The organism is Dorea sp. BIOML-A1 (assembly GCF_009875615.1).
Lineage (GTDB): Bacteria > Bacillota > Clostridia > Lachnospirales > Lachnospiraceae > Dorea_A > Dorea_A amylophila.
Genome location: NZ_WWSA01000014.1, coordinates 1 through 57,671, shown reverse-complemented (window position 1 = coordinate 57,671; position 57,671 = coordinate 1). Strand labels below are relative to the sequence as shown.

Genomic DNA, 57,671 nt, shown 5'->3' with positions numbered 1-57,671 from the left:
TCAGAAATTGTTGACTTTCCAGCCCCCATGAATCCGATCAGTACAATGTTATAATCAAAGAGTTTTCTTGCCTGGATTCTCTTACTGTTACGCAGGATACATCCAAACACATCAAAGATTTCTTCTTTATATTTATTTTCTTTCAGTTTTTCTTCCAGTCTTCTCTTCTGCTTTTCTTCCTGATGCGGCTGTAAGATTGGCATACCATATTCTTCTTTATACGCCATGATCTTTTCAATAATAGAACTACGTTCTACCAAAGCGTCAATAATCTTATCATCACACAGAGCCAGCTGCTCTCTGTACATTTCTAAATCGTTCATTCTTCTGTACTCTCCTATAAATTGCAAACTATTGTCCGATATATTCATGTATTATAGCAAGAAATATACTTTCACGCAAGATTATCCGGCGTATTCCTGCATATTTCCTGCATATTTTCTGCATATTTCCTGCATATTCCGGTCGTCAGGAAATTCCTGTGCTCTCACTGTTCTTCTATTTTTCCCGCATCTGCCGTTCCCATTCATGCAGCTTTCTCGCTGCCTCCGGATTCTGTTTTTCCAGCCGTCTCTCCAATCGTTCGCGGTTCTTTTTCAGATGGTCCAGGATCTCCGGATGATGCATTAATAACTGCTGCTCGATCTTGCGTCTTCTCTTTTCAATCAACTGCAGGATCACTTTTTTGTCTCCACGCAGATTCTCCGGAAGTTCATCCAGATGCATTTCCATTCGTCTTAAGATCTCATCTTCATCCAATGCCCCCAGTGAATGCCAGTTTTTGAGTTTTTCTTCAAACCCTACGTCTGCAAGCCTTTCCAGATCCGGAAGTCTATGGATCTGTTCCATAACCTGATGGACTTTCTTTTCCATCTCTTCCACCGCATCATCACCGAACGCCCATGCGAATTCTTCTAATGTATTCTCTTCTTCTGCCGGGATCATTGCTTCGTGAACCGCATGCACTGCCGCCGGGATTTCCAACTGCCACGGCATCTGGATAACCGGAGATTTCTCCGATTCCATACTCGTCCCCGGTGTTGCAACACCTGCATCCTGCAATGCTGCAAGAATCGTTCTTCTGACCTTTCCTTCCTCGATCAGATGACCGATCCCAAGACTGCGCATCTGTTCATTTACATTTTCGGAATGCTCCGTAATATAAAACCTGATCCCTTTCTTATCAAAATTTTCCGCCATCATTTCCAGCCGGTCTGCTGCCGTAACGTCAATACTGTTGATCGCAGCCGCATCCACGATTACAACCTCTGTATCCTCTTTGATACTGTTCTCAATGTCCGACTGGAATATCTTTACATTTGCAAAGAAAAGGTTCTCACTGAACCGGTAAATGATCGTATGGCGTATCGGATATGCATTGCGGTTTCTCTTAAGATCGTAATAAGCCTCTTTTCCCGGAATCATACCGCGGAAAGACCTCGGAGGATTCGTCGCACGAAGTACCACTGCTACAAAAGAAAGCAGCAATCCGATCACCACACCATAAATAGTACCTAAAAATAATACGCTCACACACGCAGCTACAAAAATATAGAATTCATTACGGCTTACTTTGAATAAGCGCACCGCCAGATGCAGTTCTACTACATTCATCAGTGCCGAGATTACGATCGCTGTCAGAATCGGAACCGGCAGGTATCCGATAAATCCAGTTGCACATAGCAATACGGCTGCCATCGTAATTGCCGCTACGACAGATACCGCCTGTGTCTTTCCTTCATACTGTTCATTCATGGATGTTCTGGATATACTGCCATTCACCGGACAACAACCTACACATGCCGCTGCGATATTTCCCATCGCACAAGCCAGGATCTCCTGGTTTTCATCAATCTTATAGCCATTCTTCATGGCAAAATTATTTTCCGACAGCAGCGTCTCCGACATGATAACCGCTGCGATCATCAGACTTCTTCCAAGCGCCTGCCTCAGGTCAATTCCCGCAAAATGGAAATGTACCAGCTTCGGAAGTCCTTTTTCCACCGCATCCAAAAGTACCACACCATGTTCGTCTACACGAAAGCACATCGTTGCTGCTACACCTGCTGCCATGATCACAATTGCTGCCGGGAATTTGGGAATTACTTTTCCTGCCATGCGAAGCAGCAGCAACGCTCCCACACCAAGTACCACTGACAGCCAGCTGATTTCTTTGCACGTCTCTGCGATATGCCTGAGCAGTTCCGGAAGTTCTCCAGATCCGGCCTTTCCGCCAAGGATCTTCGGTATCTGCATCAGAATAATTGTCAGTGCAATCCCGCTGATAAATCCTCCCATCACCGGTGTCGAAATGAAGTCCACGATTCTTCCTGCTTTTAAAAAATAAAACAGCAGCAGCCAGATTCCTGTCAGAAATGCGATCACAGGCACATACTGCATTGCCGCTTTACTTCCACTTTCAATCCCAAGTGATACCAGTGCTGCTCCGACAATTGCCGCCGGTGCCGCATCGACTCCGAAAATGAATTGCCGCGATGTTGAGAACAGTGCAAAGAACAGAATCGGGAATACCGAACCGTATAGTCCATATACTGCAGGCAGTCCAGCAATCTGTGCATAGCCCATCGAGATAGGGATTGACACTGCTGCCATGATGATCCCCGAGAAAATATCTTTGGGAAGATATTCTTTTTTATAATTTTTCATTGTTGAACACAATATATGTTTCATGCAACCTCTCCTTACGATTTTATAATCCAGGTATAAAAAAGAGACAAGCCAGCTATTTACACAGTGTCCCGTCTCTTCTTTCTACATTTTCAACATCTGTAAAACAATTAACAGATCTTGCAGATCCATCCTTCCGGAGCTTCGATGTGTCCCATCTGAATACCGGTTAATGTCTCATATAATTTCTTTGTAACTGGTCCCATCTCTTCCATTCCGCTTGGGAAACAGATCTCTTTGCCGTGGTCAACGATCTTTCCTACCGGAGAGATAACTGCTGCTGTACCGCAAAGTCCGCATTCTGCAAAGTCGCCAAGTTCATCTAAATAAACTTCTCTTTCTTCTACTTCCAGTCCAAGATAGTGTTCTGCAACATACATCAGAGAACGTCTTGTGATGGATGGAAGGATTGTAGATGATTTTGGTGTTACAACTTTGTTATCTTTTGTTACAAAGATAAAGTTAGCTCCACCGGTCTCTTCCACCTTTGTTCTGGTTGCTGCATCCAGATACATATTCTCATCATATCCTTCTTCATGAGCTGTTACGATTGCATGAAGGCTCATCGCATAGTTCAGTCCGGCTTTTACATGCCCTGTTCCATGCGGTGCTGCACGATCGAAATCAGACACCTTGATCGTGATCGGTTTTGCGCCGCCTTTGAAATATGGTCCAACCGGTGTTGCAAACACACGGAACTGATACTCATCTGCCGGTTTTACACCGATTACAGCACTGGAACCGAACATATATGGTCTGACATATAAGGTTGCTCCTGATCCATATGGCGGTACATAAGCTGCATTAGCCTTTACAACCTGTTTAATAGCATCTACAAATCTATCTTCCGGGAATACAGGCATCTCAAGTCTTGCTGCAGAGTCTGCCATTCTCGCTGCATTTAAGTCCGGGCGGAATGTTACGATATGACCGTCTTCTGTGGTATACGCTTTCATTCCTTCAAAACATGTCTGTGCATACTGAAGTACACCTGCACATTCACTGATAGTAATCTGATCATCGGAGGTAAGTGTACCTTCATCCCATGCTCCGTTTTTAAAATTGGAAACATATCTCTTATCTGTCTTCATATAGCCAAATCCTATGTTTGACCAGTCAATATTCTTCTTCTCCATTGTGACTCCTCCGTCCTTTAAACAAATGTTTGATTTATCATCTTGTTTTATTATAATACTACTGTTTTTAAAATTCAAGAGTGCACTCTGTTTTTTTATCTTTCCATCATACTTATGGATTCAATTCCCACACTTCCGCCTCGTACAACTTCAATACTGGCGAATTCTTCTTTCATAAGTTTGATTACTGCATCATTTTTCGTTGCCGTCTGTACAAATTCCAGCAGTACACTGTCTTTGCCGTAATCAATGATTTTTGCCTTGAATGTCTCTGCAATCTGAAAACATTCCACTTTATCATCTTTTGAACATTTTCGCACTTTGACATACAGTATTTCTTTCATACGGACAAATACATCTGTAAAATCGATAACCTTGATCACTTCCACCAGACGGTTCAGCTGTTTCTTAATCTGTTCAAATGTCTCATCATCGCTGACTGTTGCGATCGTCATTCTGGACACGGTCGGATCTTCTGTCGTACCAACAGTCAGACTGTCCAGGTTATAAGATTTGCCGGAGAACAGCCCTGAGATTTTTGACAGAACTCCTACCTGGTTCTCTACATATAAGGAAATCCATCGTTTTTTCATACCGTTACTATTCATTGTTTTTTCCCTCCTGTCCTCTTCTTCCTAACAATCCATGATCAGATCTTCCAGTGTCCCGCCCGGTTTTACCATCGGATATACCAGATCTTCCGGATCAATGTCGAATTCCAGGATATATGGTGTCTTTGTACTCTTCATAGCTTCTCTGAATGCCGGCTCGATCTCTTCTTTTTTCGTAATATGGATGCCTTTTGCACCATAAGCGTCTGCCAGTTTCATAAAATCCGGTGTGTAAACAGGACATTCAACCTCTCCGCATTTTCCTCTGCAGGCTGCTCCCGAGCGCAGACATGTCATGGAATAGCGCTTTCCATAGAATAATTTCTGCCACTGACGCACCATTCCAAGATTATTATTATTAAAGATACAACTGATGATCGGCAGTTCTTCCAACACTGCGGTTGCCAGTTCCTGACTGTTCATCTGAAAACCACCGTCTCCGGAGATTGAGATGACCGGTGTATCCGGATTCCCAATCTTCGCTCCAATCGCTCCCGGCATACCATATCCCATTGTTCCGAGTCCTCCGGACATCAGAAGCTTTTTCTTCTCTGTAATCTCAATAAACTGCGCGGTGAACATCTGGTGCTGTCCGACATCCGTTACAATGATCGCCTCATCAAAGATCCGGTTAATCGTCTCAATAACATCCTGCGGTGTCATGATCGGTTTCTTTTTCATCTTCAGCGGATGCTCCGCTTTCCAGTCTTCGATCGTATCCAGCCATTTTCCCGTCTCACAAGGAGTGACATATTCTAACATCTTCGTAACGGCTTCTTTGGCATCTGCTACGATCGGCACATCCACCTGCACATTTTTAGAAATTGCGGCTGTATCAATGTCAATATGTACAATCTGTGCATTCGGTGCAAATGAATGCAGCTTTCCTGTGATCCTGTCATTGAACCTGGTTCCGATCGAAAATAACAGATCACATTCATTTACCGCCATATTACATGCATAGGCACCATGCATTCCAAGATTTCCTATATATAACGGATGTGTAGTCGGAACCGCCCCACGTCCCATAACTGTTGTTACAACCGGGACATTCGTCATATCCACCAGTTTCGTAAATTCTTCATTAGCATGTGCTATATTGATACCTCCGCCTGCGAGGAACAATGGTTTCTTTGCCTTGGAAAGCATCTTAACCGCACGTTTTAACTGTCCGACATGTACATGGGTATTCGGCTTATATCCACGGATATTCACTTCATCCGGATACTCGGCACTTCCCAATTCTCCCATTACATCTTTTGGAAGGTCGATCAATACCGGTCCCGGCCTTCCTGTTCTTGCAATATAAAATGCTTCTTTCAGGATACGTCCGAGGTCTTCCCTGTTTCTGACCGTAACACCATATTTCGTAATACTTCTGGTGATTCCGATAATATCTACTTCCTGGAACGCATCATTTCCGATCAAATGTCTGGACACCTGCCCCGTAAAGCATACCAGTGGTACACTGTCGTAATAGGCAGTTGCAAGACCTGTCACAAGATTCGTTGCCCCCGGTCCGCTTGTAACCAGACACACTCCTGTTTTTCCGGTTGATCTTGCATAAGCATCTGCCTCATGTACCAGTGCTACTTCCTGTCTCGGAAGAATTACCTTCGTATAATCCTGCTTATAAAGTTCATCACTGATATCGATCGTACAGGCTCCCGGATATCCGAAAATTGTATCTACCTGTTCTTCTCTCAGCGCTTTTACCAATAATTTATTTCCACTGATCTTTTTCATATACTACCTCCTTGAATTTTTACTTTTCTATAAAATAAAAAGAAAAGCCCTAAGCTGCAAGCTCAGGGCGATTATTGCATCTTTACAGCATTTCACTGAATATTTATAAAACATTATAGGTGACGTTCTTTAGTATTGTCAACTCTTTTTATCCGATTCATTTACTGCTGATTTTTATAATGAACTTTTGCACAATCGTGTTATTGATCTTTTTTATCATTTTCCCGACAAATTTCGTTATTTTTCCATCTTTCACAAATTTCACATTTAATTTTAAATTTTTTTGTGATTTTTTGTATTTTTTTCCAAAAATGTATAGCAAAAAAATGCAAAAAATTATACAATAGATACATAAGCAATAAGGAGGATATATCATGAAACAAAATAATATGTTAGCGATGATATTAGCCGGCGGTAGAGGCTCACGCCTTCACGAACTGACAAATAAAGTTGCAAAACCAGCTGTTTCTTATGGTGGAAAATACAGAATCATCGATTTTCCACTCAGCAACTGCGCAAACAGCGGAATTAACGTAGTAGGAGTTTTAACGCAGTATGAATCAATTCTGCTGAACAGTTATGTGGCAGCCGGACGTCGTTGGGGATTAGATGCCAAAGAAAGCGGCGTATTCGTTCTTCCGCCACGTGAGAAGGCAGATGCGAACCTGGATGTATACAGAGGTACAGCAGATGCAATTTCTCAGAACATCGATTTTATTGATACATATTCACCGGATTATCTTTTGGTTCTCTCCGGTGACCATATCTATAAGATGAATTATGACAAGATGCTGCAGGCGCACAAAGACAACGGTGCCGATGCAACCATCGCAGTCATCGAAGTTCCTATGAAAGAAGCAAGTCGTTTCGGTATCATGAATACCGACGAAGAAGGCCGGATCATAGAATTTGAAGAAAAGCCGGAACATCCAAAGAGCAATCTTGCTTCTATGGGAATCTATATCTTTAACTGGAAGCTTTTACGTAAGAAATTAATTGCTGATATGAAAGATCCTGATTCCAACCATGACTTCGGAAAAGATATCATTCCGTCTCTTCTGAGTGATGAAAAAAAATTATATGCATACAAGTTCAAGGGGTACTGGAAAGATGTCGGAACAATTGATTCTCTCTGGGAAGCAAATATGGATCTGCTGAGCAAAAACAATGAACTGGATCTGAATGATCCGACCTGGAAGATTTACACCGAAGATGCAACTACTCTTCCTCAGTACATCGGTCCGGATGCCAATATCAGACATGCATTTGTCAATCAGGGTTGTGTGATCGAAGGTGATATCCAGAATTCCGTTCTCTTCACCGGTGCCAAAGTCAGAAAAGGCGCAAAGATCATCGACAGCGTTCTGATGCCTGGTGTTGAAGTGGAAGAGAATGCTGTCGTTACACGTGCACTGGTTGCCGATAATGTAAAGATTGGTGCAGGCGCAGTTGTCGGCGATGCCAAGAGCGAGCACATCGAGCTCATTTCAAAACGTGTAAAGGGGGTAGAATAACATGGCTAAAGCATTTGGAATCGTAAATTTTGCCGGAAATCACATTGCAGTAGAAGGTATGCAGGAATATCGTCCGGTAGGTGCTTTTTCTTTCCTTGGACGTTACCGTGTCATCGACTTCACGATCTCTAATATGAGTAACAGCGGCATCGACCATATTCAGGTTTATATCCGCAGAAAACCGCAGTCACTGACTGCACATCTCGGAACCGGACGTCATTATAATATCAACTCCAAGAGTGGTAATCTCCAGATTCTTTATTCCGGACTCGGAATGAATATGAGCCTGTATAACAATGACATTGCATCCTACATCGAGAACTTAGAATATATTGAACAGCAATTGGAGGAATATGTCGTAATCGCTCCAAGTTATATGATCTATACCCAGGATTACAACAAACTGTTAAACACTCATATCGAATCCGGTGCTGATATTACCTTACTGTATCACTCCGTAGACAATGCAAAAGAATATTTTCTGAATTGCTATGCTGTTAATCTGAACAAGCAGAAAGGGGTTCTTTCACTGGAACAAAATCACGGAAATGCAAAGAACAAAAACATCTTTATGGATACTTATATCATGAAGAAAGATTTGTTCATCGAACTGATCCACAAATCAAAAAAGACTTCTTCTGTATACACATTACTGGATATCGTAAATGCTTCCTGCGAAGACCTTGATATCCGCGGAGTTTCTCACAGAGGTTACTTTGCAGCAATCTCAGATTTTAACAGCTACTATGAGTCCAACCTGTCCCTGACAGATATCAAAACAGCACAGAATCTGTTCGTGCCGGACTGGCCGATCTATACCAAGACCAACGATTCCTGCCCAACCCAGTATTTCGAAACCGGAACAGCAAAAAACTCTGTTGTGTCAAATGGCTGTCTGATCGAAGGAGAGATTGATCATTCTGTTATCGGACGTGGATGTATCATCAAGAAAGGAGCTGTTGTCAAAAACTGCGTCGTACTTTCTGATGCTTACATCGGTGAAAATGTTCACGTAGAGAATCAGGTAATTGACAAACATGCTAAGATCACACATGCAAAAGAGCTGTCCGCTTCTGAAGACCGTCCTGGATATGTAAGAAGGAACGATACATTATAGAATATACCTTTAACCGAAATATAACAAAAGAGAGCGAAAAAATCATCAAGTTGATCTTTTCGCTCTCTTTTATCTACCTTTTACCGGATGACTTCCTGCGCAATCTTCTGCCAGGATATTCTGCTCACATCACATGTCCTGTTTTTCACAAGTCCTCTATTTTCCTGTTTTACTGTCCTAATTGCATCTTCCAGTGTCTGTGCCAGTCTTTTTTCAAAAACCGGAAGTTCTTCTTCCACTGCTTCATCCGCACCTTTCATCTTTGGCAGATCCACATAACGGATATCGGCATCCGGTATCATATCCTCAAGCCAGTCTGCCACTCCATCCAGCCTTGTCATCACTACGCGGTCACCACACGCCAGGCTTTCGATCACTGTAAGCGGCAGTCCTTCATACATAGACGGCAAGACAAAGATATCTCCGTCGTTATACAGATTTGCCAGTTCCACCTGCGGCACACAACCGGCAAATCTGACCGGATATCTGCAGTGTGCAGCCAGTTCTTTTATTTCTTCATATTCTTTCTGATTTCCAGCTCCACCCGCAAGCACAAGTTTTATCTGTCCGCTTTCTTCATCCAGCAGGTTCATTGCACGCAAAAGACTTTTTACGCCTTTCTTCTGCGTGATTTTCCCGGCAAAAACCAGCCGCACCACTTCATCCTTTTTTCCCGGCTTCTCACCGGTTATCCGAAACACATGACTATTGTACCCCGTGCCGATTACCGTCATGCTCTCACTTTTCACCAGATATATCTGTCTGATCTTTTCTTTCTGTGCTTCCTGAAGTGCAAAGATCCGGTCAAGACGCGGAATCTGACTGCGTATAAATTCCCGTTGAAATGACGTATTTTTCATCTGTCTCAAATCCGTATTGTGACAGAATCCATATACTTTCTTTTCCGGATAGCGCTCCCGCACCAGTGCTGTCAGATAATACAGATGATGGCATAAGATCAGTTCCGGATCTTCTCTTTCTATTACTTCATCCAATACTGCAAGAAATGCATTTCTGAACTGCACTGTCATCTCTTCTGTCATATCCTTGTATCTTGTACTGATATATGGCATCTCATCTGACATACCCACAACCGGATATGGTAATCCTTCCGATTCAAAATATACCGGATATGCCTTCACGCCATCCGGCATATCCATCTGTTCCCCTCTTGCAATGCCTGCCAGCACAATCTGCGTATGTCCCTCTTTTGCAAGTGCTTTCACAACCTCTGTCAGATAGACTCCGCTCCCGGTACTGCATGGTTTCTGTGCCGTGACACTAAGTATTCTCATCCCGCTTTCTTTATCTCCTCTCATATATCACAAATACATATTCCAGATCAAAATATGTCTGCTCATCACTGATTTTTGTCATTTCCCACTCCGGATCTGCATCCAGATCCGGGAAGTATGTATCTGCATCATATGCATGATCGATCTTTGTAACATAAGCCTTTGTACAATACGGAAGAAGTTGGCGGTAAATACTCTCTCCACCGATCACATAGACATCTTCCGAATTGTATTTTTTTAATTCTTCTACCATCTCTTCTACGGAATGTACGATCACGGTATCTTTTACTTTATAATTCTTATCTGTCGTAAGTACCACATTGACTCGGTTCTTCAGCGGCTGTCCTCCCGGAAAGCTTTCCAGTGTCTTTCTTCCCATCGCAACAACTTTTCCCTTCGTTGTCTCACGGAAAAATTTCATATCCTGCGGAATACTCACCAGTAATTTATTCTCTTTTCCAATTGCCCAGTTCGAATCTACTGCTACGATCAAATTCATATTATTTCCTCCTACTTATACCGCTACCGGAATATTTTTAATCTGGTCATGTGTCTGATAATCGATCAATTTCACATCATCTCTTGTAAACTGATAGAAATCCCTAATCTCCGGATTCAGCCAGAATTGCGGTGCCGGAAGCGGTTCACGGCTGATCAGTTCTTCGATCATCGGTACATGTCTGTCATAAATATGCGCATCTGCGATCACATGAACAAATTCTCCCACTTCCATATCACACACCTGCGCAAGCATATGGATCAGTACAGCATACTGACATACGTTCCAGTTATTTGCAGCCAGAACATCATTGGATCTCTGGTTCAGGATCGCATTCAGTGTCAGTTTATCATGTCCCGGTTTCTTCGTCACATTAAATGTCATACTGTAAGCACATGGATACAGGTTCATCTCATGCAAATCCTGATGTACATAGATATTCGTCATGATCCTTCTGCTGTATGGATTATTTTTCAGATCGTAAATCACACGGTCTACCTGATCGAACATTCCTTCTTTATACTGATGCTTTACGCCCATCTGATATCCGTAAGCTTTTCCGATCGATCCGTCTTCATCTGCCCAGCTGTCCCAGATATGGCTGTGCAGGTCATTGATATTATTTGATTTCTGCTGCCAGATCCAGAGAAGTTCATCCGTACAGCTTTTAATCGCGGTTCTTCGAAGTGTCAATGCCGGAAATTCTTTCGACAGATCATAACGGTTCACGACTCCGAATTTTTTGATCGTATACGCCGGTGTCCCGTCTTCCCATACCGGTCTTACCTTTTCTCCTCTGGTATCGGTACCGTTATCGATGATGTCACGGCACATGTTGATAAACACTTTATCTGCATAACTCATTTTTACATCTCCTGTCTCTCTGCTTTTCGTTCTGTCTACGGATCACTGATATTATAAAGGACCCTGTCCAGCATCTTTTCCAATGCTGCAATTTCTTTTTTACTCATTCCGATCATAAGCCGCCGGTCGATCTTCTTCCGGTAGTTATCCATTTTTTTCTGGATATCGTACGCTTTTTCTGTCGGGTATATGTTCTTGCATCTTTTATCCTGATTACTTGGAACCGCCAGAATGAACCCCTTTTCATCCAGCCTTTTTAAGATTCCTGTCACCGTCGGATTCTTAAGACTTAGTGCTTTCTCAATGTCCTTCTGATTCACAAATTCTTTGCTGCTGCCAAGAAGGTAATCCAGCACCGCACACTGTGACGATGTGATCCCAATCCCGCGGAGCAGATTATTGAATTCTTTCTCGTAAATATTATTAATCTGTTTAAACATAAATCCAACGGGTAATCGTTCTTTCATCCTTTGTCTTCTCCCATTCCCCTGTAAACATCATCCGTCCGGGAAGATTCACATCCCCGGACGGACTCATTCAATCAATTTATTTTACCATATTCCAACAGGCTATGCAATCTCATCCATCGCACGAAGCTCTTTTAGCGCAAACCCTATTGCAACAATTCCTGCTGCTGCATCAGCAATCGGTCCTGCATACATTACACCATCAATTCCCATATAAAGCGGGAAAATAAGTATCAGTGGAAGCAGGAAAATCACCTGCCTTGTAAGTGAAACTACAATACCCAGCTTTGCCTTACCGATCGATGTAAAAAATCCGGAGGACATCGGCTGTATTCCATTGATAAATGTCATGAACATAAAAATCCGGAAATATCTCGCTGCAAATTGATAATATTCCTTACTTCCTGTACCAAAGATACTCACAAGCTGCGTCGGGAAGAACTGGAAACACAGAAAAAATACAATGCCAACCGCCATGGCGATCTGGAATGCTTTCCAATAGGTCCTCTTCACCCTGTCATACGCCTCCGCACCGTAATTGAATCCCCAGATTGGCTGGCAGCCCTGTGAAATCCCGATTGCGATCGCCATAAACACCATATTTACTTTAGAGATCACCCCCACGCATGCCAGTGGAATATCCGTTCCATACACAGAAGCCGCTCCATAATGCCGCAATGTATTATTCATCGTGACCTGTACCACAGCCATAGCAATCTGATTGATACAGGAAGCCATTCCCAGTGATATGATCTTCTTCAAAATCTTTCCTGACGGACGGAACATCTCTTTTTTCAGTTCCATTTTACGGAATTGTCCGAAATATACAATGACCATAATACCTGATACGATCTGACCGATCACGGTTGCCCAGGCAGCACCTTTGATTCCCCAATGGAATCCGAAGATAAATAACGGATCTAAGATCGTATTAATGATTGCTCCCGTCAGCATACACGTCATCGAATATGTCGGACTTCTGTCTGCACGGATCAGATGATTCCCACCCGTCGTCAGGATTAGAAACGGTATTCCGAATGCGGTAATCCCCGTGTAATCCTGTGCGTATGGCAGGATCTTCGCTGTTACCCCAAAGATGTGCAGTAACGGATTCAAAAATACAAGTGTGACCGCCGCAATGATCACTCCGCAGATCACCAGCATAGCAAGTCCGGTTCCTGCGATCCTGCTTGCCTTCTCATGATCTCCCGCACCGGAACACAGGTTAAAATTCGATGCACTGCCGATTCCCAGAAGAAGCGCTGTTGCCGTACAGATGATCGACACCGGAAATGCGATATTGGTCGCCGCATTTCCCAGAAGTCCGACTCCCTGTCCGATGAAGATCTGGTCTACAATATTATATAACGAGCTCACCAGCATACTGATAATTGCCGGAATTGCAAATTTCGCGATTAGTTTTCCTTCTTTTTCTGTCTCCAGAGGATTTCTTTTTTTCTGTTCCTCCATCTCATCTTCACTCCTTATCCGATTATAAAAGACGGAGCTTGTTACAGTCTCCGTCCTTTAAAAATATTCTGCTATTTATGCTTTTCTATTTATGCTCTAATATTCACGGATCACAGTTCCGATCTCACGTGTCGTATCCATATCCGCCAAATGTTCCAGTGCATCTTCCAGATGCTTTTCCTTTACTGCTTCTGTCACGATAACCAGTTCTGCCGCATCATCTGCCTCCGTCTTCTGGATGACTCTGGCAATACTTACCTTATGCACTCCAAATACACTCGCAATTGCTGCAAGCACACCCGGTTTATTATCCACCAGCATACGGATGTAGAATTTATTCTTTACTTCTTTAAAATCCTTTACCGGTGTGTCACGATAACAGGTGCAGCTGATTCTTCCCGTACAATGATACTGAATATCACGGATCACATCGATCACATCACCCATGATCGCGCTGGCTGTCGGAAGTTCTCCCGCTCCACGTCCATAGAACATCGTATCATCTGCCGCATCGGAATGTACGAATACTGCATTAAAGGAATCTCTGACAGATGCAAGAGGATGCTCCTTCGGAATCATCATCGGATGTACTGCAACTTCTATACCACCTTCTGTATTATGTGCGACACCGAGCAATTTGATCACGTCACCAAATTCTTCTGCGTACTCTACGTCTTTTGCCGTAATCTTCGTAATTCCTTCTGTATATACATCATCAAATGTCACTCTGGAATGGAATGCGATCGATGCCATGATCGCTACTTTACGTCCGGCATCCAGTCCTTCGATATCGGCTGTCGGGTCTGCCTCAGCATAGCCAAGCTCGGTAGCAAGTGCCAGTGCATCGCCAAAATCCATGCCTTCTTCGATCATCTTGGTCAGGATAAAGTTCGTTGTACCATTGACAATACCGATGACTTCCTGGATCTCATTTGCCGCCAGACACTGCTTCAGTGGACGGATGATCGGGATTGCTCCTGCTACGGCTGCCTCAAATAAGAAGTCCACTCCACTTTCTTCTGCAGCTTCCAGAAGTTCATGTCCATGTGTTGCCACCAGATCTTTATTTGCAGTTACAACATTCTTCCCTGCATGCAGAGCTTCCAGAATCATAGTTCTTGCAGGCTCAATGCCGCCCATCACCTCGATCACGATCTCGATTTCATCATCGTTAATGATATCTTCCCACTTATCTGTTAAAAGAGACTGGTCTACGCCTTTTCTCTTCTTATTCATGTTATGTACCAGTATCTTCTGGATCTTAAGACCTGCCCCGGCTTTCATTGCCATCTCATCTTTCTGGCATTCTACAAGCTTATATACACCACTGCCAACCGTTCCAAGTCCCAGAAGACCTGCTTTTACTACTCTTTCCTGATTCATCTTCTCACATCCTCGTTTTCTTGTTCACTCTCTTTTTGTTTATGTACACTTTAGTATAGCACAGTGCCACATATGATTTCAATCGGATTCTTTCTCTGCTCGTAAATTAGTACAACAAAAAAACGTTGCAAACAGTCAATTCAGAGCGACAGACGGGACTCGAACCCGCGACCTCCACCTTGGCAAGGTGGCGTACTACCAACTGTACTACTATCGCATAACAACTACTTGCAACGTCTTTTCAGAGCGACAGACGGGACTCGAACCCGCGACCTCCACCTTGGCAAGGTGGCGTACTACCAACTGTACTACTATCGCACATCAAGTATATTTCATGTTTTCGTGTTCATCAGAACGATATTTAGTATATCGCAACTTTCTCATTATGTCAATATCTTTTTCAAGTTTTTTGAATTTTTCTTTCTATCTGAAAATTCAAATAATTTAACAAATGCCAGGAATAATCTTTATCTGACTGTTCCCGGCATTTTATTCTTTACTTACTCAGCGTCGTCTTTCTTCTCTTCCTTTGCCACTACTGCAATTCCGAGTTCCTCCAGCTGTTTTGCATCTACATGTCCCGGTGCTTCTGTCATCAGGTCAGATGCATCTTTTACCTTCGGGAATGCGATCACGTCACGGATGCTGTCCTGTTTTGCCATCAGCATAACCAGACGGTCCAGACCGTAAGCCAGTCCTGCGTGCGGCGGTACTCCGTATTTGAATGCTGTCAGAAGGAATCCGAACTGCTCCTGAGCCTGTTCTTCCGTAAATCCAAGTACTTTGAACATCTTGCTCTGAATATCCTGATCGAAGATTCTGACACTTCCGCCACCGATTTCATTACCATTTAATACGATATCGTATGCTTTCGCACGCACTCTTCCCGGATCACTGTCGATATACTGAAGATCTTCTTCCATCGGCATCGTAAACGGATGATGCATTGCCGTAAAGCGGTTCTGTTCTTCACTCCACTCAAGAAGCGGGAACTCTGTTACCCACAGGAATTTGTATTCGTTTTTATCAAGGAGTTCCATCTGGCGGGCAAGTTCCAAACGAAGTGCTCCAAGTGTATCCCATACAACTTTATTCTTATCTGCCGCGAATAATAACAGGTCACCGTTCTCTCCGCCCATTGCCTCGATCAGCGCTTTCATCTCGTCATCTGTCATAAATTTGGCAAATGAGGATTTTACAGTTCCGTCTTCATGGATTGCAATATAGGCAAGTCCCTTTGCGCCGTAATCTTTCGCAAAATCAACCAGCTTGTCGATCTTCTTGCGGGCCATTCCACCCTGTCCTTTGGCGTTGATACCGCGAACAGTTCCACCATTTGCAATTGCATTTTTGAATACAACGAACTCGCAGTCTTTTACAACATCTGTAACATTCGTCAGTTCCATACCGAAACGGATATCCGGCTTGTCAGAACCAAAGCGATCCATTGCCTCCTGCCATGTCATTCTCTGGATCGGAAGGGATACTTCTACCCCAAGTACTTCTTTGAATAATTTTGCAAGCAGTCTTTCATTTACCTCGATGACATCATCAACATCTACAAAAGATAACTCCATATCAATCTGTGTGAATTCCGGCTGACGGTCTGCACGTAAGTCTTCGTCACGGAAACATTTTGCAATCTGAAAATATCTGTCATATCCGGAGCACATCAGTAACTGTTTGAATAACTGCGGCGACTGCGGCAGTGCATAGAACTGTCCCTGTTGGATACGGCTCGGTACCAGGTAATCTCTTGCCCCTTCCGGTGTACTCTTGATCAGGACCGGTGTCTCAATCTCCAAAAATCCTTCTTCTGCAAGGAACTGACGTGTCAGAGTTGCAACTTTACTTCTCATCATCAGATTGCGCTGCAGATCCGGTCTCCTGAGATCCAGATATCTGTATTTCAGACGTACTTCTTCTTTTGTCTTGGAATTTTCTTCAATGTGGAACGGAGGTGTCTCTGACTCGGAAAGAATACGGAGTTCTTCCGGAAGTACCTCAATTTCACCTGTTGCAAGATGATCATTCACCGCACCGGAACGCTTTGCAACCGTTCCCACGATTGCTACTACATATTCTGCACGAAGCTTTGCTGCTTTTTCGATCAGCGCAGCTTCTGATTTTCCTTCTTCAAATACCACCTGAATGATACCGGAGCGATCTCTGACATCTACAAATACCAGACCTCCTTTGTTGCGGTTCTTCTGTACCCATCCCATGATGGTAACTTTTTCTCCTACATTGGCTGCAGATAATTCTGCACATCTATGGGTTCTTTTCAACCCTTTCATTGATTCTGCCATGTTCTTTTTTCTCCTTTTTCGGCGTCTTTACGCCGTGATTTATTGCTCTCTAAAACATATTATAAGTTCTCTACGGAATCTGCATAGCAATCCACGATTTCTGTATAACCATCTTCTGCCAGCTGTTCTTTCTGGAATTTCTTATTCTTTTTCATGTTGACGATCAGAACCTGTTTTCCTGCCTGACGGTCTGTCTTTGCAAGTGACATTACTTTTAAAAGACCTTCTTTTGTCATCTTCTTTTCTAACAGATATGCTTTCTTCTCTTTTACAGTCGGAACTTCATATCCATTTTCCAGGAGCAGCATAACAATTCTCTCGAATCCGATGGAGAATCCACATGCAGGTGTATCCTGTCCGGTAAATTTACCGATCATCTTATCATAACGTCCGCCTCCGGCTACTGATCCGCCGAAGTCATCCATTGTTACTTCAAAGATAGTTCCTGTATAGTAAGACTGTCCTCTTACAAGTGTCGGGTCGAATTTGATATTAAATTCGCATTCCTTTGCAGTCTCAACGCTGGAAATGATCATTTCCATACTATCTGCTGTCTCTCCACTTAAGCAGTCTCCTAATTTTTCTTTCAGAAAACGGATACCTGTCACATCCGGTGCAACATCCTGAAACAGCTGAAGATAAGTCTCTACATTTTCCTTTGCATATCCCATCTCTTCCAGTTCTTTTGCAACGCCTTCTGCCCCGATCTTGTCCATCTTATCCAGGATAATGAAGACTTCATCATAGTCTTCCTCACGGAAGCCACTATATGCAGCCATTGCCTTCAGTATGTTACGGTCATTGATACATACCGTAAAGTTCTGGAAGCTTAACTTTCCAAGCATAGCTGTGGTTGCAAGAATCAGCTCAATCTCTGCAAGATTTCCCGGTTCACCCAGAATATCAATATCGCACTGCATGAACTGTCTGAAACGTCCTTTCTGCGGACGGTCTGCTCTCCATACATTCCCGATCTGCAATGCTTTGAACGGTGCCGGAAGCTCATTCGAATGGTTCGCATAATATCTGGCAAGCGGTACGGTAAGGTCGTAACGCAGACCTCCATCCACCAGATCATTCTCTTCTTTTGCTGTATCGATCTTCAGTTTTTCACCTCTTTTTAAAATCTTGAAGATCAGTTTCTCGTTGTCTCCTCCCTGCTTGCTGCACAGGTTCTCGATATGTTCCACACACGGTGTCTCGATGGAACAGAATCCGTATGTCTTATACGTCTCTTTAATAAGTCCGATCAGGTAATCACGGATCTCCATCTCACGTGGGAGCATGTCTTTCATACCGGTAACCGGTTTTTTCTTTAATGCCATAACCATTCTCCTTTGCGTTCTATCATTTCGTCGATCCTGTCGATATAGGCATCTACTGCCTTGACATTCTCCTGACGGATCAGACGTGTCATTTTCTTCTTTTTACTGCCCGGCATAGGAATCGGATTCTTTAATACGATTTTTGTCGACGCACCTGCGCCTGCGGCAATAATAGATTGTTTTTCTTCCATAATAAGTATATTGTATATTCCGGCTTTGTCAACCTTTGCATAGCCAACATTTTCAAAATTCCCTGCAATATTCTTCTGTCTGTACAGATAATACGGGAAAAGTTCCATCTCTTCTGCTGTTTTTGCTGCCTTTTCGATCATGCCGGAAAGGATGTCATGTGTCTCCTTCACATCCCGGTGTAAATCTCTCATTTCCATTCTGGCCGCTCTCTTGATTGCCAGTGAATGCACCGTCAGACTGTCCGGCTTCATCTGAGCGATCTGAGCCAGTGTATCTTCCATATCAGAAATATCTTCCCCCGGAAGTCCTGCGATAATATCCATATTGATATTATCGAATCCGGTCTCTCTGGCCAATGCATAGGCCTCTTTTATCTCTTCTACGGTATGCTTTCTTCCGATCGCATCCAGTGTCTTCTGCTGCATGCTCTGCGGATTGATGGAAATCCTGGTAATGCCGTGGCTCTTTATGACCTTTAATTTTTCTTCTGTTATGCTGTCTGGTCTTCCTGCTTCTACAGTATACTCCAACAGATGTTCTCTCGAAAATTTCTCATCAATCCATCCCATCAGTCGTTCCAGCTGCTCTGCCGTCAGAGTAGTCGGTGTACCTCCGCCGATGTAGATTGTATTCAGCTTCTTATTTTTTGAACGCTCTGCGATAAATTCCAACTCTTTACAAAGTGTATCTACATATACATCTACTTTTTCTTTCCAGCGATCCAGCGGTCCGGAACTGAAAGAACAATAAGAACAGACCGACGGACAGAACGGGATTCCTACATACAAGCTGTACCCTTCTTCATAATCCAGTTCTTCCAGAATCTTCCGCTCCCTCTCGGCAATCTCCCATGCAAGCACTGCCTTTTCTTTTCTTACTCTTGCGCTTTCCCATGCCCATCTGATATAATCTTCTTTTTTCCAGCCGGCTTCCAGCTTCTGCATAGCAAGCTTGGTCGGACGTACGCCTGTAAGCACTCCCCACGCAAGTGGTTCTCCGGTGATCTTCTCCAGTTGGTCATACAGATTCAGGTCTGTCTGCCGCTTTTTCTCCGTTTGCAGATTCTCCGTTTCTGCAAAAATTTCCTGACCATCCGGTAATTGTACCGTTACATAATTAGAGGCTTCTTCATCCGTCTTGCAGGATACTTCCTGCGACGGATAAAAAGCCTTTAATATATGATACGCATTATAAGTATAAGACTCGCTTTTACATATAATCTGAATCATTTTAATTCTCCATTCTGTTTTTTATCACTGTCTTTTGCCAACATTCATTATATAAATGGATTATGGAGTTTTTCATAACCGATCGTCGTTTCTTCCATATGCCCCGGATATACATGTGTCTCTTCCGGCAATACCAACAGTTTCTCCTTTACAGAACGAACCAATGCCGATGCACTTCCACCCGGGAAGTCTGAACGGCCAACCGATGTCTGGAATAATGTATCACCGCTAAAGAGAACACCTTCCTGTTCCATATAATAACAGCATCCACCCGGTGTATGTCCCGGTGTATGGATCACACGGAACTGAAAACCTGCAATTTCCAGCTGTTGCCCATCACTGACCGGAACCGCCTCCTCAAACCGGTATCCTCCACGCACATATGCAGAAGACAGATTACTTTCACCGTCCGTCATCATCGGAAGGTCCGCTTCTTCTACATATACCGGAACTTTTACGTCTTCCATCACATCAGAAAGTCCCATAATATGATCAAAATGTGCATGTGTCAAAAGCACCGCTTTCAGTTTCAGTCCCTGCTCCTTTACCGCATTCTTTACCTTCGCCGGATAAGCTCCCGGGTCAACCATGACCGTCTCTTTTGTCTCTTCGTTGATTACCAGATAGCAATTCGTACCAATCATTCCAACTACGTATTTCTTTATCTTCATACTTTTAGCCTGTTGCCCTTTCTATATCAATGATTCCGGAAAGCTGCTGCAATTTCTTCACGATACGCTCCAGTTCTTCACGGCCGTGAACGATGAATCCCATCTCAATTGTTGCTGTTCCCTTCTTACTGGTACGGACATTCATAGATTTGACATCCACATTCTCTTCTGTGAAAATTCTGGAAATCTCCATCAGAAGCCCCTGCTGGTCATTGGCATACATCTTGATCTCGGCAAGATACTGACCTCCTGATTTTTCTGTCACTTCCGTCTCCCACTCTGCCGGAATCAGTCTTGCGCGTTCCGCTTCGGACAGATGTATCATATTGATACAGTCTGTACGGTGAATGGACAGACCTCTTCCACGGGTAACGAATCCGATAATCTCATCTCCCGGTACCGGATTACAGCATCTGGAAAAACGGACCGCCATATCATCAATTCCCTTGACTACAATACCGCTCTTGGACTTGGCAATATGCACCTTATTTTTTGCAGCCTCAGCCACTCTCTCCAGAACAACTTCATCCGTAATTGCCTGTCTGTGATCTTTTCCATACTCTTCTGCAAGCCGGTTTACTACCTGTCCTTCTTTTAATCCTCCGTGACCGATTGCCGCCAGCACAGATTCCCAGTCTTTGAATCCATATTTTTTCTGCACGATCTCCTGGTACTTCGGCTGAATAATATTTGTAAGATTGATACTCTTTGCCTTGCAGTATGTAGCGATCATATCCTTTCCACGGATGATATTACTTTCTTTGAATTCTTTTTTAAACCACTGGTTGATCTTGTTCTTTGCCTGTGTACTTTTTACAATATTCAGCCAGTCCCTGCTTGGCCCCTTGGAATTCTGTGAAGTCAGGATCTCAATTCGATCCCCGTTCTGAATTTTATAATCGATATTGACCAGTTTTCCGTTCACTCTGGCTCCAACCATCTTATTTCCAACTGCACTATGGATCGCATAAGCAAAGTCAATCGGCGTCGAACCATTCGGCAAGTTCTTGACATCTCCCTGCGGTGTAAAGCAATACACATCTTCTGCAAACAGATCAAGGTCACCTTTGATCAGATTCAGGAATTCCCGGTTATCCGACATGTCTCTCTGCCATTCCAGGATCTGGCGCAGCCAGCTTAACTTCTCTTCTTCCTGTGCTTCAACACTCTTCTTACCGTCATTCGACTCTTTATATTTCCAATGCGCCGCAATACCATATTCAGCTGTCTTATGCATCTCTTCTGTACGGATCTGGATCTCGAACGGCTGTCCGACCGAACTCATCAGCGTTGTATGCAGTGACTGGTACATATTCGGTTTTGGCATTGCAATATAATCTTTAAATCGTCCCGGGATCGGCGTATACATCTCATGAATCACACCGAGTGCCGCATAGCAGTCCTTTACAGATTCTACGATAATACGGACTGCGAACAGATCATAGATCTGATCTACTGTCTTATCCTGATTGACCATCTTTTTATAAATGCTGAAGAAATGTTTGACACGCCCGTTGACTTCTGCTTTGATGCCCGCATTCTTCATATGTGTCGACACTTCATCTACAATCTGCTCTACAAATTCTTCCCGCTCAGTCTTTCTGGCATTGATCTGATTCACCAGATCATAGAACACTTCCGGCTGTGAATACTTAAGTGCCAGATCATCCAGTTCTGTCTTGATCTTGGAAATTCCAAGACGCTGTGCGATCGGTGCGTAAATGTCCATCGTCTCTTTTGCTTTTTCTTTCTGTTTCGCCGGTGTCATAAACTGCAGTGTACGCATATTATGCAGACGGTCTGCAAGTTTGATGATGATGACTCGGATGTCCTTTGCCATTGCCAGGAACATCTTTCTTAAATTTTCTGCCTGTACCTCCAGTTTATCCGAAGAATAAGAAAGTCTTCCCAGCTTGGTAACTCCATCTACCAAAAGTGCTACTTCTGCTCCGAATTCCTTTCGGATATCTTCTTCCGTAAACTTTGTATCTTCAACCACATCGTGCAGCATTCCTGCAGCGATCGTCTCTTTATCCATCTCAAGATCTGCCAGAATGATCGCTACCCATAACGGATGGATGATATATGGCTCTCCGGATTTTCTGCGCTGATCTCCATGTGCTTCAACTGCCAGCTTATAAGCTTTCTCAATCAGGGAAACATCTGTGGACGGATGATACTTTCGGATACGGGCAATCAACATGTCATACAACCGGTCCGGATCTTCATAATCTTCCTGCGATTTCACCGCATGTCCGTCTACGACCGCAAGTCCTTTTGTATGGTCTTTCGTCAGGGCTTCCGGTGCAATCCGGTTGTCCAGTGATTCATATGTTGTCTTGTCTGACATATCAACGCCTCCTTCCCTTGATGCTTCTATTATTTACCCGGATATGTGATCACGGCATCCACATCATATCCTTCTAATCGCTCTCTTCCCTTTAATCCCGCAAGTTCCATAAGAAATACCGTCTTTACCACTTTTCCGCCAAGTCCTTCGATCAGTTTTACCATTGCTTCATTGGTTCCGCCTGTTGCGATCAGGTCGTCAATGATAACCACTCTTTGTCCCGGTTTGATCGCATCTTTATGCATCTCGATCGTAGCAGTACCATATTCCAGTTCATATTCAACAGAAACAGTCTCGCAAGGGAGCTTTCCTTTTTTTCTGATCGGGATAAATGGCTTATGCAGGTTATATGCAATCGGAACTCCAAAAATAAATCCTCTGGATTCCGGTCCTACAACCACATCAAACTCTACGTCTTTTAATTTTTCCTGCATCAGATCTATTGCCAGATGTAACCCCTCCGCATCCTGAAGAATGCTTGTTACATCTCTGAATATAATTCCCGGTTCCGGAAAATCCGGAATGCTTCTTACATACTCTTCTATCGCTTTCATGATACTCTCTCCATTTCTGTCTAAAATATAACTTTAAGTATAGCATTACTTTTTCTAATTTTCAATCTATGGTTTAACGGTAATGCGTCACCACAATCTGTGGTGTCTTTTTCCCCATATATTCATTAATATCCGGATAATATGTCATCGAAATCCGGATCTGTCTGCCACGGCCTTTTAAGAGTGCATCCACTTCTGTCTTTCCATACTGTTCTTCCAGTTTGCTCAGAAAATCATCTGCATGATGGAACAGCATTGCTTCGATCCTGCATCCATTCACATCCTGCACCTGTAATTTCAGTACATTTCTATTCTTCCCAAGAATTCTTGCACCAAGTAATGTGACATCGCGTGCTGCAAATACCGGTTTTGTATTTCCTTTTCCAAATGGTTCCAGAAGTTCCAGTTCTTTCACCAATCCTTCCGTCACACATCCGAACGGCATCTCCATATCGATAGTTACTTTTTCTTTCATCTCTTCTTCGGTCAGCGTACAGTTTTTATTCAACATCTCACGAAATTTCCCGACATTCTCTTTCGGAAGTGACAATCCGGCTGCCAGCCGGTGTCCGCCAAACTTCGTCAGCAATTCTTTGCATTTATTCAGTTCTTCATACATGTGGTATCCGTCGATCGACCTGCCGGATCCTTTCACTCCTTCTTCTGCATCCGTCAGTACAAACACCGGTTTATAATAGTTCTCTCTTATCCTTCCGGCGACGATACCTGCCAGACTTTCATGACAATCCGGAAGATAAACGACCAACACCTTGTCCTTGGAAATGGTTGTTGTCTCCACCTGCTCTTCTGCCTGTTTTACAGCCTCTTCCGTCATATCCTTCCTGCTGTCATTCAACGCTTTCAAGTCTCCTGCAAGGATATCTGCCTCCTTCTGCGTTCCTGCTCTCAGTAATTCCAGCGCACGTTTTGCTGTATCCAATCTTCCGCTGGCATTGATACATGGCCCGAGTACAAAACCGATATGATAAGAATTCAGGCTGTTCTTGTCAATCCCTGTACACTCGATCAAAGCTTTCAATCCCGGATTCTTTGTGCGTCTCAGCATCTGAAGACCTTCTTTGACAAAAATACGGTTCTCATCTTCCAGATCCATCACGTCTCCGATCGTAGCGATCGCAACATTTTCGATCAGATCATCCAGATCCGCCGAATCCTTTCCCATACTCTCCCACAATGCCTCCATCAGCTTGTATGCAACCGCAGCACCGCAGAGTCCTTTAAATGGATAGAGACAATCCGGCTGCTTAGGATCCATAACCGCATCTGCCGGCGGAATTCTGTATCGTTTTTCTCCATCCTGTTCATCAAACGGGACCTCATGGTGATCTGTTACGATCACTGTCATCCCCATTTCTTTTCCATACGCGATTTCATCTGCTGCCGCGATCCCATTATCACAGGTAATGAGCGTATCTACACCGGCTTCATAAGCTCTTTCGACCAGATGCCTGTTCAGTCCATATCCGTCACTGATACGGTCTGGTATATCACTGTCCACATCCGCACCGAGACGTTCCAGTCCTTCCAGCAGAATGTAAGTTGCATTCACTCCGTCTATATCATAATCTCCGATCACCCGGATTTTCTTATCTTCCAGGATCTTCTCTTGCAGAATATCGATTGCTTTATCCATATCTTTCATCAGCATTCCATCATACAGATCACTGATTGTTCCATTCAGATAGCGGTCAACCGCTTCTTCCCCGATCACATCCCTGTTCCGGATCAGACATGCCAGCCGCGGGCTGATCTGGTATTTTTTCCCTATTGCCTCAAAATCTGCGCCTTTCCGCAGCAGAACCCATCGTTCCATTGTTGTCGCTCCTTTGTCTCTTCAGTCTAAGTACAATTACTTTTTAATTTTAAAAAAGCAGTTATACCCTGTCAACAGGCATAACTGCTTTTCAAATCATTTTCTGATTTATTTTTTCTTTTTGTTTGTTGCTTTTTTAGAGACTTTTGTTTTCATAACATACCACAGGGCTCCTGTGATACATACGGAAGAATATCCTCCGCAGATGATACCTGCCATAAGCGGTGCTGCAAATTCACGAATAGAACTTACACCCATAATAAACAGAACAAATACCATGATAAATGTCGTCAACGATGTATAAATACTTCTTGTCAACGTCTGTGTTATACACTTATTTACCACTTCAGCCAGATCATCGTTTCTCTTCATCAGTGGAAGTTCCTCACGGATTCTGTCAAAGATTACAATCGTTGCATTGATGGAATAACCGACAATCGTCAGCATACATGCAATAAATGTTGTTCCCACTGAGATTCTGGATGCCGCATAGAATGCAAGTACCACCAGAACGTCATGTAACAGTGCCGCAACCGCACTTGTAGCAAAACGTACATCTTTGAAACGGAACCAGATGTAAAGCAGCATAAAGATTGTTGCCACGATCACGGCAATTACTGCATCACGACGCATCTCACCACTGATCGTAGAACTTATATTTTCAGCTGTGATATCGGATTCTTTCACTCCGAATGTAGTTTTCAGTGCTTTGTTGACCTGCTCACGTTTCGCAAGACTTAATGTCTTTGTTTTAATAATGACCTGTTTGGTTCCGGACACCTTCTGTGTCTGAATGTTGTGGTCTCCTGTAATCTTTTCTACTACAGGAACAATCTCTTCATCGATCTCATCGATAGAATAATCTTTGTCAAATTTCACATTCATAGAAGTTCCGCCCTGGAAATCCAGACTGTATGCCAGTGCTCCATTTCCCTTTGCCGAATTGACTCCCATGATCACAAATCCTGCAAGGATCAGTGCAATGGAAACGCTGAAGAATATCTTCTTCTTTCCGAGGAAATTCACCGGCTTTCTTTCTTTCATCTGATGATAATACAGACTCTCTTTGCGGATTCCGATTCCATAGAATGCATATACGATCATACGTGTGATCACCAGTGCGGTAAACATGGATACCACAATACCGATTGCCAGTGTCTGTGCGAATCCTTTTACTGTTCCGGAACCTTTGAACCACAGAACCGCTGCTGCAATCAGGGTTGTTACGTTACCGTCAACGATAGCTGACATTGCTTTCTGGAATCCTGCCTTGAGTGATGACTTCACAGTTTTTCCTTTCGCCATCTCTTCACGCACACGGGCAAAGATAATAACGTTCGCATCCACCGCCATACCAATACTTAAAATGATACCTGCAATACCCGGAAGGGTTAAGGTTACATCAAATGCATTCAGGATCACCAGTACAATCTCTGTATAGATCAGCAGTGCAAGACTGGATGCCAGTCCCGGAAGCCTGTATACCAGAATCATAAACAGGAATACCAGGATCAGACCGATCACTCCCGCCTTCAGACTTGTGCTAAGTGCCTGTTCTCCAAGTTGTGCTCCGACTACATTCGAACGTAATTCTTCCAGTTCCAGTTTCAGTCCACCGATACGGATCGTTGATGCCAGATTATCAGCTTCTTCGTATGTGAAGTCTCCAGTAATATAAGCCTGTCCGCCTGTGATCGCAGACTGGACAACCGGACTGGAGATGGTCTCACCGTCATAAATGATCGCAATCTGTTTTCCGATATTGTTCTGTGTTGCTGTAGCAAATTTCTTTGTTCCTAATTTTGTCAGGTTCAGTTCTACGGAGTATTCTTTATTCCCCATATCATCCTGACCACTCTTTGCAGATGCACTCTTTACATCGGTTCCTGTAAGGACCGTCTCACCATCTGCCGTCTGGAAAGAAAGGGAACCTGGTTTTCCAAGTTCATCCAGAATCTTATTGGCATCTGTAACACCAGGAATCTCGATATTGATTCGGTCGTCTCCCTCCTGGTATACACTTGCTTCTGTACTGTACTGCTCTACTCGCTTTTGCAGCTTATAGATTGTATCACTCATCTCTTCTTTGGTCGGATTCTTATCTTTTACCTGATAAGTGATGCTGACACCACCGGCAAGATCCAGACCAAGTTTGATGTTCTTCATCGCACCGGTCTTAGATTTTCCAATTCCTGTGATAACAGTAAAACCAAGACCGACGATGAGAATTACAGTCAGAAGCAGACTCAGTATGCTTTTTGACTTTTTCATCGTTCTCCTACACATCCTCTCGAATTATTTATTCTTCTGCAAGTGCAGCCTTCATCATGATCGCACACTCTACACGCTTCCTTTGCATCTCACAGCCGATCTCATAGGTATCATGGATCGTACCGTGGAAATTGTAAGAGTTTGCCATACATCCACCACTGCAATAGAATTTTGCAAAACAGTTTCTGCATTTATCTTTCGAATACACATTACAGCTTCTGAAATCGTCCGCGATCTCCGGCTTCACGATTCCATCGTCCACATTACCCATCAGAAACTCTTCCTGTCCGACGAACTGATGGCATGGATAGAGGTCGCCCCATGGTGTAACAGCCAGATACTCTGTTCCGGAACCACATCCGGATAAACGTTTTGCCACACACGGACCACCGTTTAAATCTATCATAAAATGGAAGAAATTGAAGCCTTTTCCCTCTTTCTCGCGTTCGATCATCATCTTCGCAAGTTTGTCATATTCCTCCATGATCTTAGGAAGATCTTCCTCCCTGATCGCATACGGATCACTTTCATCTCCAACGACCGGCTCGATCGACATCTGTTTGAATCCAAGATCTGCAAAATGCATAATATCATTGGAAAAGTCCAGATTGTTTCTTGTAAATGTTCCACGGATATAATATTTTTCCTGATTTCTGCTTTCTGCAAGCTTCTGGAATTTCGGAACGATCAAATCATAGCTTCCCGTTCCGTTACGGAACGGACGCATCTGGTCATTGATTTCCTTTCTTCCATCCAGACTTAATACAACATTGTCCATCTCTTTATTTACAAATTCCTGGATCTCATCATTTAAAAGGACACCGTTGGTCGTAACGGTAAAACGGAAATGCTTGTTGTGGATCTTCTCCTGTTCTCTTCCGTAAGCCACCAGATCTTTTACAACCTGCCAGTTCATCAGAGGTTCCCCTCCGAAGAAGTCAACTTCCAGGTTGCGGCGGTTTCCGGAATTTGCGATCAGGAAATCCAGTGCCTTCTTACCCACTTCAAAACTCATAAGTGCACGTCTTCCGTGGTACTCTCCCTCTTCTGCGAAGCAATATTTACAGGCAAGGTTACAGTCATGTGCAATGTGCAGGCACAATGCTTTTACGACCGTTTTCCTCTTCTTCACCTCTTCAATCATGCATTCGTATGTATCTTTTACAAATAACTGTCCGCCTTCTGTCAGCTCGATCACATCTGACAATGCATCTTCGATATCTGACGCTTCGTATTTATTTCCAAGTGACTGCAGAAGCTGATCTTTTACACCTGTTTCTTTTAATGTTCCGGCAGTTGGTTCTGTCTCTGATCCGTTCAATTTTGCGATTACATCATAACAGACATCATCTACCACATGTACAGAGCCGCTGTACACATCCATAACGATATTGTATCCATTATTACGGTACTGATGAATCATATCTGGTACCCCTTTCTTGTTTTTCATATTCTATATCGGAAAATTCCTGTTATTTCTCTGATTGTCTGAAATCTCATGCTGTCAGATAATTCCATGAACAGCAAGAAACAGCGACCCTAAAGACCGCTGTCCCGAGTATCCATATGATTTTAAATTATTTGTTCTGTTCGCAAGTCTGATTTCCTACTGTGCAGGATGTCTTACATGCTGACTGGCATGATGTCTGACATTCGCCACAGCCACTTTTTTTCAGGTTGCTGTTCATAGGTTTATTCAATGATTTTACATGTTTCATGTTCATGTCCCTCCTTACTATTGCTTAACTTATATTATTATAACATTTCAATATAGGTTTCGCAATCCTTTTCTTAGGATATCATTCCGCCGGCCATGCCGCCTCCCGCACACAACGCAAATGTCACCAATATCTCTGTACTGCTTCCATGAAATGTACGGTAGATTCCGACTGTGACAAGCAAAAGTAACGCAAAATACAATATTCCCAGAACAATTCCCCACAGGAACCGCCTGACTTTTGCAAGTTTTCCCACCACAAGTCCGCCGGTAAATGTCGAGATCAGATAGACTGCCGTCACTCCTGCCGTCACCGCGCCTTCATTTAATTCGAATTTATAAAGAGCCAGCGCCAGTATTATCAGAAGAATACCTGTCACTACATATGCCGCAAGAAGAGCTTTCACCATCCACATGATCCATACTTCATTTTGTTCTTTTTTTCTCATCTGCTCCCTCCTCATCTATCACAGATTATGAAGAGAGACTCTCATTTATGCTTCTGTTCTGTCCATAATTGTTCTATTGTTCCATCTGTTTTCCCAGAACCTTCGCTGTATATTCCGCAAGGCAGATTTCTCTTTCTTCAAACAGGTCTTTCTGATCCATGTTCAGCAGGAGTACCGCCCCGATCACATCCCCCGCACACAGGATCGGACTGATCACCTCCTGACTGTAAGGTTCTGTTTTGCTCACCACCGGCACATATCTTTTTTCTCCTGCTTTTGCATTCTGCGTCTTTCTTTCCTTCAGAAACTCTCCGAGTTCCCTTGTTATATCTTCATCCTGCAGCTCTTTCTTCCCGTTTCCTGCCGCTGCGACCACCTGATCCATATCACAGATTCCTGCCAGACATCCCAGCATCTGCGACAGACTTTCTGCATACTGTTTGGCGAATGCCGATAATTCTCCGATCGGAGAATATTTCTTCAGAATAATCTCTCCTTCCTTGTCCGTGAATATCTCCAGTGGGTCGCCTTCCCTGATCCTCAGTGTTCTTCTGATTTCTTTTGGAACGACTACACGTCCCAGATCATCGATCCTTCTTACGATTCCTGTTGCTTTCATAGCATTTATCTTCCTCCTGTTTTTTCTGTTTTTTTCTGTTTTTTCCATATTTTCTAACATATGGTTAGTATGCTGAGAAAAAGATGGAATTATTCATTCTGATATTAGACTGGATATTTTTTCAATAGTTTTGTATAATAGTTGGAAGAAAATATTAGGAGGAATGAATCATGAGTAAAATTGATGAAGTACGTGCTGATATGGTCAAAGCCATGAAAGCAAAAGACAAAGACACAAAGGAAACTTTATCCATGCTGCTTGCAGCTCTTAAGAATAAAGCAATCGACAAACGTGCGGATCTGACACCAGAAGAAGAGACACAGGTTATCTTAAAAGAGATCAAGCAGACAAAAGAGACACTCGATATGACTCCTGCAGACCGTACAGAGATCATCGAAGAATGCAATAAGCGTCTTGCAGTTCTGGAACAATATGCTCCTAAGATGATGGATGAAGCAGAGATCAAAGAAGTTGTTGCTTCTGTTCTTGCAGAAATGGGACTGGATGCTCCTACTGCAAAGGATAAAGGAAAGATCATGAAAAACCTGATGCCTAAAGTAAAAGGCAAGGCAGACGGAAAGCTCGTTAACGAGATCGTATCTGCTTTTATGAATTAAGACAGTACCATTATTAATGGGCGGCACCCGGTTGGATGCTGCCCATTCTTCTTATCTCTATTCGTCTTAGTTACCCGAAGCACTGTCTGTGCTTGTTCCGGTTGTACTTGTATCTTTGGCTTTTACGCTCAATTTCGTGAAATCAATCTTATTCCATGTTCCTTTGTGAACAGTGATTTTTTCCTCTTTCTTCCATTTCTTTAATACTTTTTTATAGTATTTATCCTGTTTCTCTGTGAGCAGGGACTGTTTCTTGGTCTCTGTGGCTGCTTCATCATTGAGGCTTGTAACTTTTGCCACATAGCATGCGGTATCACTTTCAACCACACCCGTAAGCTCACCTTCTCCCAATTTGTCTGCTGCTTTTACAACTTCTTTAGACGGACTTACAGAATCCGAATCAAACGTTGCATCTTTTGCTTCGGTTCCCTGTTCGGTTGCATAGGATGCAAAATCTTCCGCCGTCTTTGCTCCCTCTGCAAATGCCGCAGCTTTTTCCTTTACCTGCTTCTTCTCATCATCGGATACAGTCGTATCTGATGAATCGGACGAATCTGATGATGTAGTATAATCAAACTCCACATACTGCATATGCTTCTGTACTGCTTCTTCATCTGTTACATTCACATTTGCTTCCGCTACGATTGCCGAACGCATCTTCTGCTCGATCACCATCAATGTCATGACACGTTTTACATTCTCTTCGGAACCAGATACCTTGTCTTTTTTCTTCTGGGAGTTGGCCTTGTCAAATTCTTCAGCCGCATCATTGATTGCTTTTTTATCTGCTTTTGTAAGCTTTACGTCATAATCCTTCATATGCTTTTCCAGAAGTGCCATATTCTTCAGATCATCCAGCAAAGTTTCTTTGATCGATTCTTCATAGGTCTTGCCGTCTGACGCATTTTTCGTCCACATATCATCTCCGCCGAAATAACTCGCAAAGTATGTTTCATACTGAGCCTGTGTATATCTTGCATAGAAATTTGCAACACCTGCCGTGATCTCTTCATCTCCTGCTTTTACGACCACCGCATCATCCTTCAACGATCCACATCCGGTAAGTGATGCTGCCATAATCCCTGCCAGCGCTAATATTAATGCTCTTTTTTTCATTTATCCTAACCTGCCTTTATTTGCTTAATGGGTCAATTATACCGCTTTTTTCTCCGCCTATCAATCCTTTCAACCCATTTAACACATTTTTCGTAATTTCCAGTGCATCTGTCTGCTTCTCTTTCAGATTTCTTCTCTTCTTCTCATAGATAAAACACGGCTGGGCTCCGTCTGCTTTGAATGTCAGTTTCCCACGGAAATCTTCGATCAGCTTTGGAATCCGTTCCGGATGTACCTTCGCTTTTTCATACATGATAAATGTGTAAACCTCTCCCTTTTGTTCGACAGCCGTTACATACAACTGATGTGCCTGTGCTTTCAATGCGGCAACTTCCAGAAGTTTCTCCACCTTCTTCGGAATATCTCCAAACCGGTCTGTCAGTTCTTCTGCCATATCTTCCATTTCTTCCCGGCTCTCAATTGCAGCGATTCGTTTATAGACATCCAGTTTCTGGTATTCATTCGAAATATAAGATGCCGGAATAAATGCATCCACATTCAGATCCATCGTAGTTGTGAAGGTCTCCTCTTCTTCCATCTCACCTTTCAGATGCTTCACCGCTTCGTTCAACATCTTACAGTAAAGGTCATATCCGACCGCCTCCATATGACCATGCTGCTCCGCACCCAAAAGATTTCCCGCTCCACGGATTTCCAGGTCACGCATCGCAATCTTGAATCCTGAGCCAAGGTCCGTGAATTCACGGATAGCAGCCAGCCTCTTTTCTGCCACTTCTCTTAACATCTTATCTCTCCGGTAGAGAAGGAATGCATATGCCATGCGGTTGGAACGTCCGACACGTCCGCGCAGCTGGTAAAGCTGTGAAAGTCCAAGCCGGTCTGCATCATGAATGATCATCGTATTTGCATTTGAGATATCCAGTCCGGTCTCTATGATCGTTGTGGATACCAACACATCGATCTCTCCGTTGATAAAGTCGTACATGATCCTCTCCAGTTCATGCTCCCGCATCTGTCCGTGCGCATAGGCAACCGACAGATCCGGCACCAGCTTCTGCACATGTCCTGCTACCTCATCGATATCTTCCACACGGTTATAGACATAGTATACCTGCCCCTGTCTTGCACATTCCCGTTCGATTGCTTCACGTACCATCTCGTCATTATATTCCATAACATATGTCTGGATCGGCATACGGTCATTCGGTGCTTCCTCCAATACACTCATATCGCGAATACCGATCAGGCTCATATGAAGTGTTCTCGGGATCGGAGTCGCTGTAAGTGTCAATACATCTACATTTTCCTTCAATTTCTTGATTTTTTCTTTGTGCTGAACACCGAACCGCTGTTCTTCATCGATGATCAGAAGCCCCAGATCTTTGAATTTCAAGTCTTCACTCAGTACCCGATGTGTTCCGATAATGATATCTACCAGTCCCTTTTTCGCATCCTCGATCGTCTTTTTCTGCTGTGCCGGTGTACGGAATCTGCACATCAGGTCAATCCGCACCGGGAACTCTTTCATACGCTGTACGAATGTCCGGTAATGCTGCTGTGCAAGAATCGTTGTCGGAACCAGATAGACTACCTGCTTACTCTCCTGTACAGCTTTGAATGCCGCACGGATTGCAACCTCCGTCTTACCAAATCCAACATCCCCACAGATCAGACGATCCATGATCTTATGACTTTCCATATCTTTTTTTACAGCCTCGATCGCCATCATCTGATCTTCCGTCTCTTCAAACGGAAACATCTCTTCAAATTCTCTCTGCCATACTGTATCTTCTCCGTAGACATAACCATCCTGCTCCTGTCTTGCCGCATACAGCTTCACCAGATCTCTTGCAATCTCTTTTACGGCACCGCGCACCCTGGTCTTGGTCCGATTCCACTCCTGGGTTCCCAACTTATTCAGCTTTGGTTTCTTTGCATCGGCACTGGCATATTTCTGTATCAGATCCAGCTGTGTTGCCGGGATATAGAGATTCCCGCCCTGTGCATACGAGATTTTCATATAATCTTTTGAAATCTTGTCTACAACGATCTTTTCAATTCCCTGATAGACGCCTACACCATGATTCTCATGAACAACATAATCTCCCGGCTTCAGTTCCGAAAAACTCTGGATCTTGCGTCCTTCATAAGTCTTTCTTTTTTTCTTCTTTTTTCTTTTTCCGAAAATGTCCGACTCTGCGATCACAGTGAATTTAAGCATTGGATATTCATACCCTTCCGCAATGTATCCATATGCCGTCATAATTTCTCCAGGCTTTACTTCGCGGTCCAATTCTTCACCGTAATAACTGCTTAGATTATAATCTCTTAAATCTTCCGCCAGCCTCTTTGCACGGGTTCTCGATCCTGACAGCAGGACTACCCTGTATCCGTTTCTTTTCAGTCTCTTAAGATCCTGTGTCAGCATCTCAAAACTGTTATTGTACGGATTCACACTCTTAGCCTGGATTTCATAAGATTCTCTTACTTCCAATCCCCTGCACTTCATCTCTAACGCAAAAAAGCCGATACTGCTGTAAGTATTGATCTTCTTCAGGATATCTGCAACCGGAAATATCTTTGCCTCTTCCTCTTCCAGTTCATACCCGTTCTCCAGACGCTTTTTCTGCGCTTCCAAAAACTCTTCTTCAATATTCTGTCCGCGCTCCACAAGACGCACCGGTTCATCCAGAAAAAGAATGGTATCTTCTTTCGAAAAATAATCCAGGAACGATACTCCCTTCTCTTCTCCCTGCGGAAATTCCACCGCCGGATAGATGGTAATTTCTGTCATATTCTCAATGGACCGCTGACTCTCCACGTCAAAAGTCCGGATAGAATCCACCTCATCTCCCCAAAATTCAATCCTTACCGGAAACTCCTCCGTCAGTGGATAGATATCCAGTATTCCTCCCCGCACTGCAAACTGCCCCGGGCCTTCTACCTGTACTTCCCTGTCATACCCTACATCAGAAAGTCTCTCTGCCATCTCGTCCAGTTTAAGGACACTGTCGTTTTGTATCTTCAGTACTTTTTCTTCAATACTCTCTTTTGGTGCGAGGTGATCCATGAACCCATCCAGACTTGTCACAATCGTCACAGGTGTTCCGGAAAGCACTGCCTGGATTCCTTCCATTCTCTGCTTCACCAGCTCTTTACTACGGATATCTGCTTTATAGAACAGAAAATCCTTTGCCGGATACAGATAAGTATTGTTGTCCAGGAATCGGTATTCTTCATATATCTGTTTTGCTTTTGTCTCACTGGAACAGGCGATGACCTTGTATTTACAGCCATCGCCAATTGCATACATCATATGAGATTTCTGGGAATTCACACATCCGCATACACGGATCATTCCTGCATCTTTTTTCTTATTTTTACAGAGTTCTTCAAACTCTGCAAGTTCTTTTAACGGTCCGATTAAGCCCTGCATCTTTTTATGCCTCCTTAGGCTTTACTTTCCTGTTATACTGGTTCATGGCAGCCTCGATCTCTCCATTTAAGATCATTCCCACCGCATGGTCTGCGCGGTCATATCCCTCTTCCATCAATTCACGATCTTCTTTCGAAAAATGTCCCAGTACATAATCCGCCAGGTCGTATTTCTTTGGCTTCTCCCCAACGCCGATCTTGATTCTCGGAAACACATCGGTTCCAAGGTTGGCAATAATATTTTTTATTCCATTATGCCCTCCGGCGCTTCCTTTCTTACGGATTCTCAACTGCCCTACATCCAGACTGATATCATCATAGATCACAAGAAGTTCGTGTTCTTCATCAATCTTATAATAATTGACCAGTTCTCTTAAGCTTTCCCCGCTCAGATTCATATACGTCTGCGGTTTTACCAGAAGCACCTTCTGTCCCCCGATCATTCCTTTGCCGATCAGTGCTCTTCCTTTTCTTCCGTCTACAGAAATATTATATCTGTCTGCCAACATATCTATGACATCAAACCCTACATTGTGTCTGGTTCCTTCATACTGAAGTGTAGGATTTCCAAGTCCTGCAATAATAAACATAATTTTTCACCTTCCATTTCTTTTATCATTCTACAAGAACCTTTTCCATTTGTCACGGAAAAATTAAACGAATAATTCTTCCACATTTTTCATACATTATAGAAAATGAAACAATCTTTGAAACCAATTACCAGGAGGTCTCACTATGAGTTCCAAAACAAAAATTGTTGTACTTCACATGAAAGAAATCATCTATACCGTTATTTTCGCAGTATTGGCCATTATTCTGATCCTGCTTTTGATATTCATGTTCCGCCCGGAACATCGCTCCGCCTCAAAAGATAACCGGATCTATACTCCGGGAATCTACACCTCAGATATCACTCTGAACAATACTGCGCTGGAAGTTGAGGTGACTGTAGATGAATCCCATATCAATTCCATCCGTTTCACCAATCTGAACGAATCTATCACAACCATGTATCCGTTCATCGAACCTGCGATCGAAGATATTGCCGAACAGGTCTACAAAAAACAGTCACTCGACAATATCCAGTATTCATCTGACACTCCTTACACTTCCCAGCTGATTGTCCAGGCCATTGAAACTGCATTGAAAAAAGCCGGAACTACAAAGTAGTTGCGGCTTTTTCTTACATCTGACAGTGGCCTGTGCGATGCCACCCGGCAGGTACTTTCGTCTTTTTGCTTTTATCCTTCAACGATAAGATAACGACCATCCGATAGCGCAAATACTTCTGATGCATCTTCAATCTCTTCGTCAGACATTCCACTGACATCCATTCCTTCCTGATCAAGGAATTCCCTGACTTCTCCGATATTATCTACGATAGAAGCCATACAGTCCTCCAGAAAAGCCTCTGCCTCTTCCAAAGTCTCTGCAACCGGTTCATCAAACAGCTGTCCCTGATTCAAAATAAACGTCTGCAGACATTCTTCATCATACTCGTACATACATCTCAACCTCCCTTATCGTAATATTACACAAACTGCAACAGTTCATCCGGTCTGTCGATCAGATCATCTACTCCCGCAGTTTCTAACGTTTTTCTGTCCCGGAATCCCCACAACACACCTATCGTCTTAAGGCCTGCATTCCTTCCGGTTGCCGCATCAACTTCTGAATCTCCGATATACAGGCATTCTTCTTTTGATACGTGCATCTGTTCCATAAGATACCATACTCCGTCCGGCTCCGGTTTCCTTCGGATACCTTCTTTCTGTCCCTGTGCATAATCAAACAATTCTTCTCCAAAGATTGCTTTCACAACTTTTACTGTCTGACGGTCCGGCTTATTGGAAAGGACTGCCAGTTGAATTCCTTTATCTTTCAATGCTTTCAACATCTCCGGGATTCCTTCATAAGGTGTTACATGATATGTACAATTCCGGTCAAATATACGTCCGTATATTTCCATCCCCTCTTCAATCCTTGAAGCATCTGTGTCTCCGGCTGCTTTCAGTGACTTTTCTATTAATACCCTGGCTCCATTCCCGACGAACAACCTGCACTGATCTTTTGTGATCTTGGAAAGTCCCATCTCCTCAAGTGTCAGATTTACGGAATATGTCATAGATTCCAATGTATTTGTTAATGTTCCATCCAGATCAAATATACAAGCTTTCATTATACAAATTCCTCCTGCAAATATCATAGTATGAGACCGTCAAAAATGCAATACCAAAAATGCGCCAGCCCTTAGATAAGGTACTGGCGCATAGTTTTCAACGCATTCTTCTCCAGCCTGCTGACCTGAGCCTGGGATATCCGTATCTCCTTTGCAACTTCCATCTGCGTTCTTCCCTGAAAGAACCGGAGCTTGATAATATAACGTTCCCGTTCATCAAGATGCTTCATTGCTTCCTCCAGTGACAGGTCTTCCACCCATTTTTCTTCTTTATTCGTCTGATCACTCAATTGATCCATCACATACAATGCATCTCCACCATCATTATAGACCGGTTCCTGCAGACTCATCGGTATCTGGATTGCATCCAAAGCAAACATAATATCCTCTTTGGATATGCCAATTTCTGTCGCAATTTCCTGCACCGTCGGTTCTTTCTGGTTCTTCTTTCTGTAACTTTCCCTTGCATAGATTGCTTTATATGCCGTATCTCTGAGTGACCGGCTGACACGAATGGAATTGTTATCTCTCATGTACCTTCTGATTTCTCCAATGATCATTGGTACTGCATAGGTGGAAAATTTTACCTCTAATTCTGTATTAAAATTATTAACCGCCTTAATCAGTCCGATACACCCAATCTGGAACAGATCATCCGGGTTCTCCCCGCTTGCCCCAAATCGTCTTATCACGCTCAGGACAAGTCGTAAATTTCCTTTAATGTACTCTTCTTTCGCTTCCCGGTCTCCTTCTTTGATGCGTACAAACAAAGCTTCCTTCTCCTCTTCATTCAGGATAGGAAGCTTTGCCGTATTCACACCACATATTTCTACCTTTCCCTGTGCCATTACAGACCTCCTGTCAGAATCTCATCCATCAGTTTCTATTAAGATGATGCTCCTTATCGCACAGGCTTATGCGGTTTCTTATCAAATAAAAAAAATTTTACTCCTTGACATCTGACAGATTCTGCGTTATCTATCCCACTTATCTGCCAGATTCTGGATCTGGGTCTCGAACTTGGCCATATCTTTATTCGCCAGGCCTTCATTCTTATACACAACGTTCAGCAAACGCTTTGCAGCTGCCACCAGACGATTAAATGCGGATGCACTCTTAAGCTTACTCGGTTTCTCATCTGATTTTTTCGGAATCTTCTGTCCGATCGTTATAATCTCATTTGCTGCGAGATCTACCGTTCCACCTGAATATGGTGCGAATGCCGGACAACCGAATGTATCTTCTACCAATTTTGCAAAATGATCTGTCACTGTATCTTCCCCATGCACAACCATTACGCGGTCCGGTATTTTTTCAAATCCCCTGATCCAGTCCAAAAGACCATTCATATCTGCATGTCCGCTGATCCCTTTCAATACCTCGATTCTGGCATTGACCGTGATATTCTCTCCAAACAGCTTTACACTCTCTGCACCCTCAATCAGTTTTCTTCCAAGCGTTCCGACTGCCTGATATCCCACAAAACAGATCGTGCATTCCGGACGCCACAGATTGTGCTTCAAATGATGCCGGATCCGTCCTGCTTCGCACATACCGGATGCAGACAGGATAACTTTCGGTTTTGTATCAAAGTTGATCTGTCTGGACTCATCACTGGTAATCGTCGTCTTCAGCCCCCGGAACAGCAGAGGATTGATCCCCTGATTTACCAATTCCATTGCTTCCTCATCAAAACATCCTTTGACATTTTTATTAAACACATTCGTCGCTTCGATTGCAAGCGGACTGTCCACATATACTTCAAATCCCGGAAATTCCGGAAGCAGATTCTTTTCTTTGATCTCACGGATAAAGTACAAAATCTCCTGCGTACGTCCAACCGCAAAAGAAGGAATCACCACATTGCCGCCTTTTTGGAATGTCTCTCTCAAAATCCTTGTAAACTCTCCCACATAATCTGGAATATCCTCACCATGTGTACGGTCTCCGTATGTAGATTCGATCACCAGATAGTCTGCCTCTTTTACTAACTGGGGATCTTTAATGATCGGCTGATTAACATTTCCCACATCTCCGGAAAATACAACCTTCTTTGAGACATCTCCTTCGGTTATCCATACTTCAATGCTTGCCGATCCAAGCAGATGCCCCACATCATTGAATCTTACTTCAATTCCGTCACACAACGTAATCTTCTGTCCGTAATCTACCGGTGCCAGAAGCTTCGTTGCGGCATCTGCGTCTGCAACCGTATAAATTGGTTCGTATTCCGGTTCTCCGCTTCTTCTTGCCTTCCTGTTTCTCCATTCCGCTTCAAATTCCTGAATATGTGCGCTGTCACGAAGCATAATATCACAAAGATCTGCCGTTGCAAATGTGGTAATGATCTCCCCGGAAAATCCTTTTTTCACCAGAAGCGGAATATTTCCGGAATGATCAATATGTGCATGTGTCAGAAGAATGTAATCTACATCTCCCGGTGCAACCGGAAGTTCCTGATTCTCGTAAAGATCCGGTCCCTGCTCCATTCCACAGTCAATCAAGATATTCTTTCCGCATGCTTCAAGAAGATGACAGCTTCCAGTCACTTCATGGGCTGCTCCAAAAAAACTAAGCCTCATATGACCAACCCCTTTTTCTTTTTATTGTAGCACATTTTCAGGAATACTTCACCATTTCCCGGCGCAATCTTTGCATAATCTTTTTCTCTAATCTGGATATGTAAGACTGGGAAATACCAAGCATATCTGCCACCTCTTTCTGTGTCTTTTCTTCTCCGTCGGCTGTCCCCAGACCGAACCTCATCCGGATGATCATCTGTTCCCTTCCTGACAGGCGGCTGATTGCTTTGATCAGTACTTTCTTCTCTGCATCATTTTCCAGATCCTTATAGACAGCATCTTCCTCTGTTCCCAAAATGTCCGACAACAGCAGTTCATTTCCATCCCAGTCAACGTTTAAAGGCTCATCAATCGACACTTCCATCTTGGTCTTACTATTTCTCCTCAGATACATCAGAATCTCATTTTCAATACATCTGGATGCATACGTTGCAAGTTTGATATTCTTATCTGGATCAAACGTATTAATTGCTTTTATCAACCCAATTGTACCTATGGAAATCAAATCCTCAACTCCTACTCCGGTATTATCAAATTTCTTTGCAATATACACAACCAGACGAAGATTGTGTTCAATCAGCATTTTTCTTGCCTGTTCATCATTCTCTGTCCCCAGTCCCCGTATTGCTTTCCTTTCTTCCTCTGTTTCCAATGGTGCCGGAAGAATATCTGATCCTCCTATATAATGAATGTCTTTTTTGTCTGAAAAAAAGAGAGACCGGAAATCCGGAATAACTTTCAATTTAAACTGATGTGGAACTGCCACTTTTATCACCATTTTTCTTTCCTCCTGTCAATATATCTGGATTGATAATCATCTGATAATTTTCTGAACCTAATTCTTCTTCACTTACTGCCACTAATGGATGTTCCACATTTATCTTGTTTCCATCCCGTATGATCTGCATCTTATCCAGCCGAAACGCCGGCATCACACCCTCTTTTTTCCCGATGGAATGATAAGAAATATATCTGAATCGTTCCGGTTTCTTTTCCTCTGTCAGTCTTCTTACAGATGCTCTGTCTATAATACTGACAGGATCATTACTGATCGTATCACTCAATGTATTCCCTGTATCTATCAGTCCTCTCAGTCTGTCATTTTTTTTTCCAAAAAACACTTCGACTTCACAGTAACGATTTCCTTTCTCTGAAAAGAATAAAATGATTTTCCAGATTACCGACACGAGGTAGTAACTGATTACAGCCAGTAAAAAGAACATACTTCCCCGCCTTATATACTGTTGAACGAACTGGAACACACCTCCCAGCAGAAATGACTCTATATACAAGAGCACCCATCCTCTGAACAATTCCCGGCCCCATTTTATTCCAAGGCCGGCCTTCATCATTACTACATTAATGACTCCATGAAATACTACAAATCTTAATACCGGTGTTTTCCTGAATATGACAATTGCAATACATGTCATCGCGGCTCCAGTTGCTGCTCCTGCAAAAACCCTTCCATACCCCGCCGGACAGGCAAGTAATTTCTTCAGAAGGATCAAAAGAATCGCATCCATTGTAAAATTCACCATAAAAAACACATCTACATATAATTCATAGTACACATCAGGCCTTCTTTCTCTTTCCGTGCACAGAAATAAATTTGTTGTTTTAAACAAGTAACATTATATAAATTTTTTCAAAAGGATTTTGTCAGATACTGTATGTGATTCCGTTTTTCGTTCGACAGCTCTCGTAACCCTGCGAACATATTAGTAAAACTAAGATACACAAAAAAAGACCGTATACAAGTCAGCTCACGCCAACCTGTGTACGATCTTTCTTATAGTAATGTATGTAAGAGAAACTGCCTGCGGCATATTCTCTGTATTCTAAGTAGTACTATTCTTTATGTGATTATTTTTTAAAGAAATCAGGAATTTTAATTGACTGTTCTTTCACCTTGCTTGTAGGTGTTCTAGGTGTATCCAGTGTAGGAGTGGTTCCACCCATTGGACGTCTTGTTGCAGTTCCCGTTGTCTCTCTCTGTGTTGTTGTTCCGAAATCAAGTCTTGGTGATACCGGACGTTCTGCCTGCGGTGTACGTACTGCCTGCTGCTGTCCATACATTGCACTGCTCTGACGTACTGGTCTCTCATATGCAGATGCATGTCCTTGCTGTCCATGTGGCATCGCAGATGTTCTTCCCTGATTTTCCAGTCTTGATTTTAATTTTGAAGCACTTCCGCCAACATTATGAAGTCCTGTAGCAATTACAGTAATTGTAGCTTCGTCTGCTCTGGAATCATCATACATTGCACCAAAAATGATGTTCGCATCTTCTCCGGCAAGTTCCTGTACATATTCTGCTGCATCGGATGCATCCATAAGTGTGATATCACCGGATACATTGATGATGACATGAGATGCTCCGGCAATAGTTGTCTCCAGAAGCGGACTGGCAACAGCCTGTTTTACAGCTTCCAGTGCTTTATCATCACCACGTCCCTGACCGATACCAATGTGGGCAATTCCCTTATCTGTCATAACTGTCTGTACATCTGCGAAGTCAAGGTTAATCAGTGAAGGTACATTGATCAGGTCTGTGATTCCCTGAATACCCTGCTGTAACACTTCGTCAGCTTTCTTCAAAGCTTCCGGCATTGTTGTACGTCTGTCTACGACTTCCAGCAGTTTATCATTCGGGATTACGATCAGTGTATCTACACTTTCTTTTAATTTTTCAATTCCTGCAAGGGCATTGTTCATACGTGTCTTTGACTCAAAACGGAAAGGCTTTGTTACAACACCAACTGTTAATGCTCCCTGTTCTTTTGCAATGCGGGCAACAACCGGTGTAGCACCTGTTCCTGTTCCGCCGCCCATACCACAAGTTACAAATACCATGTCAGCACCTTTCAGTGCTGCTGATACTTCTTCTGCACTTTCTTCTGCAGCTTTCTCACCAATCTCTGGTCTTGCACCAGCTCCCAGACCTTTTGTGATCTTATCACCGATCTGCATCAATGTCGGAGCTTTACACAGCTGAAGTGCCTGTTTATCTGTATTGATCGCTATAAATTCAACACCGGCAATCTGCTCATCAATCATTCGGTTTACTGCGTTATTACCGCCTCCACCGACTCCAACAACAATTATTTTTGCCGCTGCTTCTGATTCATTTGTTTTAATTTCTAGCAAGGGTTTCTCCTCCTTTGTTATCCTTATTATATATTATACATCCCATTGATAGAGCAAGTGAGATGAACTCAGTTTGCTATATATAGTATATAATATAGACTTTCGTGTAAAATATCAATAGAATTTCTCTAATTTTTCTAATTTTCTTGTGAAATTTCTTTCATCTCAAAAGTAATCGTAGTGTTATTCTCTGAATAGGTCTCCAAATGCAGGATTCCCTCTTTATCACCAAGCTTTTTTAAGATCGGCTTGATCTGAGCAATCTGTTCACCAGATACCTGGCTTCCCAGACAGGCACTTACATTTCCAAATTTCATATAGATCTGCTGCTGTTTTACCGTCACATTTTCCGGATATATCCCATATTTCTGACTTTCTGCACATGCTTCCAGTATTTCATTAAATTTTGTCTGATTTGATGTTCGGATCTGCTTATACAGTTTGCCTGATTTTATCTTCACTCCCTCTACAACCGGTATCTGCGCATCTTTTACCGAAGATTGTTTTACCACAAGTCCACTCTGATCAAAATAACTATAGGTTGTTCCGGTTTTCACGCACCCGGTAATTGCCTTTTCTTTTACCGTAATCTGCAGTGTCCACGGATTTTTCATTCTGACTTTTAAAGAATCCAGACATTTCGGTACGGCTCCTTTTCCCATAGAATATTTTGCAACTACATATAAAGAATTATCCGACAGCTTATCATTCTGCACGCAATTCACAATCTCCTGACTGTCACAGTACTCATTTCCGCTTACTTCTATTTCTTGAATATAGAACAGCAAAATACCTCCAATAATAATGATCGCTGCTGCCAACAGCAGAACAATCACTGCATATACATGATGCTTTTTTCCATTCTTCTTGTTCCCTTGTTTTTTCTTTGGCCTCTGGTTTCCCATATATGATTCAAACTTCCTTTCATCCACATGTATATTATTTTACCAAACATGACACATTCAACACAAGCCCCATTTCAAAAAGCAGGAACATAACCGAAGTTCCTCCATAACTGATGAATGGCAATGTAATTCCCGTATTCGGTATGGTATTTGTCACAACCGCAATATTAAGAATTACCTGTATCATCATGTGTGCCATTGCGCCGGATGCGATCAAAGCTCCCTCCAGATCGGGTGCATGAGATGCAATAATAAAAAAGCGCCATATCAGGATGAAAAATAATAACATTACAAATACTGCCCCGATCAATCCCATTTCCTCACAGATAATAGAAAATATCATATCATTCTGCGCTTCCGGTACAAATCCGAGTTTCTGGATACTGCTTCCAAGTCCCCTGCCAAACAATCCTCCTGATCCGATTGCATACAGCCCCTGAAGTGTCTGATAGCCTTTCTCATATTTTTCCGGATGCTGCCAGATCTGCAGCCGTTCAAGCCGGTAACTTTCCATAGCAAGAAATATCCCCATAAATGCACACCCCAGACACACCATCCACGCAAATTGCCCATACTTCGGACTTGCGACAAATACCAGGATGACTGCTATTCCCAGAATAATAACCGCTGTGCTCAAATTGCTCGCCCCAACCAGACCTACAATTGGCAGCACACTGATAACAATCTTGCAGACTGTTAAAAATTTCCACATTTTTTCTGCATTTCTTAGTATGATATATGTCAGGAACAGAATCACCGCAACCTTTGCAAACTCCGATGGCTGAAAAGAAAATGGTCCAAAAGACAACCATCTTTTGGACCCATTGTATTCTTCTCCGAACAACATTACCAGTACTCCGAGTAAAATAGATAACAGATATCCCGGAACTGCCCACTTTTTCCAGATATGATAGTCTATATTTGCTATACACCACATACCCATAATCCCGAGAAGCGTTGCAAATACCTGCTTTTTCAGATAATAAAACGTATCCTGGAATTTTATCTCTCCATTATATGCACTTGTGCTGTAGAGAATCACAAGACCAGTTACGATAATGATTGCCAGTACTAATATCAGAACTCTGTCACATTTTTTCTGTTCCGTTTGTTCTGACTGCCACGAATACTTCAACCCGTTCACTCCTTATAAGGAATTTACAATCTCTTTGAACTTCTCTCCGCGTACTTCGTAACTTGGGAACATATCCCAGCTTGCACATGCCGGTGAAAGCAGAACCGCTTCTCCCTCTTTTGCAATCTTCGCTGCCGTGAGCACTGCTTCTTCAAATGAATCTACAAACATATAATCAGTAAATCCGCACTTTTCAGCGTCAGCAGCAATTTTTTCTCTGGTATTCCCAAGAAGAATCAGTTTTTTTACTTTTCCGTCAAAACTTTCTATCCACTCTGTATATTCAGAGCCTTTATCATATCCGCCGCCAATCAGAACAGTCGGACGCTTCATTGCCTGGATTCCTTTGATCGCAGCATCTGGATTGGTTCCTTTTGAATCGTTATAATATGTAACTCCATTCTTCTCTGTTACATATTCAATACGATGCTCCACACCACCAAACGCTTTCACACTTTCACGGATCACTCCTACAGGAACTCCGTAAACTGCTGCCATCGCACATGCCGCCATAACATTCTCGTGATTGTGTGTTCCAAGAATCTGCAGTTCATCTACATGGCAGATCGTCTCTTTTACACCTTCATAATTGTAGATGATATTTCCCTCTTCCAGATATATTCCCTCTTCCAGTTTACGCTGACTGCTGAAATATAGAACTCTGGCTTTTACTTCATTGCCAAATTCCCTTGTCAGTTTGTCTTCATAATTCAGGATACAGTAGTCTTCTTCTGTCTGATTCTTTGCAATATTCTTCTTTGCATTCACATACGCTTCCATCGTATGATGCCGGTTCAGATGATCCGGTGTAAAATTAAGAATTGCACTGACCCTCGGACGGAATTCAACAATACTTTCCAACTGGAAACTGCTCATCTCCGCAACCGTGATCGAATTCTCTGTCATATCTTCTACCGCAGTTGTGTACGGTGTTCCAATGTTTCCAACAACAAATACATCATCCTGATAATTCTTCATAATCTCACCAAGAAGTGTAGTTGTAGTCGTCTTGCCGTTCGTTCCTGTAATAGCAAGAACATCGCCTTTTCCAAACTGATAAGCAAGCTCCACCTCTCCGATAACCGTAATTCCCTGCTTACGCATCTTTTCGATCACCGGAAGGTCTGTCGGAACTCCCGGACTTAATACAGTCATATCAAGTTCTGCAAGGATTTCTTCAGGAAACTCACCAATTATGATCTTTGCGTTGCTGTCTGCACCGGACTGCTGTCTTACTTTTTCTTCCATAAGCTTCTTATTTCCATCATACAGTACGACTTCCGCTCCCTGTCTTTCCAGAATCTTTCCAGCTCCGATTCCACTGATTCCAAGACCAAATACAAGTACTTTTTTTCCTTTTACTTCCATGTTACCCTCCTACATAGCCATCAGTGCGATCAGGCATAAAATTGCTGTGATAATCGAAAATACTGCAACAACTCTTGTCTCTGACCATCCGCACAGTTCAAAATGATGATGTATCGGCGCCATCTTAAAGATTCTTTTACCGCCGGTCTTTTTAAAATATGTTACCTGGATCATAACGGATAATACTTCTACCAGATAGATAAATCCAACAATGATGATGAAAATCGGCATCTGGAGCATATATGCTGCGGATGCTACAAATCCTCCCAGCGCCAGGGAACCCGTATCCCCCATAAACACACTTGCCGGATATACATTAAACAGCAGAAATCCAAGGAGTGCTCCCACCACCGCACAGGTAATCGGCTCAATTCCGCTTTTTGTTCCAATTGCGACAACCGTAAAGAATGTTGCAACCAAAACCGTAACACTGGATGCCAGGCCGTCCAGTCCATCTGTAAAATTCACACCATTTACGGTTCCGATCACTACAAAGAACATCAATGGAATTGCCAGCCATCCAATGTTCAGATATCTTCCCCCACTAAAAGGAATCAGCATTGTAAGTGGAACCCCTGCAAATTTCACCATATAAAATGCAAAGATTGCTGTTACCACGATCTGAAGTGCCATCTTCTGCTTTGGATATAACCCGTCCGAACGTTTCATTACAACTTTCAGATAATCATCCAAAAATCCGATCAGACCAAATCCAAGTGTCAAAAACAGGATCGGAATGATCTTCGGATAACGTCCGATATAAATAACGGAAGTGATCACAACCGCCAACAGGATCATTACGCCTCCCATCGTCGGAGTTCCTGCTTTCTTCAAATGAGACTGCACTCCATCTTCTCTCTCCGTCTGATCCATCTTAAGTCTTCTGAGTACAGGTATCACAAGAGGACCAAGAATCACACTTAACACAAATGAAATCAATACCGGAATAAACACCTTATAATCCATAATCCACCTCTTTAATTCTTTTGTTATTCAGTTAATCTCTAACTTTACCTAGTATACTGCATTTCCAATTGTTTTTCAATGCCAAGATAAGGCAATATATTTTCGAAAATATTACCGATTACCGGAGCTGCGATCGTACCTCCGTAATAAATTCCCTGCGGATCATAGATCACACACATTCCCAGGATCTTTGGATCATCTGCCGGGGCAAATCCCACAAAAGAAGATATGTACTTGTTCGCACTTCTCGGTAATGTCTGGGAGGTCGCCGTCTTGCCTCCGATTCTGTATCCTTCCACATACGCATTCTTTCCGGACCCTTCAGAAACGACACTTTCCAGAAGTATCCTCATAGTCTCAGATGTCTTTTCCGAAACAATATGCTTTTTTTCACTATAGTGAAATTCTTTCGTTACTTTCCCGTCTTCATTCAGGATCTCCGTTCCAAAGTGCGGCGTCACTCTCTTTCCCCCATTGATCAGTGCACTTACTGTCGCTGCAAGCTGGATTGGTGTAATCTGGAACGACTGTCCAAAACTGATCGTAGCCAGTTCTACCTGTCCGATATTTTCCTTTTTATGCATGATCGTCCCTGCTTCTCCCGGGATATCTACCCCCGTCAGATTCATCAGACCAAACTTATGAAAATAATCGCAAAATCTATCGACTCCGATACGAAGTCCCAGTTCTATAAATACCGGATTGCATGAGTTCTGTATACCCTGCACAAAGTTCTCCGTACCATGCCCTCCCACCTTATGACACCGTATCCTGCGGTCTTCTACCATTTTATATCCGGGACATTGAAACTGATCTGTAAGACGGACTACCCCTTCTTCCAGACCTGCAGATGCTGTAATGATCTTAAATGTGCTCCCCGGCTCATAAGTATCGTTGATACATCCGTTTCTCCACATCTGATTCAGAGCATCCTGCTTCTGCTCATCCGTCATATTTTCATCCGACTCTTCTTCCGTATTCAGCTCAAACGGCCGGTTCAGATTGAATTCCGGAACGTTTACCATCGCATATATTTCCCCGTTCTGAGGATTCATAAGAAGAATTGCCGTTTTTTCCGCCTGCTTTTCCTGCCGCACTTTTTCCGCCATCTGCATAGCATACTTCTGCATATTATAATCCAGACTGATCTTTAATGTATTACCTGCCACTGGCTCTTTTCTGTCTTCTGCGACACCATCCAGTTCAATTCCTCTTGCATCTGTTGTTGTCAGGATCTTACCGTCAACACCTTTCAGATATTTATCATATTTTACCTCAAGTCCGATGATTCCCTGATTGTCAGCTCCGGTAAACCCCAATACTTTAGAGGCAAGCGCATCATATGGATAAAATCTTTTAAAATCTTCATCTACTTTTACTCCTGCCATCCCCAGATTTCGGATCTTATCTCCCGTTTTTTTATCCACATTTGATTTTATCCTTTCTATGGATGATATCTTTTCCACACGTTTGCGCACCTCACTGCTATTCATTTCAAGAAGTTCCGATAAGTTATCAATGACTGTTTCCGCTTCCCTGATCTGACTATGGATCACAGAAATTGTACATACCGTCCGGTTTGTTGCCAAAACTTTCCCATTCCTGTCAAGGATTTCTCCTCTCGCAGCCTTAATGTCACGTTCCCTCTCATGCAGATCTTCCGCTTTTTTCTGATAATATTCTGCATCAAATACCATAAGATAGGTCAGTCTTCCGATCAAAACAAATATCATCGCAAAGGCTCCGGCGAATACTACCAGTATTTTTCTTTTATGAAATGTTTTGTTTTTCATAATAAAAAATCCTCATAGAAGTTTTTCTTATAATTTATGAAAACTTCTATGAGGTTATGAATTCCATATACTTTTACAGTTATTCCTGTGCTGTCTGTGTTGTTGTCTCTTCTGCGGATGTTTCTATAGTATCAGACGCACCATCTTTTTTCTCTACTCCAAGATAAGGGAATATATCTGTCATGATCTGTGATGCAAGCTGTGTTGCATAACCACTGTTTGCCTGAACAGCCGAGTTTGGCTCATCAATGACAACATACACCATAACCTGTGGATTTTCCTGTGGTGCATATCCGATGAAAGAAACAAGATATTTTCCATTTCCACGAGGCAGCTTCTCGGCTGTACCGGTCTTACCTCCGACAGCATACCCCTCTACCGCCGCACTCGCACCGGTTCCTTCCTCAACAACTCCCAGCATATAATCCTTAATGATATCACTGGTCTCTTTTGAAATTGTTTTCTTAACCAGCACCGGATCTTTGTTCTCTGTAACATTTCCATTTTCATCCTGAATCTGCTTTACAACATGCGGCTCATAATAATTGCCGCCATTGAGCAGCGAACAGAAAGATGCCGCCATCTGAGTCATTGTAACATTAAAATTCTGCCCAAATGCATTTGTCGCCAGACTGGCCGGATCCATAGTCGCCGGTGTATACAACAGTCCGCTTGTCTCTCCCTCTCCCGGAAGATCGATTCCTGTATATTCTCCGAACCCAAACAATCTTTGATACCTGCAGAATTCTTCTGTTCCGATACTTTCACCGATCTGCATCAGTGCAACGTTGCACGAATTCTCCAAAGCCTGTTTCAACGTCTCCGGCCCGTGTCCTGATCTGTTACTACAGTGAATGTCATGATCTCCCACGTGCAATACACCGCCGCAGACATAATTCTCATTTCCTGTAAGATCTCCAAGTTCAAGACCTGCCGATATGGTAAATGGTTTGAATGTCGATCCCGGTTCATACGTATTGCTGACACAATAATTATTCCAAAGATCATTCAGTATATTCAGCTTTTCTTTATCCGTCATCTTTTTCAGCTGTGCTTTTGTATAATACTTTGTCAGATCTCTTGGATGATTCAGATCATAATTCGGATACGAAGCTTCTGCAAGAATCTCTCCATTCTGAGGATTCATCACGATCACTCCGGTATTCTTACTTCCTTCTCCCTCTGTCTCTTCATCCTTGTGTTCTTCGTTAAATGCAAGTATATGCTGTTCTACAATACTCTGCACCTGAAGATCAATTGTTGATACAACAGTGCTTCCATTATCCGGTTCCTTCACAGTTCTTTCAAATCCAGAACTTTCATCCAGATACCCATACTCCCTGCCATCTGTTCCATTCAGAATGGAATTATATGATGCCTCTATTCCATTACTTCCTACATTTCCATTCGTTGTAAATCCGATTACATCACTTGCCAGTGTTTTATACGGATATTGCCTTGTATAATCTTCCTCCAGCCATACGCCCTGCACATTAGGATTATGCTTCGTATCTGCTGTAATCTTCTCAAATTCCTGCGCCTTTGCATAGCTGACTCCTTTTTTCAGGACAATATATCGGCTGCTCGGATTCTTCTTCACCTGAGTACGGATTGCTTTCTTCTTCAAACTGAAGCACTCTGCCAATACTTTTACTGTCGGATTCATATACTTTTTGTTACTTGTTATCACTTTGGCATCGACTACAACATTATATACTCTCTCACTTGTCGCAAGTTTCGTACCGTTACGGTCTACGATATCTCCACGTTTAAATGGAATCGTACGGTTATTATACTGTTGTTGATCCAGCACGACTTTGGTATATTTTTCTCCTTTCGAAGCATTGATATAAGTAATCCACCCTATCAAGAAAACAAAAGCTAGTATGATTACTCCAAAGAGCATTACTAGCTTTCTCTGCATAAGGCCTGAAATTTTTTTCTTAAAGAAATTTTTCTTCTTTCTTGCCATATTTCCACCTATTTCTTATTCTTGTCTGACTGAGCAAGTACACCATTTTCCGGAATATTTTCATACTGTTTTACATAGTCTGAAGCAGGATTATCATATTCCACGATCTGATCAGCCGCAGCATATGTCATGCCAAGTTGATTGATCGCTCTTTCCCGGATCTCGTCAAGATTGACAGAATCCACTACTGCGTTATATTTTGTCGTATTTTCCTCTTTCAGATCCGCCAGTTCTTCCTGTAATGCAGTGACATGTTTGGATCTTCGAGTCAGTTCCGACTGTAAGCGTACATAATTAACGCACAATAACAGCACAACAGTTGCTGCAACTGCGAGAAAAATCACATAAGCTGCATTCATATGCAGTGCACGATTTCTGTTCTTCTGCACCTGTCTGCTTACTTTCTTTTTTGGTTTTGCAGATGATTTTCTTCTTCGCGGTTCATATTCCGGCTTGGTAACTATATTACCATACATATAAGCCTGTCTGCTTCCATACTGCATGGAACGATATCCACCGGACTGGCGTCTATCGCTTGCATAAGATCTTCTTGCTGCCATCTACGCCACTCCTTTCTATCTGATCACATATCATTCTTCATTAAGAACGCTCAAATATTCTGAGTTTCGCACTTTTAGAACGACTGTTATACTCTAATTCTTCTTCACTTGGAAGAATCGGCTTTCTGGTAACAACACGCCCTTTAGAAACATTGCCACATACACACACAGGAAAATCCGGAGGGCAGGTGCATGGATTCTCATTTTTCTTAAATGCACTCTTTACAATCCGGTCTTCCAGCGAATGGAATGTAATAATACACAATCTTCCACCCGGGTTTAGTATTTCAATCATGTCATCCAGAGAATTTTTCAATACTTCTAATTCTCTGTTCAGTTCAATCCGAATAGCCTGAAATGTTCTCTTTGCAGGATGTCCGGATTTTTTCTGATATTTCATTGGTATTGAAGCTCTGATGATCTCTGTCAGCTGCCCCGTTGTTTCAATCGGACTTTTCCCGCGTGCCGCCACGATATGTTTTGCAATATTTTTTGCAAACTTATCCTCCCCGTAGTCTCTGATCACGCGGTACAAATCCATCTCTGAGTAATCATTGACGATGTCTCTGGCAGTCATCTTCTGACGTCTGTCCATTCTCATATCCAGAGGTGCATCTTCGCGATAGGAAAATCCCCGATCTGCCGTATCTAACTGATAAGAAGATACGCCCAGATCAAGTACTATTCCATCGACCTTGTCAATTCCCTGTTCTTGAAGCTTCGACTTCATATCACAATAATTGCTTCGGATTATTGTGACCTTCTCCCCGAAGTCTTTTAATCGGATGCCTGCAGCTTCGATTGCTGCTTCATCCTGGTCTATTCCTATAATACTCCCTTTTTCACCGAGACGCCTGCACACCTCGTATGCATGTCCGCCTCCACCAAGCGTTCCGTCTACATAGATACCATCCGGCTTGATGTTTAATCCTTCAATTGTCTCATTCAGTAATACTGATTTGTGTTCGAATCCCATATCTTCTCCCTCTAGATACTGAATCCGTTTTCTTCCATATCAGATGCAATATCTTCAATGTTAAGTTCCACTTCAGCATTCTTTTCATCCCATCTTGCCTTATCCCAGATCTCGGCACGCTTCCCCATACCGATGAATACAACTTCTTTATCCAGATGTGCAAATGTACGCAGTACAGAAGGGATTAGAGTTCTGCCTTGCTTATCAAGGTCGCCGTCCGCTGCACTTCCCTGAAAGAAATATGCAAACGCACGTGCTTTTTTGTCAGTGGTGGTTGGCAATGCATTAAGTTTTTCTTCAAAAGTGTTCCATTCTGCTTCCGGATATACGTACAGACAATTCTCCATTCCTTTTGTAATGACGAAATGCTCCCCTAAATCGTCACGAAACTTGGCCGGAATGATCAGCCGCCCTTTGGCATCAATATTATGACTGTACTCTCCTTTCAGCATAGAATTCTCCTTTTCCCGGTGGTATCTTCTGAAGTTCTTCCGGTAAAATCAGTTATTCTTCCTTTCCGGCTTCATCCATTTTCATACCACTTTGTTCCACTTTTCACCACTTTCTACCACTTGAACCCATTGTAAACTACTTTTTTACTGTTTTCAAGCCTTTTAGGGAAATTAAGAGAATTTTAAGGCAAAAAAATAGTGAACAGGATTTTTCCTGTTCACTCGCATTTTTCTTTCTTCTTCTCTATTCGGCCGACGTTCCGTTATCTGACAAAGACTGACTGAGACTTGCTATTGCAGAATAATCAACCGTTACTTCCTGCTTCGGCTGTTTTGACTCATATATATTATATATAGAAAAACCTGCCATTCCTATCAGTGCTGCTGCAACGATACATGCCACACCTCTGCGCAGATAGCTTTGTATCTTTTCTTTTTTCATCTGCTTCTTCCGGTTTTTCTTCGCTTCTTTATATTTATCTACTTTTGCCTGACTCATAGTTCTTTTGCTCCTTTTTTTCCGATGTATCTATTCTACCACACTCCATCGGATTATACAACTACAATCACGCCTCCGTCAGCTGCATACATACTACTGATTCCCGCAGTATCTACAATAATAATATCTTTGAATCCTGCTTTTTCAAGAAGCATATTTTTCACTGTCTCTGCGCGTTCTCTGCAATTGCAGTGAGAGATCGCAAGTATCTTCTCTTCCGGGTTCTTAAGATCAGCCACTATTTGTTCCACCATTCTGACCAGCCCTTTTTTCATTCCTCTTGTATTTGCAAGCTGTTGAATATTTCCATCCGGAGTAGATCCCATCACCGGCTTAATATTTAATGCCGTTGCGACCACTGCTTTTAACCCTTTCAGTCTTCCGTTCTTTTTCAGTATATCCAATGTTTCCAGTAAGAAATAGGTATGCTGCTCTTCAATATAAGCTTCTACTGTATCAATTACTTCCTTAAAGCTGAGTCCTTTTTTCTCACATTCGGCAATCTTCAACCCGATCAGCGTCTCTCCTACCGATGCCGATCTGGAATTAAATACGTAAATATCCTTCTCTCCGTATTCTTCTTCGTATAAATTCTTTCCAAGTACCGCACTGTTATAAGAACCGCTGAGTTCTGCAGACAACGTCACTGCATATATGTGCTCTGCCTCACAGTGATATTCTTCCATATAACGTTCCGGAGACGGGCATGATGACTTCGGGCATTCTTCAGATTCTCTGATCTTCTTCAAAAAATCTGCCTGATCAAATGTTTCATCATCTACGATATGATGTCCGCCAACATCGATCTGTAACGAAGCTGTCTCGAAATTTCCCGATTTCTTCATTTCTTCTGTCAATTCACCACAACTATCTATGATAATCTTGTAACTCATATATTCCTCCCAATGTAACGTATTATTACTTTATATTATTGATATCAAAACTCTTTCCGAGTCATCTATTCTCATCAGAAGTAGTTTTAAATACTACATTATTTATCATAGCATATTTGCAAAAGAAATGAAAGCTTTTTATTCAGCAATTTTAATCTTTGAAGAGACTCCCAATGCCAGTCCCATTTCCGCCATTAAGAATAGCACCGACGTACCGCCATAGCTGATAAAGGGAAGTGTGATTCCTGTTGTCGGAATACAATTGATCACAACCATAACATTTAATATTACCTGCAATGCAATATGTGCAAATATTCCGCTCACCACTAATGAACCATAAAGATCCGGTGCATTCTGCGCAATAAATAATAATCTGTACAGAAGCATTCCGAACAGGATCAGAACCATGATTGCACCAAATACTCCAAGCTCCTCACAGATAATAGAAAGAATCATATCATTCTGAACTTCTGGAATGATCATTTTCTGGGCACTGTTACCAAGACCTTTTCCCAAAAATCCTCCTGATCCAATTGCGTACAATGCCTGCATGATCTGGTAGCCGCCTTCTGATGCATATTTCTCTGGATTCAGCCATACCAGAATACGTCTCAGACGGAAGTTCCCGCTGGTCTCCATTGCCATACCAAGAACCCTCGCACCGACAATTCCTATTAAAATAATTCCTACGGCAATTATGATAAATATTCTTGTCTTTGGATGTACCACAAAAATCATAATACACGTAATTCCCATAACAATAATTGCCGTACTTAAATTTTCCGTAATAATAAAGACTACTGCTGCTGAAAAAGCCCCCCATGCCAGTACTTTCACAATTCCTTCCAGCGTCTTTATCTCTCTTCCCATCGTACAGATCAATGCCGGAATAAACAATATGATCGCAATCTTGGCAATCTCTGCCGGCTGCAGCTGCTGTCCGAACGGAAGTTTAATCCATCTTTTTGCTCCATTTACTTCTTTTCCCAATGGTGTCTTTACAAGGAACATCATAAAAATAGAAATAAAATAGAAGAACTTTGATCTTTCAAAATACCAATGATAATCTATTCTACTTACGATCCACATCCCGATCAAACCCACAATGCAGAACAGGACTTGTCTTTTAAAGTAAAACAGGCTGTCTCCGTTTTGTTTCATCATTGCGCTGTAAGAGCTCGTACTATATAGCATGACCAGTCCAAAGCAGATCAGGCAGATCAATATTGCCAGCAGACTGTAATCGAAGTATGCGATGCTGTGTTCTTTCTTTTTCACTCTGGTATTCGTGCTTCTTTTTTTATTTTCTTTTACCATATTCTACTCTCCAATCGTATCTATTATACTCAGATACGTTCTTAAAAACAACTGTCTGATTCACAACTTTCTTTAATTTTCATATACTATTATTGCATAATCTTATCGAAAGGAGTACTTTAAATGCCAAATTATCGTTATAATACGCCGGATTATATGCGTCAAAACCATTCTAACGGATGTCATGTCGGTGGAAGCAACAGAACAATGCCGCCTTCTGTATCACCGTCCACACCGTCCCGTCCGTGCTGTAATATTTACGATCACGACAAATTAAGCGGTCTTTCCATTGCAATGGCCTATGTTCCATGGCAGGAGTGGCGCTCTCTCTATGAAGTTGAAAAAGGATTCCGATGCGGAACTATTTTTGCCGAACTGAATCTTCCATTTTGTTGGAAAGGTGGTAGTCCTCGATGAATGAAAACAGACCTTGTAAAAAAGAGCTTCTGGAATGGATCAATATCGTAAGTTTTGCTGTTGATGACGTAAAATTATTTCTCGACACACATCCAAATTGTCCTGAAGCCCTGGAATTCTTTGATGAATTTAAAAAACAGCGTGTGCAGGCCTTAAAGGAATACGCAAAATATTATGGACCTCTAACACTGGATACTGCAAATACACCTATGGATTGCTGGAAATGGATCAATGAACCTTGGCCATGGCAGGAAGGAGGATGTTAATTTATGTGGAATTATGAAAAACGGTTACAATACCCTGTTAAAATTACTCAGACAAATCCAAAGATTGCTCAGATTATCTTATCACAGTTCGGTGGACCGGATGGAGAATTAGGAGCTTCTTTGAGATATTTTTCTCAGAGATATACCATGCCTTATAATGAAGTAATTGGCACACTAACAGACATTGCTACCGAAGAATTTGCCCATATGGAAATCATATGCGCCATTGTACACCAGCTCACACGCAATCTGACTCCGGAACAGCTTGAAAAATCCGGTTTTGATAAATATTATGTTGACCATACACTTGCTCTTTGGCCACAGGCTGCCAGTGGAACTCCTTGGAGTGCTACAACTTTCCAGTCTAAAGGTGACCCTATTACAGATCTTCATGAAGATATGGCTGCCGAACAAAAAGCCCGTACTACCTATGATAATATTTTGCGTCTTATCAAAGATCCTGAAGTCTGTGATCCGATCCGATTCCTTCGCGAACGTGAAATTGTTCATTATCAACGTTTTGGAGAAAGCCTCAGAATTGTCCAGGATAAATTAGATAGTAAAAACTTCTACGCATTTAATCCTGAATTTGATCATAAATCTTGTTGTAAATAAATATAAAAATTCTCTCACTGATATTTTTTCTGTAAAAAAAGCAACCAACATATGTTGATTGCTTTTTACCTTTTATATATACCTTCAAAACTGCATACAAGAAATATTTCTTTCATCCTACCTATCACCTTGCTTGGTCATGCCCTCGACCGATTAGTATCAGTCAGCTCCATACATTACTGTACTT

General features: G+C 42.6%; 52 protein-coding genes and 2 tRNA genes (1 of these 54 running past the window's edge). 7 read left to right on the top strand and 47 right to left on the bottom strand.

Annotated features, from left to right (window positions below; genetic code table 11):
* The 5 genes from GT508_RS07445 to ilvB form a co-directional block, all read right to left on the bottom strand.
* Positions 1-323, bottom strand: partial view of a shikimate kinase gene (locus tag GT508_RS07445; protein ID WP_161143905.1) — the 5' end (the start) only. 460 nt of this gene lie to the left of the window's left edge; only the first 323 of its 783 coding nucleotides appear in the window; the start codon lies at positions 321-323; the stop codon falls past the left edge of the window.
* Between the two features lie 175 nt (positions 324-498).
* Positions 499-2,691, bottom strand: coding sequence for a SulP family inorganic anion transporter (locus GT508_RS07440; protein WP_161143904.1), 2,193 nt, complete (start codon positions 2,689-2,691; stop codon positions 499-501).
* 107 nt (positions 2,692-2,798) lie between these two features.
* Positions 2,799-3,824, bottom strand: a complete 1,026-nt coding sequence (locus GT508_RS07435) for a branched-chain amino acid aminotransferase (RefSeq protein ID WP_028086675.1) — start codon at positions 3,822-3,824, stop codon at positions 2,799-2,801.
* 95 nt (positions 3,825-3,919) lie between these two features.
* A complete protein-coding gene (ilvN, locus tag GT508_RS07430; RefSeq protein ID WP_161143903.1) occupies positions 3,920-4,432 on the bottom strand; it encodes an acetolactate synthase small subunit in 513 nt (170 codons plus the stop codon).
* Between the two features lie 27 nt (positions 4,433-4,459).
* Positions 4,460-6,181 carry a biosynthetic-type acetolactate synthase large subunit gene (gene ilvB, locus GT508_RS07425; protein ID WP_055280993.1) on the bottom strand — a complete coding sequence of 574 codons (1,722 nt, stop codon included), beginning with the start codon at positions 6,179-6,181 and terminating at the stop codon, positions 4,460-4,462.
* 374 nt (positions 6,182-6,555) lie between these two features.
* On the opposite strand from ilvB, the gene GT508_RS07420 reads away from it, so the two are divergent.
* The gene (locus tag GT508_RS07420; protein ID WP_118224631.1) at positions 6,556-7,695 is read left to right on the top strand and encodes a glucose-1-phosphate adenylyltransferase; all 1,140 of its coding nucleotides are present in this window, start codon (positions 6,556-6,558) and stop codon (positions 7,693-7,695) included.
* A gap of 1 nt (position 7,696) precedes the next feature.
* Positions 7,697-8,812 carry a glucose-1-phosphate adenylyltransferase subunit GlgD gene (gene glgD / locus GT508_RS07415; RefSeq protein WP_161143902.1) on the top strand — a complete coding sequence of 372 codons (1,116 nt, stop codon included), beginning with the start codon at positions 7,697-7,699 and terminating at the stop codon, positions 8,810-8,812.
* 80 nt (positions 8,813-8,892) lie between these two features.
* Here the strand turns inward: glgD and GT508_RS07410 are convergent, their stop codons facing one another.
* The 20 genes from GT508_RS07410 to GT508_RS07315 all read right to left on the bottom strand — a co-directional run bounded on the left by GT508_RS07410 (position 8,893) and on the right by GT508_RS07315 (position 30,310).
* Entirely contained in the window at positions 8,893-10,107 is a 1,215-nt protein-coding gene (locus GT508_RS07410; protein ID WP_161143901.1) for a glycosyltransferase family 4 protein, read from the bottom strand.
* Between the two features lie 10 nt (positions 10,108-10,117).
* On the bottom strand, positions 10,118-10,606 hold the full coding sequence (locus tag GT508_RS07405; RefSeq protein WP_028086681.1) for a dihydrofolate reductase: 489 nt from the start codon (positions 10,604-10,606) through the stop codon (positions 10,118-10,120).
* 15 nt (positions 10,607-10,621) lie between these two features.
* Positions 10,622-11,470 (bottom strand): thymidylate synthase, encoded by an 849-nt coding sequence (gene thyA / locus GT508_RS07400; protein WP_161143900.1) that lies wholly within the window; start codon positions 11,468-11,470, stop codon positions 10,622-10,624.
* A 35-nt stretch (positions 11,471-11,505) separates the two neighbouring features.
* The gene (locus tag GT508_RS07395; RefSeq protein WP_161143899.1) at positions 11,506-11,937 is read right to left on the bottom strand and encodes a MarR family winged helix-turn-helix transcriptional regulator; all 432 of its coding nucleotides are present in this window, start codon (positions 11,935-11,937) and stop codon (positions 11,506-11,508) included.
* Between the two features lie 102 nt (positions 11,938-12,039).
* A complete protein-coding gene (locus tag GT508_RS07390; protein WP_161143898.1) occupies positions 12,040-13,407 on the bottom strand; it encodes an MATE family efflux transporter in 1,368 nt (455 codons plus the stop codon).
* Between the two features lie 96 nt (positions 13,408-13,503).
* Entirely contained in the window at positions 13,504-14,790 is a 1,287-nt protein-coding gene (locus tag GT508_RS07385; protein WP_117598014.1) for a homoserine dehydrogenase, read from the bottom strand.
* Between the two features lie 144 nt (positions 14,791-14,934).
* Positions 14,935-15,007 (bottom strand) — tRNA-Gly (locus tag GT508_RS07380).
* A 28-nt stretch (positions 15,008-15,035) separates the two neighbouring features.
* Positions 15,036-15,108: transfer RNA gene (locus GT508_RS07375), tRNA-Gly, on the bottom strand.
* A 182-nt stretch (positions 15,109-15,290) separates the two neighbouring features.
* Positions 15,291-17,099 (bottom strand): aspartate--tRNA ligase, encoded by a 1,809-nt coding sequence (aspS, locus tag GT508_RS07370; RefSeq protein WP_055280982.1) that lies wholly within the window; start codon positions 17,097-17,099, stop codon positions 15,291-15,293.
* A 59-nt stretch (positions 17,100-17,158) separates the two neighbouring features.
* Positions 17,159-18,430 carry a histidine--tRNA ligase gene (hisS, locus tag GT508_RS07365; RefSeq protein WP_161143897.1) on the bottom strand — a complete coding sequence of 424 codons (1,272 nt, stop codon included), beginning with the start codon at positions 18,428-18,430 and terminating at the stop codon, positions 17,159-17,161.
* Positions 18,415-19,845 (bottom strand): coproporphyrinogen dehydrogenase HemZ, encoded by a 1,431-nt coding sequence (gene hemZ / locus GT508_RS07360; RefSeq protein WP_055280978.1) that lies wholly within the window; start codon positions 19,843-19,845, stop codon positions 18,415-18,417. Before hemZ ends, hisS begins: the two co-directional genes overlap by 16 nt.
* 47 nt (positions 19,846-19,892) lie before the next feature.
* Complete coding sequence (locus GT508_RS07355; protein ID WP_161143896.1) at positions 19,893-20,516, bottom strand: MBL fold metallo-hydrolase; 624 nt, start codon at positions 20,514-20,516, stop codon at positions 19,893-19,895.
* Positions 20,517-20,520: 4 nt separating this feature from the next.
* Entirely contained in the window at positions 20,521-22,866 is a 2,346-nt protein-coding gene (locus GT508_RS07350) for a RelA/SpoT family protein (RefSeq protein WP_161143895.1), read from the bottom strand.
* Positions 22,867-22,895: 29 nt separating this feature from the next.
* Positions 22,896-23,420 carry an adenine phosphoribosyltransferase gene (locus tag GT508_RS07345; RefSeq protein ID WP_055280971.1) on the bottom strand — a complete coding sequence of 175 codons (525 nt, stop codon included), beginning with the start codon at positions 23,418-23,420 and terminating at the stop codon, positions 22,896-22,898.
* A 73-nt stretch (positions 23,421-23,493) separates the two neighbouring features.
* A complete protein-coding gene (recJ, locus tag GT508_RS07340) occupies positions 23,494-25,254 on the bottom strand; it encodes a single-stranded-DNA-specific exonuclease RecJ (RefSeq protein ID WP_161143894.1) in 1,761 nt (586 codons plus the stop codon).
* A 108-nt stretch (positions 25,255-25,362) separates the two neighbouring features.
* On the bottom strand, positions 25,363-27,525 hold the full coding sequence (secD, locus tag GT508_RS07335; RefSeq protein ID WP_161143893.1) for a protein translocase subunit SecD: 2,163 nt from the start codon (positions 27,523-27,525) through the stop codon (positions 25,363-25,365).
* A gap of 28 nt (positions 27,526-27,553) precedes the next feature.
* Positions 27,554-28,948, bottom strand: coding sequence for a thioether cross-link-forming SCIFF peptide maturase (gene scfB / locus GT508_RS07330; protein ID WP_117598036.1), 1,395 nt, complete (start codon positions 28,946-28,948; stop codon positions 27,554-27,556).
* 154 nt (positions 28,949-29,102) lie between these two features.
* Complete coding sequence (gene scfA, locus GT508_RS07325) at positions 29,103-29,243, bottom strand: six-cysteine ranthipeptide SCIFF (RefSeq protein ID WP_044924571.1); 141 nt, start codon at positions 29,241-29,243, stop codon at positions 29,103-29,105.
* 73 nt (positions 29,244-29,316) lie between these two features.
* Positions 29,317-29,691 carry a TIGR04086 family membrane protein gene (locus tag GT508_RS07320; protein WP_028086694.1) on the bottom strand — a complete coding sequence of 125 codons (375 nt, stop codon included), beginning with the start codon at positions 29,689-29,691 and terminating at the stop codon, positions 29,317-29,319.
* Between the two features lie 73 nt (positions 29,692-29,764).
* A complete protein-coding gene (locus GT508_RS07315; RefSeq protein WP_055280965.1) occupies positions 29,765-30,310 on the bottom strand; it encodes a stage V sporulation T C-terminal domain-containing protein in 546 nt (181 codons plus the stop codon).
* A gap of 170 nt (positions 30,311-30,480) precedes the next feature.
* Here GT508_RS07315 and GT508_RS07310 point away from each other — a divergent pair, with 170 nt between their 5' ends.
* Positions 30,481-30,927 (top strand): GatB/YqeY domain-containing protein, encoded by a 447-nt coding sequence (locus tag GT508_RS07310; RefSeq protein ID WP_028086696.1) that lies wholly within the window; start codon positions 30,481-30,483, stop codon positions 30,925-30,927.
* Positions 30,928-30,993: 66 nt separating this feature from the next.
* Here GT508_RS07310 and GT508_RS07305 read toward each other — a convergent pair whose 3' ends face one another.
* Genes GT508_RS07305 through pth form a run of 3 tightly spaced genes read right to left on the bottom strand, consistent with a single transcriptional unit; the run spans position 30,994 to position 36,029 of the window.
* Positions 30,994-32,043: a peptidylprolyl isomerase gene (locus GT508_RS07305; protein WP_118309425.1), complete on the bottom strand. Its 1,050-nt coding sequence runs from the start codon at positions 32,041-32,043 to the stop codon at positions 30,994-30,996.
* Positions 32,044-32,059: 16 nt separating this feature from the next.
* A complete protein-coding gene (gene mfd, locus GT508_RS07300) occupies positions 32,060-35,440 on the bottom strand; it encodes a transcription-repair coupling factor (protein ID WP_161143892.1) in 3,381 nt (1,126 codons plus the stop codon).
* Between the two features lie 4 nt (positions 35,441-35,444).
* Positions 35,445-36,029 (bottom strand): aminoacyl-tRNA hydrolase, encoded by a 585-nt coding sequence (gene pth / locus GT508_RS07295; protein ID WP_028086699.1) that lies wholly within the window; start codon positions 36,027-36,029, stop codon positions 35,445-35,447.
* A gap of 145 nt (positions 36,030-36,174) precedes the next feature.
* Between pth and GT508_RS07290 the strand changes: the two genes are divergently transcribed.
* The gene (locus GT508_RS07290) at positions 36,175-36,609 is read left to right on the top strand and encodes an FMN-binding protein (protein WP_028086700.1); all 435 of its coding nucleotides are present in this window, start codon (positions 36,175-36,177) and stop codon (positions 36,607-36,609) included.
* Positions 36,610-36,680: 71 nt separating this feature from the next.
* On the opposite strand, the gene GT508_RS07285 is transcribed toward GT508_RS07290, so the two are convergent.
* From GT508_RS07285 to GT508_RS07195, 19 genes are all read right to left on the bottom strand, one after another.
* The gene (locus tag GT508_RS07285) at positions 36,681-36,944 is read right to left on the bottom strand and encodes a hypothetical protein (protein WP_028086701.1); all 264 of its coding nucleotides are present in this window, start codon (positions 36,942-36,944) and stop codon (positions 36,681-36,683) included.
* 26 nt (positions 36,945-36,970) lie between these two features.
* Positions 36,971-37,618 (bottom strand): HAD family hydrolase, encoded by a 648-nt coding sequence (locus GT508_RS07280; RefSeq protein WP_226853697.1) that lies wholly within the window; start codon positions 37,616-37,618, stop codon positions 36,971-36,973.
* Between the two features lie 71 nt (positions 37,619-37,689).
* Positions 37,690-38,466 (bottom strand): RNA polymerase sporulation sigma factor SigG, encoded by a 777-nt coding sequence (sigG, locus tag GT508_RS07275; protein ID WP_055280954.1) that lies wholly within the window; start codon positions 38,464-38,466, stop codon positions 37,690-37,692.
* 126 nt (positions 38,467-38,592) lie between these two features.
* Positions 38,593-40,200 carry an MBL fold metallo-hydrolase RNA specificity domain-containing protein gene (locus GT508_RS07270; RefSeq protein ID WP_055280952.1) on the bottom strand — a complete coding sequence of 536 codons (1,608 nt, stop codon included), beginning with the start codon at positions 40,198-40,200 and terminating at the stop codon, positions 38,593-38,595.
* A 37-nt stretch (positions 40,201-40,237) separates the two neighbouring features.
* A complete protein-coding gene (gene sigE, locus GT508_RS07265) occupies positions 40,238-40,978 on the bottom strand; it encodes an RNA polymerase sporulation sigma factor SigE (RefSeq protein ID WP_055280951.1) in 741 nt (246 codons plus the stop codon).
* A complete protein-coding gene (locus GT508_RS07260; RefSeq protein ID WP_330576894.1) occupies positions 40,944-41,774 on the bottom strand; it encodes a sigma-E processing peptidase SpoIIGA in 831 nt (276 codons plus the stop codon). Before GT508_RS07260 ends, sigE begins: the two co-directional genes overlap by 35 nt.
* Positions 41,775-42,066: 292 nt before the next feature.
* On the bottom strand, positions 42,067-43,350 hold the full coding sequence (gene ftsZ, locus GT508_RS07255; RefSeq protein WP_028086707.1) for a cell division protein FtsZ: 1,284 nt from the start codon (positions 43,348-43,350) through the stop codon (positions 42,067-42,069).
* A gap of 137 nt (positions 43,351-43,487) precedes the next feature.
* Positions 43,488-44,255 carry a hypothetical protein gene (locus GT508_RS07250; protein ID WP_161143890.1) on the bottom strand — a complete coding sequence of 256 codons (768 nt, stop codon included), beginning with the start codon at positions 44,253-44,255 and terminating at the stop codon, positions 43,488-43,490.
* A gap of 34 nt (positions 44,256-44,289) precedes the next feature.
* The gene (locus tag GT508_RS07245; RefSeq protein WP_192934793.1) at positions 44,290-45,336 is read right to left on the bottom strand and encodes a peptidoglycan glycosyltransferase FtsW; all 1,047 of its coding nucleotides are present in this window, start codon (positions 45,334-45,336) and stop codon (positions 44,290-44,292) included.
* A 66-nt stretch (positions 45,337-45,402) separates the two neighbouring features.
* The gene (gene murD / locus GT508_RS07240; protein WP_161143888.1) at positions 45,403-46,758 is read right to left on the bottom strand and encodes a UDP-N-acetylmuramoyl-L-alanine--D-glutamate ligase; all 1,356 of its coding nucleotides are present in this window, start codon (positions 46,756-46,758) and stop codon (positions 45,403-45,405) included.
* Positions 46,759-46,767: 9 nt separating this feature from the next.
* A complete protein-coding gene (mraY, locus tag GT508_RS07235) occupies positions 46,768-47,724 on the bottom strand; it encodes a phospho-N-acetylmuramoyl-pentapeptide-transferase (protein WP_028086711.1) in 957 nt (318 codons plus the stop codon).
* 44 nt (positions 47,725-47,768) lie between these two features.
* On the bottom strand, positions 47,769-49,517 hold the full coding sequence (locus GT508_RS07230) for a peptidoglycan D,D-transpeptidase FtsI family protein (protein WP_055280944.1): 1,749 nt from the start codon (positions 49,515-49,517) through the stop codon (positions 47,769-47,771).
* Positions 49,518-49,596: 79 nt separating this feature from the next.
* Complete coding sequence (locus GT508_RS07225) at positions 49,597-51,489, bottom strand: peptidoglycan D,D-transpeptidase FtsI family protein (RefSeq protein ID WP_161143887.1); 1,893 nt, start codon at positions 51,487-51,489, stop codon at positions 49,597-49,599.
* Between the two features lie 8 nt (positions 51,490-51,497).
* Complete coding sequence (locus tag GT508_RS07220) at positions 51,498-52,049, bottom strand: fused uroporphyrinogen-III synthase HemD/membrane protein HemX (RefSeq protein WP_055280940.1); 552 nt, start codon at positions 52,047-52,049, stop codon at positions 51,498-51,500.
* A gap of 40 nt (positions 52,050-52,089) precedes the next feature.
* Positions 52,090-53,025: a 16S rRNA (cytosine(1402)-N(4))-methyltransferase RsmH gene (gene rsmH / locus GT508_RS07215; protein WP_028086715.1), complete on the bottom strand. Its 936-nt coding sequence runs from the start codon at positions 53,023-53,025 to the stop codon at positions 52,090-52,092.
* 11 nt (positions 53,026-53,036) lie between these two features.
* Positions 53,037-53,477 (bottom strand): division/cell wall cluster transcriptional repressor MraZ, encoded by a 441-nt coding sequence (gene mraZ / locus GT508_RS07210; protein WP_028086716.1) that lies wholly within the window; start codon positions 53,475-53,477, stop codon positions 53,037-53,039.
* Positions 53,478-53,721: 244 nt separating this feature from the next.
* A complete protein-coding gene (locus GT508_RS07205) occupies positions 53,722-53,976 on the bottom strand; it encodes a hypothetical protein (RefSeq protein ID WP_028086717.1) in 255 nt (84 codons plus the stop codon).
* A gap of 53 nt (positions 53,977-54,029) precedes the next feature.
* Entirely contained in the window at positions 54,030-54,869 is an 840-nt protein-coding gene (locus tag GT508_RS07200) for a DegV family protein (protein WP_055280938.1), read from the bottom strand.
* Positions 54,870-55,007: 138 nt separating this feature from the next.
* The gene (locus GT508_RS07195; protein WP_161143886.1) at positions 55,008-56,186 is read right to left on the bottom strand and encodes an FtsW/RodA/SpoVE family cell cycle protein; all 1,179 of its coding nucleotides are present in this window, start codon (positions 56,184-56,186) and stop codon (positions 55,008-55,010) included.
* Positions 56,187-56,309: 123 nt separating this feature from the next.
* Between GT508_RS07195 and GT508_RS07190 the strand changes: the two genes are divergently transcribed.
* The 3 genes from GT508_RS07190 to GT508_RS07180 are packed head-to-tail and all read left to right on the top strand — an operon-like array spanning position 56,310 to position 57,484.
* Positions 56,310-56,603 (top strand): spore coat associated protein CotJA, encoded by a 294-nt coding sequence (locus GT508_RS07190; RefSeq protein ID WP_226850725.1) that lies wholly within the window; start codon positions 56,310-56,312, stop codon positions 56,601-56,603.
* The gene (locus tag GT508_RS07185) at positions 56,600-56,869 is read left to right on the top strand and encodes a spore coat protein CotJB (RefSeq protein WP_055280934.1); all 270 of its coding nucleotides are present in this window, start codon (positions 56,600-56,602) and stop codon (positions 56,867-56,869) included. The genes GT508_RS07190 and GT508_RS07185 overlap by 4 nt, the downstream gene beginning before the upstream one ends.
* Before the next feature lie 3 nt (positions 56,870-56,872).
* Positions 56,873-57,484 carry a manganese catalase family protein gene (locus tag GT508_RS07180; protein ID WP_161143885.1) on the top strand — a complete coding sequence of 204 codons (612 nt, stop codon included), beginning with the start codon at positions 56,873-56,875 and terminating at the stop codon, positions 57,482-57,484.
* Positions 57,485-57,671 lie beyond the last annotated feature (187 nt).

Bases quoted from the DNA above. Each gene is read 5' to 3' on its own strand.
- secD (WP_161143893.1), bottom strand. From the start codon at position 27,525: ATGAAAAAGTCAAAAAGCATACTGAGTCTGCTTCTGACTGTAATTCTC.
- GT508_RS07350 (WP_161143895.1), bottom strand. From the start codon at position 22,866: ATGTCAGACAAGACAACATATGAATCACTGGACAACCGGATTGCACCG.
- GT508_RS07280 (WP_226853697.1), bottom strand. From the start codon at position 37,618: ATGAAAGCTTGTATATTTGATCTGGATGGAACATTAACAAATACATTG.
- GT508_RS07230 (WP_055280944.1), bottom strand. From the start codon at position 49,517: ATGAAAAACAAAACATTTCATAAAAGAAAAATACTGGTAGTATTCGCC.
- GT508_RS07390 (WP_161143898.1), bottom strand. From the start codon at position 13,407: ATGGAGGAACAGAAAAAAAGAAATCCTCTGGAGACAGAAAAAGAAGGA.
- GT508_RS07205 (WP_028086717.1), bottom strand. From the start codon at position 53,976: ATGAGTCAGGCAAAAGTAGATAAATATAAAGAAGCGAAGAAAAACCGG.
- ilvB (WP_055280993.1), bottom strand. From the start codon at position 6,181: ATGAAAAAGATCAGTGGAAATAAATTATTGGTAAAAGCGCTGAGAGAA.
- sigE (WP_055280951.1), bottom strand. From the start codon at position 40,978: ATGGTGATAAAAGTGGCAGTTCCACATCAGTTTAAATTGAAAGTTATT.
- GT508_RS07200 (WP_055280938.1), bottom strand. From the start codon at position 54,869: ATGAGTTACAAGATTATCATAGATAGTTGTGGTGAATTGACAGAAGAA.
- pth (WP_028086699.1), bottom strand. From the start codon at position 36,029: ATGTTTATTATTGCAGGACTTGGAAATCCTACACTTCAGTATGAAGGA.
- scfB (WP_117598036.1), bottom strand. From the start codon at position 28,948: ATGATTCATCAGTACCGTAATAATGGATACAATATCGTTATGGATGTG.
- glgD (WP_161143902.1), top strand. From the start codon at position 7,697: ATGGCTAAAGCATTTGGAATCGTAAATTTTGCCGGAAATCACATTGCA.
- mraZ (WP_028086716.1), bottom strand. From the start codon at position 53,477: ATGCTGAAAGGAGAGTACAGTCATAATATTGATGCCAAAGGGCGGCTG.
- GT508_RS07320 (WP_028086694.1), bottom strand. From the start codon at position 29,691: ATGAGAAAAAAAGAACAAAATGAAGTATGGATCATGTGGATGGTGAAA.
- recJ (WP_161143894.1), bottom strand. From the start codon at position 25,254: ATGGAACGATGGGTTCTGCTGCGGAAAGGCGCAGATTTTGAGGCAATA.
- scfA (WP_044924571.1), bottom strand. From the start codon at position 29,243: ATGAAACATGTAAAATCATTGAATAAACCTATGAACAGCAACCTGAAA.
- GT508_RS07405 (WP_028086681.1), bottom strand. From the start codon at position 10,606: ATGAATTTGATCGTAGCAGTAGATTCGAACTGGGCAATTGGAAAAGAG.
- GT508_RS07435 (WP_028086675.1), bottom strand. From the start codon at position 3,824: ATGGAGAAGAAGAATATTGACTGGTCAAACATAGGATTTGGCTATATG.
- GT508_RS07190 (WP_226850725.1), top strand. From the start codon at position 56,310: ATGCCAAATTATCGTTATAATACGCCGGATTATATGCGTCAAAACCAT.
- GT508_RS07290 (WP_028086700.1), top strand. From the start codon at position 36,175: ATGAGTTCCAAAACAAAAATTGTTGTACTTCACATGAAAGAAATCATC.
- GT508_RS07410 (WP_161143901.1), bottom strand. From the start codon at position 10,107: ATGAGAATACTTAGTGTCACGGCACAGAAACCATGCAGTACCGGGAGC.
- thyA (WP_161143900.1), bottom strand. From the start codon at position 11,470: ATGAGTTATGCAGATAAAGTGTTTATCAACATGTGCCGTGACATCATC.
- GT508_RS07440 (WP_161143904.1), bottom strand. From the start codon at position 2,691: ATGAAACATATATTGTGTTCAACAATGAAAAATTATAAAAAAGAATAT.
- GT508_RS07305 (WP_118309425.1), bottom strand. From the start codon at position 32,043: ATGAAAAAAAGAGCATTAATATTAGCGCTGGCAGGGATTATGGCAGCA.
- mfd (WP_161143892.1), bottom strand. From the start codon at position 35,440: ATGCAGGGCTTAATCGGACCGTTAAAAGAACTTGCAGAGTTTGAAGAA.
- GT508_RS07270 (WP_055280952.1), bottom strand. From the start codon at position 40,200: ATGAGGCTTAGTTTTTTTGGAGCAGCCCATGAAGTGACTGGAAGCTGT.
- GT508_RS07315 (WP_055280965.1), bottom strand. From the start codon at position 30,310: ATGAAAGCAACAGGAATCGTAAGAAGGATCGATGATCTGGGACGTGTA.
- GT508_RS07395 (WP_161143899.1), bottom strand. From the start codon at position 11,937: ATGAAAGAACGATTACCCGTTGGATTTATGTTTAAACAGATTAATAAT.
- GT508_RS07250 (WP_161143890.1), bottom strand. From the start codon at position 44,255: ATGGGAAACCAGAGGCCAAAGAAAAAACAAGGGAACAAGAAGAATGGA.
- aspS (WP_055280982.1), bottom strand. From the start codon at position 17,099: ATGGCAGAATCAATGAAAGGGTTGAAAAGAACCCATAGATGTGCAGAA.
- hemZ (WP_055280978.1), bottom strand. From the start codon at position 19,845: ATGATTCAGATTATATGTAAAAGCGAGTCTTATACTTATAATGCGTAT.
- hisS (WP_161143897.1), bottom strand. From the start codon at position 18,430: ATGGTTATGGCATTAAAGAAAAAACCGGTTACCGGTATGAAAGACATG.
- GT508_RS07385 (WP_117598014.1), bottom strand. From the start codon at position 14,790: ATGAATCAGGAAAGAGTAGTAAAAGCAGGTCTTCTGGGACTTGGAACG.
- GT508_RS07225 (WP_161143887.1), bottom strand. From the start codon at position 51,489: ATGGCAAGAAAGAAGAAAAATTTCTTTAAGAAAAAAATTTCAGGCCTT.
- GT508_RS07220 (WP_055280940.1), bottom strand. From the start codon at position 52,049: ATGGCAGCAAGAAGATCTTATGCAAGCGATAGACGCCAGTCCGGTGGA.
- GT508_RS07310 (WP_028086696.1), top strand. From the start codon at position 30,481: ATGAGTAAAATTGATGAAGTACGTGCTGATATGGTCAAAGCCATGAAA.
- sigG (WP_055280954.1), bottom strand. From the start codon at position 38,466: ATGGCACAGGGAAAGGTAGAAATATGTGGTGTGAATACGGCAAAGCTT.
- GT508_RS07420 (WP_118224631.1), top strand. From the start codon at position 6,556: ATGAAACAAAATAATATGTTAGCGATGATATTAGCCGGCGGTAGAGGC.
- mraY (WP_028086711.1), bottom strand. From the start codon at position 47,724: ATGGATTATAAGGTGTTTATTCCGGTATTGATTTCATTTGTGTTAAGT.
- rsmH (WP_028086715.1), bottom strand. From the start codon at position 53,025: ATGGGATTCGAACACAAATCAGTATTACTGAATGAGACAATTGAAGGA.
- ilvN (WP_161143903.1), bottom strand. From the start codon at position 4,432: ATGAATAGTAACGGTATGAAAAAACGATGGATTTCCTTATATGTAGAG.
- murD (WP_161143888.1), bottom strand. From the start codon at position 46,758: ATGGAAGTAAAAGGAAAAAAAGTACTTGTATTTGGTCTTGGAATCAGT.
- GT508_RS07355 (WP_161143896.1), bottom strand. From the start codon at position 20,516: ATGAAGATAAAGAAATACGTAGTTGGAATGATTGGTACGAATTGCTAT.
- GT508_RS07195 (WP_161143886.1), bottom strand. From the start codon at position 56,186: ATGGTAAAAGAAAATAAAAAAAGAAGCACGAATACCAGAGTGAAAAAG.
- GT508_RS07180 (WP_161143885.1), top strand. From the start codon at position 56,873: ATGTGGAATTATGAAAAACGGTTACAATACCCTGTTAAAATTACTCAG.
- GT508_RS07345 (WP_055280971.1), bottom strand. From the start codon at position 23,420: ATGAAAGCGATAGAAGAGTATGTAAGAAGCATTCCGGATTTTCCGGAA.
- GT508_RS07285 (WP_028086701.1), bottom strand. From the start codon at position 36,944: ATGTACGAGTATGATGAAGAATGTCTGCAGACGTTTATTTTGAATCAG.
- GT508_RS07185 (WP_055280934.1), top strand. From the start codon at position 56,600: ATGAATGAAAACAGACCTTGTAAAAAAGAGCTTCTGGAATGGATCAAT.